The 56332-nt window shown below is 63.6% G+C and carries 57 protein-coding genes and 5 pseudogenes (1 of these 62 only partly in view); 13 read left to right on the forward strand and 49 right to left on the reverse strand.

All coding sequences use genetic code 11. The features are described from left to right. Window positions 1–8 precede the first annotated feature (8 nt). The gene (locus tag QJS31_RS15445) at window positions 9–413 is read right to left on the reverse strand and encodes a hypothetical protein (RefSeq protein ID WP_029926133.1); all 405 of its coding nucleotides are present in this window, start codon (window positions 411–413) and stop codon (window positions 9–11) included. Window positions 414–708: 295 nt separating this feature from the next. On the opposite strand from QJS31_RS15445, the gene QJS31_RS15450 reads away from it, so the two are divergent. Next, a complete protein-coding gene (locus QJS31_RS15450) occupies window positions 709–1539 on the forward strand; it encodes a cyclase family protein (protein WP_282777124.1) in 831 nt (276 codons plus the stop codon). A gap of 19 nt (window positions 1540–1558) precedes the next feature. Here the strand turns inward: QJS31_RS15450 and QJS31_RS15455 are convergent, their stop codons facing one another. Then, window positions 1559–2383, reverse strand: a complete 825-nt coding sequence (locus QJS31_RS15455; protein WP_306357053.1) for a BBE domain-containing protein — start codon at window positions 2381–2383, stop codon at window positions 1559–1561. A 189-nt stretch (window positions 2384–2572) separates the two neighbouring features. Further along, window positions 2573–3454 (reverse strand): annotated as a pseudogene (locus QJS31_RS15460) (FAD-binding protein); the annotation flags it as partial. A 53-nt stretch (window positions 3455–3507) separates the two neighbouring features. On the opposite strand from QJS31_RS15460, the pseudogene QJS31_RS37365 reads away from it, so the two are divergent. After that, window positions 3508–3681, forward strand: a pseudogene (locus tag QJS31_RS37365) (hypothetical protein); the annotation flags it as partial. On the opposite strand, the gene QJS31_RS15465 reads toward QJS31_RS37365, so the two are convergent. The 3 genes and pseudogenes from QJS31_RS15465 to QJS31_RS15475 form a co-directional block, all read right to left on the reverse strand. Next, complete coding sequence (locus tag QJS31_RS15465; RefSeq protein WP_282777125.1) at window positions 3682–4500, reverse strand: hypothetical protein; 819 nt, start codon at window positions 4498–4500, stop codon at window positions 3682–3684. Between the two features lie 159 nt (window positions 4501–4659). Beyond that, window positions 4660–5130, reverse strand: a pseudogene (locus tag QJS31_RS15470) (NUDIX domain-containing protein); the annotation flags it as partial. Further along, a complete protein-coding gene (locus QJS31_RS15475) occupies window positions 5114–5416 on the reverse strand; it encodes a hypothetical protein (RefSeq protein ID WP_282777127.1) in 303 nt (100 codons plus the stop codon). The gene QJS31_RS15475 and the pseudogene QJS31_RS15470, both read right to left, overlap by 17 nt. Before the next feature lie 472 nt (window positions 5417–5888). Between QJS31_RS15475 and QJS31_RS15480 the strand changes: the two genes are divergently transcribed. Further along, a complete protein-coding gene (locus tag QJS31_RS15480; RefSeq protein WP_306357001.1) occupies window positions 5889–6440 on the forward strand; it encodes a hypothetical protein in 552 nt (183 codons plus the stop codon). A 107-nt stretch (window positions 6441–6547) separates the two neighbouring features. Here QJS31_RS15480 and QJS31_RS15485 read toward each other — a convergent pair whose 3' ends face one another. From QJS31_RS15485 to QJS31_RS15510, 6 genes are all read right to left on the reverse strand, one after another. Continuing rightward, a complete protein-coding gene (locus tag QJS31_RS15485; protein WP_282777128.1) occupies window positions 6548–6961 on the reverse strand; it encodes a hypothetical protein in 414 nt (137 codons plus the stop codon). A gap of 95 nt (window positions 6962–7056) precedes the next feature. After that, window positions 7057–7602, reverse strand: a complete 546-nt coding sequence (locus tag QJS31_RS15490) for a hypothetical protein (protein WP_306357002.1) — start codon at window positions 7600–7602, stop codon at window positions 7057–7059. Window positions 7603–7749: 147 nt separating this feature from the next. Then, entirely contained in the window at window positions 7750–8145 is a 396-nt protein-coding gene (locus tag QJS31_RS15495) for a hypothetical protein (RefSeq protein ID WP_282777132.1), read from the reverse strand. Further along, entirely contained in the window at window positions 8142–8696 is a 555-nt protein-coding gene (locus tag QJS31_RS37370; RefSeq protein WP_372341684.1) for a transposase, read from the reverse strand. Before QJS31_RS37370 ends, QJS31_RS15495 begins: the two co-directional genes overlap by 4 nt. A gap of 110 nt (window positions 8697–8806) precedes the next feature. Further along, window positions 8807–9337 carry a hypothetical protein gene (locus tag QJS31_RS15505; protein ID WP_282777134.1) on the reverse strand — a complete coding sequence of 177 codons (531 nt, stop codon included), beginning with the start codon at window positions 9335–9337 and terminating at the stop codon, window positions 8807–8809. Next, entirely contained in the window at window positions 9310–9981 is a 672-nt protein-coding gene (locus QJS31_RS15510; RefSeq protein WP_282777136.1) for a hypothetical protein, read from the reverse strand. The genes QJS31_RS15505 and QJS31_RS15510 overlap by 28 nt, the downstream gene beginning before the upstream one ends. Before the next feature lie 120 nt (window positions 9982–10101). On the opposite strand from QJS31_RS15510, the pseudogene QJS31_RS15515 reads away from it, so the two are divergent. Next, window positions 10102–11579 (forward strand): annotated as a pseudogene (locus QJS31_RS15515) (IS1634 family transposase). Between the two features lie 342 nt (window positions 11580–11921). On the opposite strand, the gene QJS31_RS15520 reads toward QJS31_RS15515, so the two are convergent. Continuing rightward, the gene (locus QJS31_RS15520; RefSeq protein ID WP_282777138.1) at window positions 11922–12452 is read right to left on the reverse strand and encodes an SMI1/KNR4 family protein; all 531 of its coding nucleotides are present in this window, start codon (window positions 12450–12452) and stop codon (window positions 11922–11924) included. Between the two features lie 31 nt (window positions 12453–12483). Further along, window positions 12484–14343 carry a hypothetical protein gene (locus QJS31_RS15525; protein ID WP_282777140.1) on the reverse strand — a complete coding sequence of 620 codons (1860 nt, stop codon included), beginning with the start codon at window positions 14341–14343 and terminating at the stop codon, window positions 12484–12486. A gap of 850 nt (window positions 14344–15193) precedes the next feature. Between QJS31_RS15525 and QJS31_RS15530 the strand changes: the two are divergent. Continuing rightward, window positions 15194–15736 (forward strand): annotated as a pseudogene (locus QJS31_RS15530) (transposase family protein); the annotation flags it as partial. 847 nt (window positions 15737–16583) lie between these two features. On the opposite strand, the gene QJS31_RS15535 reads toward QJS31_RS15530, so the two are convergent. The 26 genes from QJS31_RS15535 to QJS31_RS15660 form a co-directional block, all read right to left on the reverse strand. Then, window positions 16584–19187 carry a hypothetical protein gene (locus tag QJS31_RS15535; protein ID WP_306357003.1) on the reverse strand — a complete coding sequence of 868 codons (2604 nt, stop codon included), beginning with the start codon at window positions 19185–19187 and terminating at the stop codon, window positions 16584–16586. 202 nt (window positions 19188–19389) lie between these two features. After that, window positions 19390–19752 (reverse strand): hypothetical protein, encoded by a 363-nt coding sequence (locus tag QJS31_RS15540; RefSeq protein WP_282777144.1) that lies wholly within the window; start codon window positions 19750–19752, stop codon window positions 19390–19392. Between the two features lie 77 nt (window positions 19753–19829). Continuing rightward, window positions 19830–20024 carry a hypothetical protein gene (locus tag QJS31_RS15545; protein WP_306357004.1) on the reverse strand — a complete coding sequence of 65 codons (195 nt, stop codon included), beginning with the start codon at window positions 20022–20024 and terminating at the stop codon, window positions 19830–19832. A 5-nt stretch (window positions 20025–20029) separates the two neighbouring features. Further along, the gene (locus QJS31_RS15550) at window positions 20030–20794 is read right to left on the reverse strand and encodes an N-acetylmuramoyl-L-alanine amidase (protein ID WP_306357005.1); all 765 of its coding nucleotides are present in this window, start codon (window positions 20792–20794) and stop codon (window positions 20030–20032) included. Window positions 20795–20806: 12 nt separating this feature from the next. Further along, window positions 20807–21241 (reverse strand): hypothetical protein, encoded by a 435-nt coding sequence (locus QJS31_RS15555; protein ID WP_306357006.1) that lies wholly within the window; start codon window positions 21239–21241, stop codon window positions 20807–20809. Then, window positions 21241–22533, reverse strand: coding sequence for a hypothetical protein (locus QJS31_RS15560; protein WP_306357007.1), 1293 nt, complete (start codon window positions 22531–22533; stop codon window positions 21241–21243). The genes QJS31_RS15555 and QJS31_RS15560 overlap by 1 nt, the downstream gene beginning before the upstream one ends. A 92-nt stretch (window positions 22534–22625) precedes the next feature. Next, on the reverse strand, window positions 22626–23672 hold the full coding sequence (locus QJS31_RS15565; protein WP_306357008.1) for a hypothetical protein: 1047 nt from the start codon (window positions 23670–23672) through the stop codon (window positions 22626–22628). Window positions 23673–23676: 4 nt separating this feature from the next. After that, complete coding sequence (locus tag QJS31_RS15570) at window positions 23677–24684, reverse strand: hypothetical protein (protein ID WP_306357009.1); 1008 nt, start codon at window positions 24682–24684, stop codon at window positions 23677–23679. 82 nt (window positions 24685–24766) lie between these two features. Beyond that, complete coding sequence (locus tag QJS31_RS15575) at window positions 24767–25798, reverse strand: hypothetical protein (protein ID WP_306357010.1); 1032 nt, start codon at window positions 25796–25798, stop codon at window positions 24767–24769. Window positions 25799–25817: 19 nt separating this feature from the next. Then, complete coding sequence (locus QJS31_RS15580; RefSeq protein WP_306357011.1) at window positions 25818–27440, reverse strand: phage tail protein; 1623 nt, start codon at window positions 27438–27440, stop codon at window positions 25818–25820. After that, entirely contained in the window at window positions 27440–28333 is an 894-nt protein-coding gene (locus QJS31_RS15585) for a phage tail protein (RefSeq protein ID WP_306357012.1), read from the reverse strand. The genes QJS31_RS15580 and QJS31_RS15585 overlap by 1 nt, the downstream gene beginning before the upstream one ends. After that, window positions 28330–30702, reverse strand: a complete 2373-nt coding sequence (locus QJS31_RS15590; RefSeq protein WP_282777284.1) for a hypothetical protein — start codon at window positions 30700–30702, stop codon at window positions 28330–28332. Before QJS31_RS15590 ends, QJS31_RS15585 begins: the two co-directional genes overlap by 4 nt. Window positions 30703–30803: 101 nt before the next feature. Beyond that, on the reverse strand, window positions 30804–31133 hold the full coding sequence (locus tag QJS31_RS15595; RefSeq protein ID WP_282777286.1) for a DUF5361 domain-containing protein: 330 nt from the start codon (window positions 31131–31133) through the stop codon (window positions 30804–30806). 47 nt (window positions 31134–31180) lie between these two features. After that, the gene (locus QJS31_RS15600) at window positions 31181–31471 is read right to left on the reverse strand and encodes a hypothetical protein (protein ID WP_282777287.1); all 291 of its coding nucleotides are present in this window, start codon (window positions 31469–31471) and stop codon (window positions 31181–31183) included. A 204-nt stretch (window positions 31472–31675) separates the two neighbouring features. Then, a complete protein-coding gene (locus tag QJS31_RS15605) occupies window positions 31676–32266 on the reverse strand; it encodes a hypothetical protein (RefSeq protein WP_282777289.1) in 591 nt (196 codons plus the stop codon). Between the two features lie 76 nt (window positions 32267–32342). Further along, window positions 32343–32792 carry a hypothetical protein gene (locus QJS31_RS15610; protein ID WP_282777291.1) on the reverse strand — a complete coding sequence of 150 codons (450 nt, stop codon included), beginning with the start codon at window positions 32790–32792 and terminating at the stop codon, window positions 32343–32345. A gap of 12 nt (window positions 32793–32804) precedes the next feature. After that, on the reverse strand, window positions 32805–33242 hold the full coding sequence (locus QJS31_RS15615; RefSeq protein ID WP_282777292.1) for a contact-dependent growth inhibition system immunity protein: 438 nt from the start codon (window positions 33240–33242) through the stop codon (window positions 32805–32807). Window positions 33243–33596: 354 nt separating this feature from the next. Continuing rightward, window positions 33597–34523, reverse strand: coding sequence for a hypothetical protein (locus QJS31_RS15620; protein ID WP_306357013.1), 927 nt, complete (start codon window positions 34521–34523; stop codon window positions 33597–33599). Between the two features lie 220 nt (window positions 34524–34743). Next, window positions 34744–35343 (reverse strand): immunity 49 family protein, encoded by a 600-nt coding sequence (locus QJS31_RS15625; RefSeq protein WP_282777296.1) that lies wholly within the window; start codon window positions 35341–35343, stop codon window positions 34744–34746. A 115-nt stretch (window positions 35344–35458) separates the two neighbouring features. Further along, window positions 35459–35746, reverse strand: a complete 288-nt coding sequence (locus QJS31_RS15630) for a hypothetical protein (RefSeq protein WP_282777298.1) — start codon at window positions 35744–35746, stop codon at window positions 35459–35461. A 516-nt stretch (window positions 35747–36262) separates the two neighbouring features. Beyond that, on the reverse strand, window positions 36263–38392 hold the full coding sequence (locus tag QJS31_RS15635; RefSeq protein ID WP_306357014.1) for a hypothetical protein: 2130 nt from the start codon (window positions 38390–38392) through the stop codon (window positions 36263–36265). A gap of 2 nt (window positions 38393–38394) precedes the next feature. Next, entirely contained in the window at window positions 38395–39015 is a 621-nt protein-coding gene (locus QJS31_RS15640; protein ID WP_282777302.1) for a hypothetical protein, read from the reverse strand. A 284-nt stretch (window positions 39016–39299) separates the two neighbouring features. Continuing rightward, complete coding sequence (locus QJS31_RS15645; protein ID WP_143983727.1) at window positions 39300–39596, reverse strand: hypothetical protein; 297 nt, start codon at window positions 39594–39596, stop codon at window positions 39300–39302. Then, complete coding sequence (locus QJS31_RS15650; protein WP_282777304.1) at window positions 39597–39806, reverse strand: hypothetical protein; 210 nt, start codon at window positions 39804–39806, stop codon at window positions 39597–39599. Between the two features lie 550 nt (window positions 39807–40356). Then, window positions 40357–40527 carry a hypothetical protein gene (locus tag QJS31_RS15655; protein WP_282777306.1) on the reverse strand — a complete coding sequence of 57 codons (171 nt, stop codon included), beginning with the start codon at window positions 40525–40527 and terminating at the stop codon, window positions 40357–40359. Beyond that, window positions 40527–40724, reverse strand: coding sequence for a hypothetical protein (locus QJS31_RS15660; RefSeq protein ID WP_282777308.1), 198 nt, complete (start codon window positions 40722–40724; stop codon window positions 40527–40529). Before QJS31_RS15660 ends, QJS31_RS15655 begins: the two co-directional genes overlap by 1 nt. A gap of 171 nt (window positions 40725–40895) precedes the next feature. On the opposite strand from QJS31_RS15660, the gene QJS31_RS15665 reads away from it, so the two are divergent. Together QJS31_RS15665 and QJS31_RS15670 are read left to right on the forward strand one after the other, a co-directional pair. Further along, complete coding sequence (locus tag QJS31_RS15665) at window positions 40896–41696, forward strand: helix-turn-helix transcriptional regulator (RefSeq protein ID WP_282777310.1); 801 nt, start codon at window positions 40896–40898, stop codon at window positions 41694–41696. Beyond that, complete coding sequence (locus tag QJS31_RS15670; protein WP_282777311.1) at window positions 41689–41886, forward strand: DUF397 domain-containing protein; 198 nt, start codon at window positions 41689–41691, stop codon at window positions 41884–41886. Before QJS31_RS15665 ends, QJS31_RS15670 begins: the two co-directional genes overlap by 8 nt. A gap of 20 nt (window positions 41887–41906) precedes the next feature. Here QJS31_RS15670 and QJS31_RS15675 read toward each other — a convergent pair whose 3' ends face one another. The 3 genes from QJS31_RS15675 to QJS31_RS15685 form a co-directional block, all read right to left on the reverse strand. After that, window positions 41907–42578 (reverse strand): hypothetical protein, encoded by a 672-nt coding sequence (locus QJS31_RS15675; protein ID WP_282777313.1) that lies wholly within the window; start codon window positions 42576–42578, stop codon window positions 41907–41909. Between the two features lies 1 nt (window position 42579). Beyond that, window positions 42580–43317, reverse strand: a complete 738-nt coding sequence (locus QJS31_RS15680; RefSeq protein ID WP_282777315.1) for a PE-PPE domain-containing protein — start codon at window positions 43315–43317, stop codon at window positions 42580–42582. Between the two features lie 192 nt (window positions 43318–43509). Continuing rightward, a complete protein-coding gene (locus QJS31_RS15685) occupies window positions 43510–44067 on the reverse strand; it encodes a helix-turn-helix domain-containing protein (RefSeq protein WP_306357015.1) in 558 nt (185 codons plus the stop codon). Window positions 44068–44207: 140 nt separating this feature from the next. Between QJS31_RS15685 and QJS31_RS15690 the strand changes: the two genes are divergently transcribed. After that, the gene (locus QJS31_RS15690) at window positions 44208–44462 is read left to right on the forward strand and encodes a helix-turn-helix domain-containing protein (protein WP_282777319.1); all 255 of its coding nucleotides are present in this window, start codon (window positions 44208–44210) and stop codon (window positions 44460–44462) included. 103 nt (window positions 44463–44565) lie between these two features. Here QJS31_RS15690 and QJS31_RS15695 read toward each other — a convergent pair whose 3' ends face one another. After that, the gene (locus tag QJS31_RS15695; RefSeq protein WP_282777321.1) at window positions 44566–44814 is read right to left on the reverse strand and encodes a hypothetical protein; all 249 of its coding nucleotides are present in this window, start codon (window positions 44812–44814) and stop codon (window positions 44566–44568) included. Between the two features lie 645 nt (window positions 44815–45459). Here QJS31_RS15695 and QJS31_RS15700 point away from each other — a divergent pair. Further along, a complete protein-coding gene (locus QJS31_RS15700; RefSeq protein ID WP_306357016.1) occupies window positions 45460–46029 on the forward strand; it encodes a helix-turn-helix domain-containing protein in 570 nt (189 codons plus the stop codon). Between the two features lie 151 nt (window positions 46030–46180). Here the strand turns inward: QJS31_RS15700 and QJS31_RS15705 are convergent, their stop codons facing one another. Both QJS31_RS15705 and QJS31_RS15710 read right to left on the reverse strand, forming a co-directional pair. Then, window positions 46181–46759, reverse strand: coding sequence for a TetR/AcrR family transcriptional regulator (locus QJS31_RS15705; RefSeq protein ID WP_282777325.1), 579 nt, complete (start codon window positions 46757–46759; stop codon window positions 46181–46183). A gap of 79 nt (window positions 46760–46838) precedes the next feature. Further along, the gene (locus QJS31_RS15710) at window positions 46839–48050 is read right to left on the reverse strand and encodes a cytochrome P450 (RefSeq protein ID WP_282777327.1); all 1212 of its coding nucleotides are present in this window, start codon (window positions 48048–48050) and stop codon (window positions 46839–46841) included. A gap of 185 nt (window positions 48051–48235) precedes the next feature. Between QJS31_RS15710 and QJS31_RS15715 the strand changes: the two genes are divergently transcribed. The 4 genes from QJS31_RS15715 (at window position 48236) to QJS31_RS15730 (ending at window position 52500) form a co-directional block, all read left to right on the forward strand. Then, complete coding sequence (locus tag QJS31_RS15715; RefSeq protein WP_306357017.1) at window positions 48236–49204, forward strand: 3-oxoacyl-ACP synthase III family protein; 969 nt, start codon at window positions 48236–48238, stop codon at window positions 49202–49204. Between the two features lie 2 nt (window positions 49205–49206). Beyond that, on the forward strand, window positions 49207–50085 hold the full coding sequence (locus tag QJS31_RS15720; RefSeq protein ID WP_306357018.1) for a hypothetical protein: 879 nt from the start codon (window positions 49207–49209) through the stop codon (window positions 50083–50085). Window positions 50086–50194: 109 nt separating this feature from the next. After that, window positions 50195–50947, forward strand: a complete 753-nt coding sequence (locus QJS31_RS15725) for a glycosyltransferase family 2 protein (protein ID WP_306357019.1) — start codon at window positions 50195–50197, stop codon at window positions 50945–50947. Beyond that, window positions 50944–52500 (forward strand): class I adenylate-forming enzyme family protein, encoded by a 1557-nt coding sequence (locus QJS31_RS15730; RefSeq protein ID WP_306357020.1) that lies wholly within the window; start codon window positions 50944–50946, stop codon window positions 52498–52500. The genes QJS31_RS15725 and QJS31_RS15730 overlap by 4 nt, the downstream gene beginning before the upstream one ends. 227 nt (window positions 52501–52727) lie before the next feature. Here QJS31_RS15730 and QJS31_RS15735 read toward each other — a convergent pair whose 3' ends face one another. The 3 genes from QJS31_RS15735 to QJS31_RS15745 form a co-directional block, all read right to left on the reverse strand. Further along, a complete protein-coding gene (locus tag QJS31_RS15735; protein WP_306357021.1) occupies window positions 52728–54482 on the reverse strand; it encodes a hypothetical protein in 1755 nt (584 codons plus the stop codon). Window positions 54483–54550: 68 nt separating this feature from the next. Next, window positions 54551–55759 (reverse strand): Ig-like domain-containing protein, encoded by a 1209-nt coding sequence (locus tag QJS31_RS15740; protein ID WP_282781622.1) that lies wholly within the window; start codon window positions 55757–55759, stop codon window positions 54551–54553. Between the two features lie 96 nt (window positions 55760–55855). Then, window positions 55856–56332: the end of a UDP-N-acetylmuramate dehydrogenase gene (locus QJS31_RS15745; RefSeq protein ID WP_282781641.1), read on the reverse strand. It continues 735 nt past the right edge of the window; the window shows 477 of its 1212 coding nt (coding positions 736–1212); the start codon falls outside the window, past its right edge; its stop codon occupies window positions 55856–55858.

Consider the following 56332-nt stretch of genomic DNA (forward strand, 5'->3'; position numbering starts at 1 on the left):
TCATTCGATCAGGGCAGCACCTGCGGCACCGACTGCGGCGACACCGCGCCCACCAGCAGACCGATAATGGTGCCGGTCATCGCACCGTGCACCGCGCCGGCGAGCGCACAGGCGGGCGCGGCGACGCTGCCCGCACCGGGCACCAGCAGGCAGGCGGCGGCATTCGTCGCGGCCGAACCCACGGCACCGGCGGCCGCACCGGCGGCCGCGCCATTGGCCAGCGGATCGGAGTTCTGCGCATTCGGATCGGTGGCGATCTCGAGCGGAATTCCACCCGAAATCTGCTGCACCGCAGCCGGCTCCGGCACAGCCGTCTCAGCCGACGCCACCCCGGCTCCGGCGAAAATCGCGCTCACCGCGACCGCCCCGATAACAGCCTTGCGACCGGCATTCTTGAAAGCCCGACGGACCATGTCCTAACCCCGTTTCTCCCCGACTCCGAGCGCGAAATGCCTCGGTTTGAATTGAACGTCCAACTTCTATCCGAAGGGTCCGACAAGTTCAAACCTGTTCCAGTTCAATGCCGGGAAGACCGATCGGTCGAGTACATCCGCCGAAACGCTCTGCCCTGCACCGCAAATGGACATTCACGCCAACTCGCACCGCGCCGGTATGACGAAGATCTCATTTGCTCGATCTGGCGAATAACGGTCCGGCGGAAGTGCAATGGTGCGTAGCGAATGTTCCACCCGCCGGAGAGAAGGACGTATGTGCTCACCGCGGATTGTCCGCGCCGCCCATACCGCGGCCGACAGCCCTCGGCTCAGCAGGCGCGCCTGGCTCGGTGCCGCGAGTGCGGGAGCGCTGGCCGCGGTTTCCTCGATCGGCTCCGCTCGAGCGGAGCCGAATTCCTCGGGGCAGGTGGTCGACCTGACGCATGTGCTGACGCCGGAACTCCCCGTCTGGCCCGGAAATCCTCCGTTCATCTCGGTGCCGGTGGCATGGCACGACCACGGCGGATTCGGTCAGAACGCGCTGGCCTACTGGGAACATACGGGCACCCATATCGACGCTCCCCTGCACCGGATGCGGGACGCGGTGTCCGTCGACCGAATCCAGGCCGATGATCTGGTAGCTCCCCTGGTGGTCGTCGATATCGAGTCGAAGGCGTCGACCGATCCCGATGCGGTGCTCACCATTTCCGATATCGAGGAATGGGAGTCGCGTCGCGGCCGCATTCCCGACCGCGCCTTCGTCGCGATGCACTCCGGCTGGGAGCAGCGGCTCACCTCCCCGGGCGCGTTCCTGAACCTGGATGCCGAAGGCCGCCCGCACGCGCCCGGATTCGACACCGCCGCAGCGGAATTCCTGGTGACCGAGCGTTCCATAGTCGGCGCTGGCGTCGACACCTTGAGCTTGGATCCCGGCGCGAGCCGCGAATTCGGCGCGCACACAGCCCTTCTCGGTGCGGGACGCTACGGCGTCGAAATGCTCGCGAACCTGGCCCGGGTGCCGGTGTCCGGCGCGACCGTCGTCATCGGCGCACCCAAACACGCGGGCGGCACCGGCGGCCCGTGCCGGGTGCTGGCGCTGACCTGATTCGCGCCGTTCCGCTTCGTCAGGCGGGCCGGTCCAGCGAAAGACCGTGCCGGAACATCGTATTCGGATCCCACTCGGCCTTGATCCGCCGCAGCCGCTCGTAGTTGTCGCCGTAGTAGAGCGTGTACCAGGGCACCCCCGACGTGTTCCAGTGCGGATCCGCCAGATCCGTATCCGGATAGTTGATGTACGCACCCCCGTTGGCCGCATCCCGCACCGGCACCCCACCGGTATCCGCGTACAGATCCCGATACATCTCCCGCGCCCACGCGACGAACCGCTCATCATCCCCTGGCGAGCGCCACGCGGCGTGAATCAGCATTTTCATGAACGAGTCCCGCGCCGGGGTAGCCGTCGCATCCGCCGCCACCGCATTGATGGCCCCACCGACCGGCAGGAATTCCACCTGCGATTCCCCGAGATACCGCACATCACTGAGATACCGGTACAGCACCCGCAACTGCTCCTCCGAGTAGGCCCGCCGCAGATACCCCGACCGCGCCTTCACCCGAAATCCGGGCATCCCCTTGGCGTAATAGGTGTTCGCCAGCGTGTCCGCGTACGAGGCCCGCGTCACCGGCAACACCACCGGCCCCGGCAGCACCCCCGCCGACAACGCCGCCACGAACTCGTCGAACATCGTCCCGGCGTCGGCCCGATCCCCATCGAGCAATACCAGCACATCCGACCCCACCAGCCCCGGCTTCAGATGCAGCGGAGCGTACAGCCCCGCGAACCGATCCCCCGGCTGGCTGTGTTCGGCGAAGAAGGCGAGATAGTTCCCCACGAAGCGAACGAACGATTCCTCCGTCGCCACCGGCAACACCAGCCGCGTGGTAACCATGCACCCCGGAGTCATCGGCAACGCCCGCCTGGCATCTCCCCCATCGGCATCCGCCGACCGCAACAAGTATCGCGTCACCACCCCGAAATTCCCGCCGCCCCCACCGGTATGAGCCCACCACAGGTCGCTGTGTGCCCCGTCCCGAGTCGCCACGGTAACGGAGGCCCGCCCACCCGAATCCACGGTGACAACCTCAACCCCGTACAGATGATCCGACACCAGCCCCAACCGCCGAGACAACGGCCCATACCCACCCCCGGCAATATGCCCACCGGCCCCGACCCCCTGACAGATCCCCGCGGGCACCGTCACACCCCAGCCCCCGAGCAACCGCCCGTAGACCTCCCCCAAATCAGCACCGGCACCCACCGAAAACGCCAGATGCTCTTCATCCCAATAAACATCCCGCACCCGCCCCATGTCGATAATCCCCTGCGTCCCAGGGTTATCCACAAAGTCCTCGAACCCATGCCCACCCGACCGCACGGCCACCCGCAACCCCTCGCTGACGGCCCGTTCTACCGCAACCCGCACCTCCTCAGCGCTGGTAGGCACGAAAATCTTCTCCGGCCGAGCGCTGAACCGCCGGTTATACCCCCGCCCGACCAACCGCCCATACTCAGCATCCCCCACCCCGACCACCCCGGGCTCCCCGGCCCGAGCCACCGAAACCCCCAGCGCCCCAACAGCGGTACCAACAGCAGACGCAGCAAGAAACCGCCGACGAGAAACCGACACAAACCTCTCCCTCCAGGCGACTTCCACACGGTCACCCGGGACAGTAGCGTCAAGCCCACCACCCCGCCGCACCGACACGGCACCCGCATCACGCCCAGAAAGTGCCGCCGTGCAGCAATCCACAACCGGCCACAGAGTCCTCACACTGTTATGCACACTCGCCGGCACGATCCTCATAGCACTCGCCGCCGCTTCCGCCGGAAACCGCGCACTGTTCCTCGCCGAATCGTCCACCGCACAGGGAACCGTGGTCGGCTTCGCAGGCAACGCGAGCCGAAGCGGCAAGTCCCTACTGGTCGAATTCACCACGACAAGCGGCAAGCGCATCCGCATCGAAGGCGGAGTCTCCGTGACGTCTCGGGGCCCCCCACACACACGGCGACGCCGTCACTGTCCGCTACGACCCCCAGCACCCCAACCACGCCCTACTCGACGCAGGCTTCCTCAGCCTCTTCTACCTACGACTCTTCTTCGGCGCTCTCGGCATGGCACTACTGCTCATCGGCTTGCGCTACATAACAGCAGCACCCACACGCAGGCGCGTTCAGCATGCGCCATAGTCAGCTGTCGCGCATGAAGCGGAACTCAGACGGCACAGTCCCGTTCGTGCGGTCCGCTCGGCTCGTCCGTATCCGAGCATGTAGCGGTGGCACAGTGAGCATCGCAACGAGTTCTTCTCGGTGCAATGGGTTTCGAGCGCAATGGCTACGCAGGTGAATCAACGTCGATATCAGAGAGTTCGGTGCCGCTCCCCACATAGCGGGAACGATCTTCCATGGCCCATCCGTCGATTGCGGAGGGGGCCGCCATCGCGCTGGGGCGGGAAACAGCGAGCGACGCGACACCATTGCGGTGGACGGACAGTGGATGGTGACAGCAGGCGCGTTCTTGCCATCGTCCCCGACTCCGATCGCCGTAACCGCCTCCCAGCGAAACTCCCAATCGCAGTGAGGGGTCATGACCCGGAAACCGTTGGGAGACAGCACCAGTCTCGAACGCCTCTGGTACCAGCACAGGAACGCCAGAGCCGGGAGCAGGAGCACAATCCCCATGCTGCCGGAGACGGCGATCTCGGCCTCCTCAGTGGAAACACCCCACCAGACCATGGCGACAGCCGCCATCAAAAAGCTTCCCACCAACACCACCTGCCCTCGCGGCGGCCGGAGGGTGACAGCGCCCTTCTCACCGGAGGATTCAGCATGTACGGACGGGTGCCGTGGGTTGGCCAAGCGCCAGCTGGCCCCGCCGACCAGACTGAAGGACACGAAAACCAGCACCGCCAACCAGATCCGCCCGCCAGCACTCGATTCGACGGACCTCAACACCACCGCCGGAAGCACGACCGCCAACACCAGCGCCACGACGCTGAAGATCAGCATCCCGATTCCGCAAGGCTCCCGCCAGGCGCAATACCAACGGAAACCAGGTGGCGTTCCCGGGAGACGAACGTCAGACATCCGTTACCGGGTCCCAGAGACCGGTCGCAGTCCAAAACCGTTCATGGTCCCTCCCCAATCTGTTGACCGCGCTATGCAACACCCGAGGTATGGGTCGGCTCTCTTTTCAGAGTGATGTTGCAGCCGCAGTCTGACAGTTTCATGTACCGGCAGTCTCTCCAGTTCGTCCGGCCGAACGAATCGAACCTCTGTGGATTCATTGCTGACCGCTATCCGACCTCCGGACACGCGACCGTAGTACGTGATATTGAACTCTTGGCGAATCTCACCGTCGGCATACTCGATGACATGCTCAGGATCCGTATAGATCCCCAGTAGGCCGGTGATCTCGATATCGAGTCCGGTTTCTTCTTTCGTCTCCCGAATCACGCACTGCTCGAGCGTTTCTCCGATATCCATCACCCCACCCGGAGGCGACCAGTTTCCGGAGTCGCTGCGGCGCTGCATCAGAATCGCACCTCGATCATCAACGACCAATGCGGAACCACCCGGAACCAAGCTGTTAGGCTTCGGCGCGTTCGGATCCCGGTAGTAGTCACGCCGTTTGCCCATGAACGACCCCTTCACTGTAGGGGGCCACGCTGCCCCAGATCTGCTCGACCTGATCGGCGAAGGACGAGAACATGCCGTGCGGCGACAGTTTCCTCAAGTGCAGCGCTGTGTGCTGGTAGCCGCGAGCACGGACGAGATACGGCGTGACGATCATCTGGTTATCGAACCGGAACACTGAGTTGTACAAATGCACGGAGTGCAAGCCGATCTCACACCCCGAGGTGTCAGCCAACGCGCCCAGCATGCTCAAAGCGTTACGAATACGCCCAGCCAGAGTTCCGTTCATCTGCTCCAAGGCATCCCGCTCGACTACAGGGGCACAGTGACGTCCAGAGATCATTGGGAATGTCGGCCCGATGCGCATACGCGCCGAGCACCTCAGCCGTGGCTGGCGCCCCAACCCCGAGGTCCGTCCGACTCTGAGGCCACAACGTGTACTCGGATTCGTTCAACACCCTCGCACTTCGAGGCAAGTCCGTCGATGCGGCACCCGTCCGCCCAACCACCGGTTGACCGTCTTCACATCGACACCCACAGCGGCTGCGAGCCCCGCGGAGTCCAATTGTGCTCGCAGCATCGCCGATTCGAGACGCTGACTCATACCGAAACCATAGTGGACACACGCGGGACGTTTCAGTGGTTCTGGAATGTCCGTGCAGGCGTCCTCGGCGCAGTTCAAGTGTCCGCCAGGCGGTCTTACCGTGGGTCCACATGACACCAAGCCGACGCAGGCGCTCGTCCTCGGTCGGCGGTCACCAATGGACGAGGGGAGCAATATGACGAGGCGGATCCGGCTCGGAGAGTTCCCCGGTGGTGTGCTCGAGATCAACGCCTACGACGATGACCCGACCGACGGTCAGCCCGGCGTCTACTTGGAGAGCCGCCATGCGGACCACAGCGCACAGCGAGGAGCCGAGATACAGTACAGGCCAGCGGCAATCGGGCACCTGCGAACCGATGTATCCGGAATTGCCCGGTTCCACGACGAGAGCCAGATCCGCACACTGGCCACTCGGCTCGGCTACGACTTCGCCGACATGATCGTCTACGACCCGAAGTTCGGGCGGCCGCCACTGGCCCGGCCGACGCCGGCTACGAAGGCGCCGGCATCGGCATCCACCCCCCCGATCAAATGCCCACCGAACTCCACTCTCGCAATCGATAACCGCGCCTACAACAGCCTGCTGCGCGGGGTCCGCGCCCTCGGCGAACGCGGATTCGCCCTGCTCACCCAGCGCTGGCGCATCCTGCAGCACATCACCGCATCCTGCAGCACATCACCGTCAGCCCCGGACGCATCGGCGACATAGCCAAAGCCGCACTGGTAATCACACATCTCGAGAATCGGCGGCAGAAATGAAAGTCGCTGGTATCACCTCAAAGCAAAACCGTTTCACTTGGGCACTCAAGATCGATATTATTCTTGCCGCACGTCTCGATCCTCTCGGATCAATACACCAGTAACGGAACTGTAGTACGCGTCACGACGGGTTCTCGGGAGCGGCACCTCGGCCAATTTTCCATCGTACATCATCCATAGTCCGAAGCAGTCGTCATTCTCGTCGTGCACGAGGATCTGAACAGTCTCGGGCCGAGGCCATGGCAGCGCTTCGAGATGCGCCAACAGCTCATGCCAGTTGTTTCTGTAGAACTGAACGATCCACATATAGCACTCGCTTGACCCGTATTCGAATCCCGCACCAGAGAAGGTAGCATCGTCGATTGCAATGAAAGATTGATGCCATGGCCTCGAATCATCGGGCTGGGTAAGGCCATCCATTACATCCTCGGCTCCACGCGCCAAGATGATAACTTCGGCAAACCTACTCACTACTTCAGATTCCTTATCAGTTCGCTCCCGCACCCACTGTGCGCCCGAATTATTGCACTCATAGCGGATACCACCATCACGTTCAGAACCAAACGTTACCTGTTACCAATCCTATCAAATCCCGAGGCTGGATGTATGACACGAATATTCGGATTACCTTCGAACTGCTCGAATACCATTCTCGCTTGCGCCTCGGATGCGGCAACAAACACCACTTCCTGCGTCTGAAATTTGTCAGTGAAGGACATCTTGTTGTTGATCGTTCTCAAAATATCACCCAGCGGCCCAAATACCGGAGATCCAGTAGCATCTACCGACCGCACGTCTACTATTTTTCCATCATTCCACGTCACCCTTATCATGTCGGCGGTGGTTCCTGTTACTGTATCTGCAATAACCGCTTTAGGAATTCCCAACTGAGAGATTGTGCCTGCAGGAACTATAATATCTAGGTCCGCCTGGAAGTAATATCGACTACCCGAACCTGTGCCGTTATAGAGCTCATCATCTCGTCTCAACTGGCCATTCAGATGGCGGAAAGCAATTTCGGCATCCGGATTATCACCCCTCGTACCAACCTTGTGCGGAACTCCATTCTTGTCCACGAAGTACTTTTCGCCAGAGATGTTGCGCTCTGTCAATGGCCGCATCAGACGCGGATCGGAGATATCGACCCTCGGAACTGGCTTACCGGCTTTGAGGGCCTCATTCGCTGCATCAACATACTCCTGCGCCTGTTCTCTTTGCTCCCTCGTCAGGTTTCCCTTAAGGGACTTCGGAACATGAAGTCATTGAGGACGAAGCCGCTCTATCATTCGGTTAAAATTACGAGGAGTTATCCTCCATCGATCAGCGTCTTTGTATTCGAACTCCACATTCATTTTCATTTCCGACCGTTCAATCTGAAAAAGGCACACCTTCCAGTCCTTGCCATCCTGCGATGACATCACCGATTTCAATTCGGCTACCCGATCAAGAATCTCGATACTCAACTCCAGATCCGCACTCCAGCTTCCATCTTCAAAGTAGGCGTAGCCAAACATTGATTTCTGGCGATGCATCGTCACCGCAACCGCCAACCCGCACCATTCTTCATCTTTCTCGGTCACACCCAAAAGAATCAACTCACCTACAGAGAAGACAATCTCGGATGCATCTTGCGAATCAAAACCAGAGCCATTCACCACGGTAACCCTCTCGCAGCCTTCTTGATATCGCGGGTAAGCACTCTATTGAATACCTGTCCTGATTCGTTATCGAATGCCGCAGCGAGGGTGAGGAAGGCGATGAAGTGCGAGGCTTTGCGGTCGTAGCGGATGTTGAGTCGGTGGTAGCCGAGGTAGCCGGTCAACCAGGAGAAGGTCGGTTCGATCACCCAACGGTGGCGACCGAGCCTGTCGGAGGTTTCGATACGATTGCGGACGATCCGGACCGCGATCCCGCGGGCGCGCAGCCATCGACGTGATTCGGCTGCGTCGTATGGCCTTGTCGGCGTGGAGTTTGTCGGTTCTCCGGCGGCGTGGACCGCGTCGTGACTGATCGCGGGCACGGCCTTCACCATCGAAAAAGACTCGTTGTCCTTCCACCAGACATCGTGACCGAATAATATATCTCTTACCCAATAGGATTCAGGTTCATGATAGATGAAGTTCTCGCCAATGGACTCTAGACTGATAAACCTCTCGTTGACACGGTCAGTAGCTTCAGACTCCGAGATTTCATAGCCTTCGACCATTTCGCGGCACAACCCCCTTGATCAGCCACTCACCATCCCGACGCGTGAGCATTGCCTGCACGCGGCCGACCAGCCGTTCACTATAATGAAAGGCCAAGCCCCGCACGCGGTCACAATCGATGTTCCTCTTCGACGAATGTCAATCCCATATTCTTAGCCACTAGCTCAGCCCTAGCACGCGCCGCTTGGGAGTTTGAAACATAAATATCGAACTCATCAGTTGTCATTGCAACAAGAGCTTGAGATCCACTTCTGAGAATAATGGCGAAAGTGTCTCGAAACCCCCCAATCCCGAACCAGCCAGTTACTGCGTCAACCAAGAAAGGCAGTTCAGGAACTTCAACATGGTCTTCCAAAGGCGTCAAACTTAGCCATTCTTCAGCTACACCATGGCGCCCCATAATCAGCCCAGGTTCCACATTCCATCGAATTTCCTCATACCGTTCCGGACCTCGAACATCGAAACCTTCTTGCGAGTACGAGAAGGTAACGAATCCCTTTTCCGTTTCCAGTATTATTGTACTCATCAATGGAATAAGTCCTTCCGTCGATACCACCGCTAGTCGGCTAAGGCCAACCACAGCGGTGCCCAACATACGCCAACTTATCGATGTCAACTCGCCGGATTTGGATTCTTCCATGGCGCACCTCCTGCAGCTCCACCGCTCTTCTCGCTAAGCGCAGTGATCCATTCTCCGTCCGATTTGCGAACGATGATCAGATCACCGCGCTGAGACCATATCGCATCCTCGACGGACATGTACCTTCCAACACCAACCCTGTGTGGGTTGTCTACCACATATTGGATGTACTTCTTAATAGCCTCCTGAGTCTCAGGTTTACCCGCTCCGCTCGGTATCTCGACTCCGTCCGCGCGCGCCGCCGTCCGAATATGCTGAGCGTGCTTGCGCATGTGAGCAAGAGAGTTCTTTCCGTGGCTGACCGCGCCGTCCAGCGGATCCTTCGGTACCTCTTCCTCAGCTTCTACATTCCCGACCTCTCGGCCTTGACCGCTATCTCTGGAAAACCCACTCGATCCGCCAAAACCATCAAAACCTCCAGAATTAGCGTAGCCATCCGAACCGCCAGATTCACTGTATCCGCCATCGCCACGGCTGACCGAAGCTGATGTTTCAGCTTCCATCGTTAGCTCAGCCGCATTTTCGTATTTTCTGTTTTCGTTGACAGGATCGTGCTCACCAGCAGCCTTAGCCAGGTTTAACTCGGGGCTGCGATCCGGCGTGGCAATTTTCTGGTTCAGATCGTCCGGTGCTTGCGGTGACAACGACGCGCCTAGTCGGCGTAGGTATGAACGGCGCCATCTGCGTTCTTCGGGGTGGCCTGTTCGTAGGCTGGGCGGGTGGCCTACGTGCGGACGGTGAGGACCGCTTCGGGGGCGACCGCAGTGCAGATCGTGTGGTCGTCGCGGCGCGGTGCGCGGGAGATCGAGCATGTCGGGTCCGCCCACGACGACACCGAGCTCGAAGCGCTGTGGGCCGCCGCCGCGCGGCGGCTGGCCGGCGGCCAGGGCGTGCTCGACCTCAATATCGGTGACCGAGCCGCTGAATTGCCCAGTGGCACTGTGGAAATCGTGAGTTCCCGGGCGGGTCATCTGTGGGATGGGTTGTGTCACGTGTTCGAGGTGCTGGGGTTCGCGGCGGTCACCGGCGATGCGGTGTTCCGGGATCTGGTGCTGGCCAGGGTCATCGAGCCGACCAGCAAAGCCGATGCCGCCCGGGTACTGGCCGAGACCGGGACCCCGACCGTGTCCTATTCGACGGTGGCCCGAAGACTGCCCAGGTACGCGAAAGAATCGTTCCGACGAAAGCTTTCGGTGGCGTGCGCGAAACACGCCGGTCTCGGTCCGGCGTCGCTGGTGTTGTATGACGTGTCGACCCTGTATTTCGAGACCGATGTCGGCGACGGTTTCCGCGAATCCGGTTTCTCCAAGGAACGCCGCCTGGAACCGCAGGTCACGATCGGTTTGCTCACCGACGCGACCGGGTTCCGCTCACGGTGTCGGCGTTCGAGGGCAACCGCGCCGAGACCACCACGATGCTGCCGGTGATCAACGCGTTCAAGACCGCCTACGGGTTGAGCGAGGTCACCGTCGTCGCGGACGTCGGCATGATCTCCGAATCCAACCAGAAGGCCCTGCAAGCGGCCGGGTTGTCGTTCATCCTCGGCAGCCGCATCCCTCGCGAACCGCAGGTCGTGACCGAGTGGCGAAACCTGCACCCGGACATGGCGATTCCTGATCGGCATGTGTTCACCCAGCCGTGGCCCGCCACCGATGCCGAGAAGGCGCGCGGGATCCCGGACCGGGTCATCTACTACCAGTACCGCGCCGACCGCGCCCGGCGCACCCCGCGCGGCATCGACGAACAGATCGCCAAGGCCCAGAAGGCCGTCGACGGCAAAGTCGCGGTCAAACGCAACCGGTTCATCAAGCTCACCGGCGCCACCAAATCGATCGACTGCACCCTCGAAGCCAAGACCCGTGCCCTGGCCGGGCTCAAGGGTTACACCACCAACTTGACCGAGGTCAGCGCGGACTTCGTGATCGACTCCTATCACCACCTTTGGCGAGTGGAGAAGAGTTTCCACATGTCAAAGCACGATTTGCAGGCCCGCCCGATCTATCACCACAAACGCGAGTCCATCGAAGCCCACCTGACGATCGTGTTCGCGGCCCTGGCGATCTCCCACTGGATCGAGACCCGAACCGGTTGGAGCATCAAGAAATTCGTGCAAACCACACGCCGCTACCGCACCATCGAGATCCGCGCCGGCAACCAAACCCTCACCGCCGCCGACCCGCTACCAACCGACCTCCACGAAATCCTCAGCAGAATCCACGGACCCGACGGACTTGCGCACTAATCTGACCGAAGTCAGGTACCACCGTCGCTGGTCGAAAAGCTGGACGTAATCACCGCGACGCCGGAGACGACCTACGCGCGGCGCGCTACACCACCGTCCCCGGAACTGCCGCAGGGCAGGGCAAATGGAGCCTGACTGCAAGAAGGGATCTTAAAGCGCCCTTCTTCAACTATGCCGCCGACGCATCTTCGACCACCACCTTGTTCGCTTCAGCGCATAGCACCGCAGTTCTCGGAACCGCTGCCGGGCAGACTGGAAGGGTGGCTGTCAAAACCCGGGCGACAAACTGAAGGTCAGCACGTCGACTCAGCGAGATTACCGCAAGAGCAATGCCCACGGGAATCATGGTTTAGAGGAACCTCTTGCAAGATACGCCCGCTCCATATCGACTACATGTTCGAAAAACTCTTGAAAATCAGAAAATCTCCCGATTACTCCTCCGTCAAACCAAACAGTCGCGCCTGCACCGGGCCACCCTTCGCGGACCGTGACAACGAGATCGCGCCCCTGATTCGCAGCAACTGGAATCAGCCCGTCAATTTCCAGACCCGAATCACACAAATCGCCCTCGTCGGAATATGTTTGCAATAGAAATGAAGCATGACGCCACTTCCCTCTTCCTAGAAGTTCCGGAAGGCCAAACAGATCCATTGTATAGAAGAATTCTTCCCAACCGTTTGCATGCAGCAAGAAGGAACGATACGACGACGGCAATACTTCACCGATGCTACGCTCAAAATCTACAACTGCTAGTTCAGCAGCCTTCTCACGAGGCAAGGTCACACCACCAAGATAATTCCCTTGTTGTTCCATTTCTCCCTTAGTACTGATTGCCATACCGAGTAGCACGGGCCACGTCAAGCGCTCCTTCATCAATAATCCTATCCATATCGATCCCGAACCTCTAGTTTATTGTATAGCCCCAGTCTGGATGAAGCCGGAATACCGTCGGTTTGTATCCGACTGGATACTTATCAGACTGCGATCCCAGACTTGCGTTGATAGTCACATCGTGTCGCCCCCAGCCACCCGGTGGTTGCGCGCTTCCCGCCCAAGTGGTATCCGGCAGATGTGCTGCAGCCTTGTCTCCATAAGGTTCTCCCGCCAGTTCCGCTCGACGACGCTCAGCATCAGCAGCCTTCTCCTTATCGATCTTCAACTGTGGATCATCCGACGGACGTACCCTCCCCGTCGGTGACAGCTTGCCGGCTTTGAGCGCCTCATTGGCGGCATCAACATACTCCTGCGCCTGTTCTCTTTGCTCCCTCGTCAGGCTTCCCTTAAGGGACCTCGGAACATTAAACTCCACCGGTCCTGCAGTAGCCCCAGCCCTCCTCATCTGCGCACCATGTGAGGACGTGGGCCTAGACCCTCGACCAGCAATTCGACTGCCAGATGAGGCGGCCATGTTGAATCGTGTGGCCCCTATCAGACCTGACGGGGCAAGGTTATTGGGTATTCCGGCAGGTAAGGGCGACAGTGTGAAAGCCGCCAAAACCTCTTGCATGAACGATGCCGTCGATGCTGCAAAGTTGTCGACTCTATGACGGAGCTGCCGAGGTAGTTGCCTGATCGTTTCGAACCCGCTGCGGGCGAAGTTCGGAGCCCATCGGTCTGGAGTCCGTTGCAACTGTGGAATTACCGCTCCCAGAGCCGGTATTCGCGGATCCTCAGGTGTTACGGATTTGACGGGACCCAAATCGGGGAACTGAGTCTGACGCGGGCCAGCACTGGTTGTCGCAGGGCCTGCTGGTGGTTTCGAAGACACCGGCCGTGCGGGATTGTGTGGTTTTGTTCGGGGCGGCGGTGCTGGGCTTGACGCACTGGGACCGGGTAGCTGGCGTCCAACGAACGCGTCGACCTCATCGACAAGGCGTTCAGCCTGGAGCTGGTTGCCCACCCGGGCCGCGTCGGCAGCGCTGTCAGCGCCCTCGATCAGCGCACGCGCTTCCGGACCCAGCCGTCGAATCCCACGCAGGAACCAAGCCCCGCCGGCGGCAATCGCAGTGTCGGGGCCAGGGATCGTGGTGACGATATTGAAGCCGAGTTCAGCGGCCGCCCGAGCGGCGTCCGCAGCGCTACGACCACCTTCCCCACGCGCGTACTCCCACAGCACCACAGCAGGGTTGACGAACATGTCGTCGACCGCGCCGTAGACGCTGTTCGAGATATCAGCCTGCCATTGATTGATATTGAACGGCCGGGACGGGGTTGGTGCGGAGGCGACAGGCTCGGTCGCAGGTGGTGCGTACTTGGGTGGTTGAGTTGGGTCGAGCAAGACCGGAAGGTCTTTCACGGCATCGACATGCTCTCGGACGGCCGGATCCAGCCATGAGATTCCCGCCGCCTGCAGGCGCAGCATCGCTTGCTGCTGCCTGATCATCTCCTCGACGGTGGAGGTGCCGCGCATAGCCCACTGCAAGTCATAGAGCTGCTCGATAGGCGTGTAGCGCGCCTTATCGATCCGCATCCATGCCCGGTCGTAGGCGCTCAGTCCGTTACCGATGTACGGCCCCAACATCGGTCCCTGGCGCACCAGGTCGGCGTCGGCGGCTAGATCCTGTTCGGTATAGGCGGTACCCGTCAGGAAGATCGTCCTCGGATTCGCTACCAGGTCCGGCAGTGCGGCCGTCGTAGCCGTGCCGGGGTCCTCGGGGTTCGCCGCATGTTGGGCTAGCAGATCGTCGGTGCGACTCGCGGATGTTTGCGAGATCTGTGGCTGTCGGGGCGGCGTCGCATCCGGTGCAGGTATGAACGGCGCCATCTGCGTTCCCGGCGTTCCCGCAGTGCTTTCCGGGTCATAGAGCTGTTCGAAGACAGTCGGCCCGGTGCCTGCGGGAGCTGAATTCGCCGGTGCGTCTGTCTCCGACGGCTGCCGCCTCGGCGGAGCTGGTGTCGGTGCGACCCCGGTCGGCGGGGTCTCCCCGTCGGGCTGCGGCGTTCGAACAGGGATCGGGCCTTGTTCGCCGCCCGGCGCATCCGGGTCGTATGGCTTCGCGATCTGCTGTGCCGAGGGAATTGATCGTGCAGTGGAAGCTACGGGCGTGGTGGCTCGAAGGTCTTCGGCAGCCAGTATTCGAGCGAGCTTGCGTGCCGCACGCTCCGGGTTCATTCCCGTGTAGGTGTGCACACGCCCACGGGGCTGCGCCGAGCCACGGCTTTCGACGGCCGCCAGCGGAGTCAGCGAATCCAGCCAATCCGCGCGTCGTTTCCAATCGATCCCTGGCGCACTCATGGGTGGACCCCGCCCACGTCGCGACCGACTTCGATGGCTTTGTTCTCGAACATCCGACAGAGACCTTCCGGGGAATGACATGAAGAAGTCCCGGCCACTCGGGCTCGGGACTGATGAAATGGACAGCGCGGGTGGGCAACTCACGCCCACCCGCGCTATGCGCCGCATCGGATCGTCACGACCGGACGCGAGGCCGGAGTGTTCAGGAAGTAGGGGCGAGGCTGGAGTTCGGTGGATAGTCGCCCGGGACGACATTGGCCGTGCTGATCCAGAAGAAGACGTCGTCGCTGATGAACGGAACCGCGCCCGGGATACCGGAGAGACTGGGGATCGGGTTACCTTCGATATCCGTGCCGGGGTAGGAACCCTCGCGGATGAGGAGACCGTGGGCCTGCTCGCCGACCGTGCCCCGAGCCTGCGGAAAGCGTTGCGGCGGGCCGAATCCGACGGCCACGCCTACCTGATCCTCGACGGCACCTTGATCCCGATCGACCGGGTCGCTGCCGACCGGCCCTTCTACTTCGGCAAACACCGCCGGCACGGCATGAACGTGCAGGTCATCTCCACTCCCGACGGAGATCCGGTCTGGGTGTCGGGCAGCGTGCACGACCTGAAGGCCGCCCGGATCTGGCAGATCCTCACCGAACACGAACGGTACGGCTGGATCACCCTGGGCGACAAGGGATATCAGGGTGCTACCGCACTGCTGACTCCCTACAAGGGCAAGGACAAACCGGCCTCACAGAAGGCCACCAACCGCGCTCACGCGCGCCTGCGCGGCCACGGCGAACGCGCGATCGCGCAGCTCAAAAGCTGGCGTGTATTGGCGAAGCTGCGGTGCTGCCCGTACAAGGCCGGCCGCCTCGCCAAGGCCATCCACGTCCTGCAGGACCGCGAAATTCACGCCACACACCAAGGATGAAGAGGGCTCCTTACCTGAATTTCGTCGGAAAATGAAACTACTGTGCGATCCTCACCCTCGAAGGTCAGGATTGCGTCGATTTCATCCTCGGATAGATCAAACAGAGCGAGCACCCTCAGAACCTTACTCGCAAGTTGAACGCAAGCCTCCACTAACGATGACCGATCATCACCGGCCCTGCCCTACAGCCATCGGGCAATAGGGCCTGTAGTTGTGATCACAGCATTCCTTCCCCTAGCAAAAACTCACCATTGGGCGGTATCCGCACCGTTTTACCATCACCTGAAAGTACAACTATCTGAATTTCATCCATGCCCGACTCCGTATAAATTTCCAAGCTCGTCAGGCGGGTCGGTCCAACGAAAGGCCGTGCCGGAGAACCGTATTCGGATCACCTTCTATGCAAATCACTGAGATTTAACCTTAGGAAATGTGACCTGTACGATTTCAGCATCGCATCCATGCCGCTTGATCTTCCTAACAATTGATTCCACCTCAATTGCCGTCAGAGTGCATCCTCCGGATTCCAAGCTCCGAGACATGGCGAGCGCCTCGGCTAAAGTAAGATCATATTCTTCGCGCAAAACCCTGGACACTGTTAGCCTTGCCGTCCGACCTGACAACGGACCAAGAGCAAAGCCGCCCAAACCCTCAACAAGAAGACAGCGAAGCGAGTTCGAACCTACCCCGTCGCCCCCGTCATCGCTCACAACACCGCAGGTGGGGCACTGCCATTCAGAGAACCATCGAATGCTGTCTGCACCGTCGGGCAACTCCTGCCCTTGCCACCCGCGAGTCTCTTCGCCACAGTTGATGCACGAAACCGTGAACTCAAGAGCTTGCTCCATTACATCCATCCCCTAAATCTCAGATAACGGTTAACCGTATCATAGAACAACTTTGAGGTTCCGCTGCCGTCTCTAGGGTGATGATTCACCCGACCACGCGCATACCAGCGGTGGTGGAGTTCTTCATGCACGATAGTCCTCCTCAATTCCAACCTAGAGTGGAACCGTGTCCGACCAATTTGCGTCCCCAGAGTTCTGTTCGCCATCCCGGTGTACACAGTAGGACTGTAGACAGGCTTGAAGGTGAATCCGAAGTTGCTGAAGTCCGAAGAATTCACAACTATATTGAGTGCGCGTTGGCGTACGCGAGAAGAAGACCCTGTAGCATGCTTTATCTGCGCCGACGTACCCCAGTTGTTACGGGAAGTGTGACCGTCGTGCTCGAATTCAGATGATCTCTGCAGCAACATACTGTCGCGCTTCTGAAAGCTCCCTGCGTCAACCCCGTGTTCGTGATTTCTGCCTGAAGCCGTACGCCCTCCCCCTGAAGCAGTACGCCCTCCCTGAGTGCTGAAGTCAGCGACCTGCCCATTACGGTTGCCTGGGCCAGCCGGCAGTTCCGCGATCTCTAGCCTCGCTGCCACATGAAGCCCAGGAGCTCCCGTAGCAACATCGACCTTATTCGCGGGCGGAACTGCTGCTTCTACGGCTGCCGCTCCAGATTCGAATTGTGGCTTGGCTCGATTTGCGCCGTGGACAATTCGACCCGCCCCCTTCGTTGGTAGAAGGGAGGCAGCGATGCCAATAGTGGCAGAACCGAGTGTTTCGGCGGGATTATCAGTGAAGGCTGACCAGTCGGTACCGATGAAGAACTTGGACTTTTCGTTGTAGCTGTTCAGAGCGGAATGCCAGATGTTGTCCCAGGTCCTATTCCAGCTCTGCTGGCCGGTGAGGGATCTATACGCGCCCCAGGCAGTTTGGGTGATCGCAGAGATGTCGGCAACCAGCATATTTCCGATACCCAGCGCGAAAGCTTCGCCCGCTTCGGCTCGGGTAGCGAGGTTCGGTTCGAATCCGAGCCATTCAGCAGCGGTGTTGAACTGGTCGTTGAAACCGGATAGCGCACTAATGCCCTCAAGCATGGCCAATGCGTTATTCTTCGCGCCTCGACCGAAGTTGCGGGCCGCCGCGAAGGCCTTCTCGCCGAAGCCACGGGTATCGACGATTCGGCCGTCGCGGTCGAACACGACGACGCTGCCGTCGTTGTAGGAAACTTCGGTGTGATCACCGAGGTACCGGATCTGCCCGCGTATACCGCTGACGGGGTCGACAATTTCCTCACGCAGAAGGCCGAACGGTCCTCTGTGGTACTCGGTGCGTTCTCTGGAGTACCAGGCCTGCTTGGACCAGCCAGACAGGATCCGGCCATCCGAACCCACCACGAACTGGCCGATCAGATTGTCACCGGAGTCGAAGACATTGCGACCGCCATCGAACAACACGGTGCGATGCCCCGTGGTCGGGTCAGTCGATATGACAACAGGTTTGCCATTGCCATCGAGAAAACGTTCGGCGGGGCGACCGTGCTCATCGAGGAGCCACCCCCGCCCGTCCGGACCCAACTGACCGACGAACTCAGATGTCAACCGCCCCTGAGCATCACGCCCGGTCGCGGTCAGAGTGCGGTAGCCGAGTGAATCGGTGTGTTCGTTGTCGTAAAGTCCCTGTTCGTTGCGGGTGCCGACGTCGTAGCCGACCGCGTTGCCGTCGGCGTCGTAGGAGGGCGTTACGACCGTGGCCCAGTCAGGGCCGACCCGGAACTCCGCGGTGGGTGCTCCCGATGTCGGCACACCAGCACCGAAGTGCTGGCCATAACCGCCTTGTGCGGGGTCAGGTGTCTCGAAGTACGTGGAGTTTCCACGGGAATCGGATTGCCACCGAAGGTACCCGGGGCCCTCCGACGCTCGCGCCACTCGTGCGGTGGTGACTACCTTGCCTTCGGCATCGACTATGGCTATGTCGACGGTATTGAGACCATTCCCTTCCGGGATGCTGAGCCGGCGGGTTTGTCCGTCGAACCAGTCTTCTGTCCACGAATCACCGACTTGCCGGCCGGTCAGATCAGGGGGGAAGAACGGGTCCGGGTTCAGCGGCACCGGCGGTGCCGCATCCGGTTCAGGGATGAACGGCGCCATCTGTGTTCCGGGTGTACCGGCGGTGCTGCCCGGGTCATACATCTGCTCGAAGACAGTCGGGTCCGGGGCCGACTGCTGGGGCGGGTTGTTCACCAGCGGAGCCGTTGCGGAATCCTCGGGTGGCGCTGTTGTCGGTGCGACAGGCGGGGTCTCCCCATCGGGCGGCGGCGTTTGAATTGGGATCGGGCCTTGCTCACCACCCGGCGCATCCGGGTTATACGGCACGGCGATCGGCTGTGCCGTCGGGATTGACCGTCCAGAGGAAGCAATAGGTCTTGTGGCTTGCAGGTCCTCGGCGGCCAGTATTCGAGCGAGTTTGCGTGCCGCATGCTCCGGGTTCATCCCCGAGAACGTGTGCACACGCCCACCGGACCGTGCCGCTTCATCGCCATCGCCGACGGCCGACAGCGGTGTCAGCGAATCCAGCCAATCCGCCCGCCGCTTCCAATCGATCCCCGCCACGCTCATAGGTGGACCCCGCCCACGACGCGGCCGAAATCGACAGCTTTGTTCTCGGACATCCGAAGCAGACCTTCCAGGAGAATGGCATGAAAAAGTCCCGGCCACTCGGGCTCGGGACTGATGAAAAGACAAGCGCGGGTGGGCGAGTCACGCCCACCCGCGCTCCGCGTCGCATCAGGTCGTCTCGACCGGATACGAGGCCGGGGTGTCAGGATGTGGGAGCGAGGCTGGAGTTCGGTGGATAGTCACCCGGGACGACATTGGCGGTGCTGATCCAGAAGAAGACGTCGTTGTTGATGAACGGAACCGCGCCCGGGATACCGGAGAGGCTGGGGATCGGGTTGCCTTCGATATCGGTGCTGGGGTAGGAACCCTCGCGGATCAGGGCAGTTCGCTCGCCGTAGACCCAGTCGGGCACACGCCAGTAGGTGTGGAAGTAGTTCGGGTCCGGGGAACCGCCCGGGATGCCGAGGGTGGCGCGTTTGGCCCAGGTGAGTTCGGCGCCGTTGGGGATCTGGATGGTCGACCATTCGGTGCTGCGCCACACGCCGACGTGAATGATTTCGGTCATTTGAGGACTCCTGATGCAGAAGGGCGGTGCTCCGCTCCGGAGCACCGCCCTCGTGGGTTCATTGCGACACGAGACGTCTACGCCTTGTGCGCGCTTCCAGCGGATTTGACGATCTTGCGACCGCGATTGACTCGCTTGACGAGGTGCGCGGTCTGCGCCTCGCTCATGTTGTTGAAGTTGAACACCCGGTTGGGGCCGGTGTCGGCGGGACTACCGGCGCTGACATTCCCAGGGGTCCAGGCAGGTATGTGCTGGCGACTCGGGTTCGACATGGCTGTCATTCCCGCCGTTCCAGTCGGTCCAGCCGCGCTCGGATGTCGGCGAGCGCGTCCACCACGGTGAGGTTGTCCAACTGCGGCCAGCCGCCGTACTGTCCGGCGTCGCGCTGGGCGAGGCCGCACAGCTGTTCGCGAATGTCTTTGACGTCGCTGCTGATCGGGCCGCAGAACGCGGTGATGAAGTCCTCGATCCGGCTGACTTCCGCTGCGGTCATCGGTGTCTCCTTTCCGTCGATGAGGGCCTGGACATCGCGGCGGAACGCCGTCATGTCGATTCCGGCCGGGTCGATTTTTCCTTCGCGGCTGTATTCGCGATGGGCCACGCAATCGGCGGCGGTACGGCCGATGCGGGCCAGGATGGCGGCGCAGCCGCGTTTGTAGGCGTCGAGTTGCGCCTGGGTCCAGTCAGTTCCATCGCCGCGTGATACGGCCTCGATGCCGACGACGTGATAGTTGGCGTTGTCGGTGGGCCAACCGGGCCAGGAGCCGCGGCCGGCGTGCCAGCACACGCCCGCCGCGATCACCCGATAGGTGCCGTCACGTTCCAGAACCAGCTGTGCCAGTGGGCCTTCCAGATCGGGTCGGCCGTACTGCACTATCCGCCAGTCGTTCGCGCCGCCGCCCGCCGTGTGATGGCAGAGCACGCCGCGCAGGTCACGGAAGTCGCCGTGCCCGCGGTCGCGCCAGCCGTCGTGTTCGATGACCCGCAGTCCGGCAGCGCGGAGCACGTCCGCGAGCCAGATCGGATCTCCGGTCCATGACATGGCCGTGCCGCTCTAGGTGATGCGGACGTGCGAGCCGGCGGCCGAGATCGTGCTCTCCCACCCGGAGAGCTGTGCCGTGCCGAATGCCTGCACGGTGATCACATCGCCTTCGTTGAGAGCGACGGTGGCCGAGGCCGTCAGCGTTCCGGACGCGCCGATCAGCTGTTGTCCGGTGGCGACCACGGTGCCGTTCACCAGAATGCGCGCCTGCTGTGTGGGACCGGTCCCGCTGGCACCCGAGAAAGCGAGGGTGGCGTTCACGCTGGCGTTCGGTTTGCTGCCCTGCGCGCGCAGACCATTGCCCGAGAGGGTGGAGCCCGGATAGTTGTCGGTATCGGCTGTCCAGCCGGTGATTTCGGCCCAGCTGCCCGTCAGTTTCTGGGTGCCGTTCTTGTTCATGCCCGACGGCATGAAGGATTCGCCCCCGGTGACGACGATCATCGGCATCAGGACGTCACCCCCTTCAGGCTCACCTGCAGACCCTTGCCCGCCGGGCTGTCGGCCGTGGTGATGTACACCGTCAGCCGGTCGCCGACGGTAAGCGCCCAGGGCGCGCCGGTGGTGACCACGGTGTCGCCGGCATGGCCGGCGGCGGCGATGGTGGCGGCGGTGCCCGGAATGGTCGTACCGTTCTTCCGCAGTTCGACGACCAGGTTGCCGGTGCCCGCGGTCTCACCGTGATAGGTGATCGAGGTGATATTGATCGGCCGCTCGATGCGCAGACCCTCCGGCATCACATTGCCCGCACCCGCGGCGCGAGTCCCGGTGTGGGACTTGAAGGCGATGTCGTACGCCTGCCCGGCGGCGGTGGGCACCCGCGCATCGGTGAGGCGGGAGTCGTTGCCGGCGATGGTGTCGAGCGTCGTGCGGGCGGCGGCGGCGTCGCTCGCGGTGAGCAGCGCGCGGCCGGTCGCCGTGGAGTCGGAGATCTGGTTGGCCGGATGCGTGTGCGGCAGCGGGGTTCTGGGATCGTTCAGCCGAGGATCGTCACCGGCGACGGCGGTGGTCGCGGTGGCACCGATGGTCGGCGGGAAGGTCGCCGGCTTACCGGTGATGCCGGACCATTCGGTGGTGCCCGCCGGGCCGCGAATGACAATGCCCTGCCCGTCGGGGGTCCAGCCTCCCGCGGCCGCGTGGTAGACGTACAGCAGCCCGTCGGTGGTGACGACATACTGCGTGCCGTCGGCCGGAGACGCGGGCAGCTCACCGTAGGTGGCTACCTGTCCGTCGATCTGGATGCCCTCGCCCCGCTCACCGCGTACGACGGCATTGCCGGGGCTGGCGGGAACCGGAGCGACCAAGGTCAGGTCGACCAGGCCCGACGAGCCCGCATCCGGGTTCTCCGGATCGGGACCCGCCACATACTCGGTGACGGCGAAGCTGAACGACTCCATGGGAATCTGGCGGCCGTCATAGTTCAGGTTGAACGACACCCGCCAGGTCCAGTCCGTCGGATTGGTCGCCGCTCCGGGTGCGACCAGCCGCACGCCGCGCTTCCCGCGCCAGGTGAGGTAGCCGAACTCGTCCAGCTGGCATTCGTAGTGCTCGGGCAGCTGCACATAGGTGGCGGGTGCGGGTTCGGCGCCACCGACGAGGATCTTGGGAGCGTCGGCGGTGAAGGTGAGGGTGCCGCGCAGCGGCAGGAATTCGGGCAGGTCGCCGATGTCCGGTCCGTCGGCGACGTTCGCGAGGAAGCGTCCGACGACCTTTCCGTACTTCAGCGGAGGCAGTTCGGCCATGGGTCAGTCCTTTCGGGCGGGAGGCAGCCGGAATCGACGCACCGGCTGTGAGTTGAGCGGCTCGTGAGCCGAGCCGCGGGAATCCGTGCGCGCTACACGGGCTGGGCGTAGACGATCACCTGTGCGTCGCTGGCGCGGACGGAGTAGCGGCCGGTACCGACCTTGCGGCGCACGGTGACGTACAGGGTGACGGTCTGGTTCGCCGGAACGACGCCGATGGCCGAATCGGGTGTCAGCGGGTAGTCGGCTTCCGGCGCGATGAGGGCGAGGGCGAAGATCGGCGACGACGAGCCGTGCCCACGTGCCACCAGTTCGCCTTCCGGAGAGCCGATTCGCACCTCGATATCGCAGCGGGTGGTGGGCTGCCCCTTGTCGGTGCCGATACTGATCCAGCCTTCGACGACCGGTCGCCACGACATCGGCTGGCTCGGAATAGTGATGGCGGCAATGGTTTTCGTCGCATCGGTGAGACTGGTGCCACCGTTGATCTGCCCCTGTCCGATCGCCCACGGTCCGTTCAGGCGCGGGCTCGGTACCGGCTGGAACTTGCCGAGATCGGCGTTCCAGGACAGGACGTAGTCCTGCCCGAGCGGATGCTCGACATCGATCGAGACATCCGCCGCGTCCTGGATGCGACCGGCCGCACCTGGCTCACCGACAGGACCGGTTTCGCCGCGCGGGAAGGTGATCTCCAGATGCTGTTCTGGTGCGGTCCCGGTGAGTCGCGCGGTCGCGGCGGAACCCACCGGCCCCGCCACCGCCGAGCCGGTCAACCGGTTCGTACGCCCTCGCGCACCAGGCTTGCCGAAGGCGCGGTCGAACGCGATGAACTCGAGTCCGGTCCAGTAGTAGACGGCATTCTCCGACACGACACGCCATGCCTTGCGGGCATCGGCCGTCGTGAGCCGCAATGTCTGCAGAGCCGTGAAATCGTCGACGTCACCCTGCCATTCCCATGGCCACGCGGGTGCGCCGTCCGGCCCGACCGGGCCGGTCGGGCCCTGGCGCAGTTCGACGAGCATCTCGCGGTCGACGTGCTCGATCGGGTTGACGGTGTGCGGCAGTCCGACCGAATCGGCGATACCGCGCATGGTGATCATGACATCGTCGTCGTAGACGGTGTTCGGGTTTTCGGTCACTGTGTCACTCCGTAGTCGTGGTGACCGGGCGGGCCCAGCAGGTGATCTGAGCGCCGGCCATGAAGTAGTGGTAATTGGAGCTGCCCGCCGCCCGTCGCAGTACGACATGAAGGACTGCGGGCTGCCCGGCGGGAACGACTCCCACCGCACTGTCGGGCGTGATCCGGGCCCCGAAATAGGGCTGGAAGCGGCAGTGCACGTCGATGCCCGCACCGACACCGGTTCCCAGGGCGAGGATCTGTCCACTTGCGGAACCGAGCCGCACCTCGGCGTCGATGCGTTCGTCGAATGTGGTGCTGTCGTCGGTACTTTGGACGGTGACGCCGCCGTGCACGATCGGCCGCCAATCGGTGTCCTGCGCCGGAACATTCAAGCGTGCCACCGTATTCGGGGACGTGGAGGTGTTGCTCTGCGAGGGAGCGAAACCGGCCCCACCGTCCCATGCGGTGCCCTCGACGATGGACCAAGGTCCGCGGATACCGGGATAGGCGCGCGGAACCCACTTGCCGAGTGCCGTATTCCACACCGGTACGGCTCCGTCGACATGCGCGCCATCGGCGTAGTCGGGCGCGTTGCGAATCGGCCCCGGGCCACCCGCCGGCCCCTGACTTCCCTGCACGCCGCGCGGAATCGTCAGGTCCAGACGGAGATTGGGCGGGGTACCGGTGATGGTGGCCTGTAGATCGGATCCGGCCGGGCCGGTATCGACGGTGCCGAGGGTCACCGTGCAGGTATCACCATCGGGCCCGGCAGCTCCGAACGCCTCGGTGAAGGTATCGAAGCCGGTACCGTTCCAGAAGACCAGCGAGTCCCCGGCCAGGACACGCCACGCCTTACCTGCCTGTGCCGGACCTAGTTTCGATGCCAGCGCGGTCAGAGCGGCCTGGTCTGCGATATCGCCTTCCCAGCGGAAGGCAGGGCACGGCTCGCCCTCCGGTCCCGCCGGACCGACGGTGCCGGTCATGAGTTCGAGCGAGCCGTCGCTCGGTGTGCTCTGCAGGGATTGCACCACACCCGGCCCACCGATTCCCTCATCGATACCGCGAATGAGTGTTGATCGGAAATATTCACCAACGGTTGACATATGACCTCGTTCAGATGGGCTGGGCGTAGACGACCAGCGATGCGTTCGCGCGCTTGTACCCGATGCTGCCGCTGCCGTTCCCGCCACGTTCGGCCGTAACGACCAGATTGGCTGGCTGACCGGCCGGGACCACCGCGAAGGTGGAGGACGGCGACAGGGTCTTGGTCGTCTGTTCGTCGCGGTAGGTGGGAATGATCGGCTGGTACCAGTAGGCGCCGGAAGTGCCGACGGTGGCGGCCGCGACCTGGCCCTGCGAGTGATGAATCCGCACCATGCCCCGCACATACTGGGAGCCGGTGACCTGCGAGGACAGCAGCATGTGTCCGTAGACGACCGGTCGCCACGCGAAGGATTGCGCCGGCACGGTGAAGGTTCCGGCGATCAACTGGGGCACCGACGCGGCCTGGTCCGCCGCGAAGTCCTCGTTGAACCACACCCAGGGGCCGACGGCCATCGGTAGGGGCTGCGGACGGAACATTCGGGTCGCCGGGTGGTAGGCGAAGGTGCCTCCCGGCACGGGGACGAGCGACTGGTCGAAGTCCGGTGACTCGTTGATCGCCCCGGACGCCCCGGCCGGTCCCTTGGCACCCGGCTGACCGGCCGGTGCGGTCACCCGCAACAGCTGCGCGCCGGTACCTTCGAACTCGGCAGCGGGCTGGGTGAGCGTCCGCTCATGCACGGTCTCGGCCGTGACTGTATTCGCATCGGCCACAGTTCCTTTCGGACCGACCGCGTCCGGTGAATGCCGCCACGCCGTGCCGGTCCACACATCCATGCCATTGGTGTCGAGCCGATGCCACCACTTGCCGCGATCGGCCGCTCCGAGACCGCTCGGCCGCTCCGCAGCGGTGGCGATCTCCCCCATCTTTCGGGAGGTGGTGCGCGGGCGGCCCTGCCGCCCCCGCTCCCCGGCCGGGCCCTGGGGTAGTTCGAGCCCAGCTACCTCGTCGGCCACGGCGATGTTCGCCTCGAGAATCGGCAGCCCATCCACGTCCAGCTGCCGCTGCACGGTGAGATGGGCGGGAAAACTGATGTCCGCCATAGTGTTTCCTCCAGCGGGATTAGAAGATGAGCAGATCCAGGTCCGCGCCGACATCGGTGGACAGATCCTTGATGGCGGCGGCGAAGCGGCCGAGCCGCTGCCACGCCTTGACGATCGAGTCCTCCTCGTCGGAGCCGTCACCGACGGTGATCTGCCAGACGGCCGGGGTTTCGCGGTTGTCGGAGAAGGTCAGTTCGGTCACGTAGTCGGTGAAGACGTACTCACCGAGCTGGAATCCGATCTGGTCGCCGAGCCCGAAGTCGCGGCCGAGCAGATAGGGGGCGTTGTCCTCGATGGTCACCTTGTGGCTGGTGTAGCCGCGGGTCAGGTGCAGGCCCTGACGACCGGCGACCAGGCCGTCCAGGTTGAACGCCTTGTCGCTGCCGGTGATGTACAGCTCGCGGAAGGCGTACGGCCCGGCGCGCTCGACGCGGCCCATGTCCCGGTACACCATCCAGGCGAGGAAGACGTCGTTGAGCTGGCCGCGGTAGAGGAAGTCCAGGCCGATCAGGGACAGCAGGCCCTTGATCACCACCTCGATTCCGGCGTTGACCCATCCGGGCGAGCGGCCACCGATGATCACGTCGGTCGCGGTCGGCTTGTGCAGCGCGACCTCGGATGCGCCGATGCCGGAATACTCGCCTTCGAAGTACCACACCCACGGGAAGTTCTTGAAGGTGCCGAACTTGCCCGGCTGCCCGTACACGGCCTCGTATTCCGTGGTGGAATCGAAGCGCGGGTACCGGACCGGCGTGGTGCCGTCGTCGGCGAATTCCTCGATCCACGACTGGATTCCATCCAGCAGCGTGCCGGTGCTACCGGTGACGCCCGACTTGTCGACGGTCTCGAGTACCACGGTCGGCTTCTCGAGGTGGAACCATTCCGGGGCGGGCTGCTCGTCTTCGCCCGGCAGGAAGAACCGTGCGGTGAGCATGACGCCCGAGTCCTCCAGCATGGGCTGGAACAGCTTGTCCGCCATGTCGAATCGAGCGGACGCCGCGCTCCAGCGGCTGGTGTCCCGCAACGGGTCGACCGGCACCACCGCGATCGGGAACAACGTATTGCCGACGCCGTTCCACTCCGGCGATTCGATGAGGTCCGGTGGCTGCCAACCCGGCGCCTGCAACCGCATCAGGTTCATGGTCAGGTAGGTGGTGACCAACGAGCGAACCGGCCCGAACAGGATGTGGTGCCGGGGGAACTGCGCGAGCACCGGCGCGAAAGGCGATGCCCAGCAGCAGATGGTGGCGACGTGGTTCCAGGCATGGATGGCCTCGATGTCGACGGTTTCGACACCGTTCTCGTCGCGCACGATCGACGCTTTGGTGACGTAGCCATCCCAGCGGAACCCCTTGGTGTTCACGGTGATCGGGATGGTGGCGTCCGCGCCGTCCTCCTTGTTGCCGAACAGGTGATCGAAGTGGGTCATATCCCGCGGGCAGATCATCTTCAGGCCGCCCGCCGCGTTGCGCGGATAGGTGAACTCCAGCGACAGGTAGCTGTGCTCCTCACCCACCTCCCGCATGTACTTGTCCCAGAAGCGAACCAGCACATCGGGATTGCGCGCCTGCTCCTGATCCGCGCGGAATATCTCGTCCATCCGCCGCACTTCGGTGTGCGGATCCCAGGTTCCGGCGCTCATCAGAACGGCCTCGAGGATCGCGGTGTCACGGTGGCGACGATGCTGGATTCGATCGTGCCGCCGTCCACCTGCACCGTGATATCGGTGGCTGACCAGGGCGCCATGGATTGCAGCCAGCGGCGGCCCGCGAGCTGCGCCCAGACATTGCGGCCCGGCGTATCCGAGTCGGTGTACAGGCGCGCCGTCCGGTGGCGTGGGTGCGTGTCGATCCGCAGGGTCTCGTTCGCGCCCAATCGGGGGGTTTGCACCATGCGCACCTCATCACCCGCGACGGGGTCCAGAATCGACCACCTGCCCGGACCGTTCATCGTGTACCGCGGCCACGCCGGTTGGTCGGCGGCGTTGCGGATGCGCACGATGCCTTCATTGAGGCCGGAAGTGTTGGTCCACACCGAGTTCTCGTCGAAGTGGTGTTCCAGCGGGTCCATGGCGGTGGCCGACATCTTGTACACGGCCATCGCATTGCGCGCCGGATCGACATCACCGACGGGCTCCGGAGCCGCGTCCAACTGGGCCTGCTGGAATCGCCAGCCCTGGTGGCGGGTGTAGTAGCCGACGGTCACCGGCTTGTCGGTCGACCATCCCCGGAACCAGGCGTCGTGCACGGCGTGGAAGTCCCGGATCGGATCCACGCCACCGGTTTTCGCCGCGCCGGACACGACGACCAGGAAATCCCATTCCTTCTTCGACCGAACCGATCGAATGAAGGTCGCGCCGTCCTGACGCGCACCTTCCGAGACGAGCAGCTGCACCGGCGCGAACATGTACCCGGCCTGCTGCGACAGCCGCACACCCTCACGGCCGGAATTGGTGCCGGACAGATGCCACACCCGGCCGTTGACATCCCACAGCACGACCTTCGTGCCGTGGGTTTCCAAAAGTTGGTGGGTCATCGCCCGAAACCTCCTCCGCGTTGCTGCGCCAGAGCCCGGCGCCGGCGTACCCGCTCCACCGCGATGGACGCGCTCTTGGGGTCTGTGCCGTTGAAGTTGTAGATATCGACGCGGGCGGTGTGTCCACCCGGGCCTTCCGCCAGATCGGTGAGACCGAAACCGGTGCCGACCAGTTCTTTCACCGCGTAGCCCGCCCACTCGATGGGGCGGGTGAATTGATCGCCGATCATGCCGCCGACCATCGAACCCAGCATCTGGCCGATGACGGGGCCGAGTGGGGCTGCCGGGCCCAGGAAGGGCGCGATGAGCGTGCCTGCCGCGCCGCCGATCAGGCTGCCAGCGGACGAGGCCGCGCTGGAGATCGCTCCGGTGAGGCCGCGCAGCAGGCCGCCCTGTTGCAGGCCCTGGATGCCGGAGGACAGGGCGTTGAGGCCGATCTGCTGCGGGATGTCCGGCTGTGGCACTCCCCCGGCACCTTGTTGTCCGGTTGGGCTCCACGGAATTCCGGTGGCTTGGCTCAGCCAATGGCCGATCGTGGTGGTCCAGTCGCCATTCGGATCGGCGTCGGCGTACGCCTGCCCGATCGGCACGGTGAGAATCGCCGCGAGATCGCCCAGTGCCTTGGGAGCATTCGCTCCCAGAATCGGCGAGAGCAGGGTTCCGAGATCGTTGCCAACCTTCCTCGATGCCAGTTGCAGCAGGCCCTTGAAATCGCCTTCGTACTGGTTGTACGGATACGACTCGCGGGCGAGGGTTTTCGGCCCGTTCCCGGTGAGCGCGCCGAACCAGTCGACGCCTTCGAAAGAATCCAGCATGGGCGGAGCGATGCCGTCCTTGTCCGGCATCATGGACTCGATCTGAGTGCCCGCCGGAGGCGCGGCGGTGCGCACACCCGAGTCGGTCGGCGTCACGTACGCCCACCCGCCGGTCAGTCCCTTCTCCGGATCGCTCGGCAGATACACCCAGCGAGAGCCCTCCCCGGCCGCGTCATAGACACCGCTGGCAGCCGCGGGTCCGGCACCACCCACGATGCTGCCGCCGCCGTTCGTGGGCAGTCCCGCGCCGGACCCCACGGTGGGCGTTCCATCCGCGCTGGTCGTCGCACCCGTACCACCGCCTCCGGTGCCGGGCTGCCCCGGAACCTCGGTCCGCAGGCTCATCGACGCGGTGAGCTCACCGCCGAACTGCGACCCGATCAGCCGCCCCAGCTGCTCGCCGATCTCCGGCACCAGCTGCCCCGAAGGCCCCAGCGCCGGTGCGATGATCGCTCCCAGGGCAGCGCCGACCCGGCTCCCGGCTTCCGCTGCGGCTCCGGCGATTCCGGAACTCAGCGCACTGGAAAGCGCGCTCAGCTCTGCGTTCCCGCCGCCAATGCTGCCGCCGCCGAGACCGGGCAGTCCGAGGCCCGCCAGTGCGCCGAGCATCCCGGACGGCTTGGCCTGCATCGAAGCGGTCAGCGGCAGCGGTGCCCCCGGCGCGGTCGAACTCGGCGGTGTCCGCACCGGAGGGTTGGCGATGCGCTGCGCCTGATCGCTCAGCGGGCCGCCGGGCTGGAAGAGCGGGGCCAGCGCCGACCCCAGCGCCGACCCGGCCCAACCGGCGGCGTTCACCGCGGCCGCACCGGCGTTGCCGAGCATGTCCGCGATCACGCCCTGGCCGAGCAGTCCGCGCCACTGTTCGAGAGTCGGTGTCGTGGCGACGGTTTCGGGTAGCGGCGAGGTGAACCCCTCCAGCATCCCGGTGAGGAACTGGGCCGACGGCACCCAGCCCGCGTTGATCGCGTCCAGCAGCGACAGCGTGTTCGCCGCCGCCTCGGCATTGACCACGTACTCGCCACGGGATGCGAGCAGCGGGACATCGTCGGCGGTGGAGGGACCCAATCCGGGGATCAGGCCATTGATGAAATCGCCCGGCCGGTGCACCAGGCCGCCGCGTGCACGACGGACCGGTGTCTCGTCCGAGTCCGGATCATGCTGCTCGACCGCATCGTCCCCGCCGGAGCCGCCGCGCTTCTTGGCGGGATTGAGCAGCGTGGCCTTGGAGCTGAACTTGATGATCCGGGTTTCGGTCTCCCCCTCATCCGGCGCGGGTAGCCCGCGCAGGAGATTTCGCGTCTCGGCGGCCACCCGATCGGTGACGAAGTTCGGTACGTGCCCGAGCACTTCCTCGAACGCACGGGCCAGAGCTCCGAACGGGCCGGAACGGCCAACCAGTGTGTTAGGCGCCCCGGAACCGTTGTCCGAGACCAGAATCGGGTCCTCGTCGGGCAGGGTGATGAGCGAGGTCCCGGCGGTGGGTCCTCCCTCCCAGACCGCGCCGCTGGGCAGCGTGATCCGCTTCCCGGGTGCGGGCTGCCCATTGGTTGTCATCGCAAGAATGTCCGGCAGTGTCATTGCCGGTGGGCGTTGCTTGTCCACAATTGCATTCACTTTCTGGGCCGATTGCGCCCGCACCCGGCCACCGGCGAGGACTACTCGCTCCAGCCGAGGAACTCGTTGATCCGGTCGATGCTCATGGCCGTACCGACCCGTTCCCGATCGGATTCGACGCCGGGCCGCGGGATGCGGGCGGGTCGGTTGCGCCCGTGGCGGGCGTCGTCGCTCTTGGACCACATCATCCACCGCAGGCAGTCGGTCATCTCCGCCAGCAGTTGCTGGTCCAGCTGCCACCGATAGGTTTCCGGGTGCATGGTGCGCATCAGCGCCGAGTCGGGCGGCAGGAATGAAACGACGGCCTTGAGGTCGCGCCAGCTCAGTTCGTCAGTACCGAGCCGACGCAACCGCAGACCGAGGCTGATCAAGTCGTATTCGATTGCCTCGCAATACTCTTCGAGAAGAGCATCGAGGCTCAGAATTCCCCCAGGCTGATCCCCGAGTGTGCGCGCCAGGCTTCCAGCATCTCGTGGTACGCGTCCGGATCCATATCGTCCAGGGCCGCGAGCGCCTCGGGCGAGAGGCTCATCTCCAGCAGGGTGTACATCGCGTCCACATCGCTGAGTCGCCGAATCCGGCGGACCACGCCCGGCTTCAGGTAGGACAGCGACGGCAGCTGGATCTCGACGCCGTTCACGCGGTAGAAGAAGTCGTCCTTCACCTTGATCGGCTGGGCGATGGTGATGGGGGCTTTCGGAGAAGTCATTGTTACGCAGACCCTTTCGAGTAGTAGTTGTGCATGCGCAGGTGTTGATATGAGAAGGCCCAACGGCGACGGGCGGGCCTGCGCATAGGATGGAAATCCCGCCGCCGTTGGGGGCTTGTCGGACGGCATGGGGCCGTCCTCAGACATGGTTCGACCCGGTGGGGTTCGAACTCACGGAAGGTGACGGTCGGAACCGTCGTGATATCAGGCGGCGAGCTTGTTGCCGTCGTTCAGGTAGCGGTACGCCTTGACGCCACTGTCGTCCTTGAACGCCTCGACGGTGATCATGAAGCCGGCCAGCTCGGTCGAAACGAACTTCTTCTCGGTGACCGAGGTGATCTTGGCGTTCGGCAGGACGATACGCAGCTTCTTCTCTTCGTTCGCCATGTCGAAGACCCACGCGCGGTGGGGCAGCGGAGCGCCGTTCTCCGTCACGGTGTACAGCGCACCGGAGGTGGAGGTGGCGGCGGTCGGCGTGACATTGTCCTCGCCGAAGACCTCACGCAGCACGTCCTGATCCCAGGCCGCGTACAGGGTCAGACCGAAACGCACCGAGTGCTCGGTCTGCAGCTGCGCGATGATGTCGGCGTTCCAGTCCTTCACGGACTCGATCCGCCGCTCACCCATCGATTCGATGCCGTCCTCGGACACATAGCCGAGCGCCTTGAACGCGGCATCGATAGTGCCGTCCGCGGAGGTCGGCAGCGTGGAAGCCAGCGGGGCGACCAGGACACCACCGGTAACAGCGATATTCGGGGTGCCGGCGCCGATGAACTTGCTGGAGGGCATAGCCATTGTGTTGTCTCCCTTGGGATTTTGCGCAGGCCCTAGGGATATGTATTCAGTTGTTACTCCCGCGTTGTCGGGGGAGTCACGCGAGGACTCTTCCTCGCACGATCAGGTCGGTGACAAGCGTGTACCGCGGAGCGGCGGTCACCGGGTCGGTGTCGTTTTCCAGGCCGGCATCCTCGATGTGGTCACACCACGCGGTGCCGATGTACCCGGGTGCGGCGGCATTCACGATCCCGCGCACCAGCGCGGCCAGCTCGGCCGCGCCACCGGCGTCATCGGTGCACTCGAAGACCACCCGAGGACGATCGAGGATCAGGTGAGCGCCACGACGGCCCTCCCTGTCCTCGACGTCCAGCCGAGGCTTGCGGTCGTTCCGAGCGACCCGCACCATGCGGGCGGGCTTCGGGTCGGGCACTGTCGTGACTACTTGAGCGGTATCCGGCAGGGCCGCAAACTGAGCGGTCAAGAGGTCGACGAGACAGCTTTCAATATCAGAGAACTCTATACGTTCGGACATAACCAATTCCATTCAAATTGAAGCTCATTCACTATCATTGAGCCCTAGACGAGCGGAGAATTCAATAAATCTTGCTACATCCTCAACCAAATAGGGACCAATTTCACTCAGGTCGCGAGTCGTTTTCGCGAGAGACTTGGCCCACTCGGGATGATCCTGCCAGAACTCCAGGCTACACGTGACAACTGCGGTGAGTAGATCCTCATCATAGAATCCGCCCGCTCTCTCATCAGGAACTGTCTCACTCAGATGATCTAGTGCGACGGGGATCAACCATCGAAGCCCGATCTCCTGCCCAATCAGCCTGGCGAGCGCCGTCGGGTTCAATTCCCCAATCGGCATCTCGCGAAGCCGATAGACGTCAGCAACTAGCTCGGAAGGGAATTCTCTCAATTCCGGCCAGCACGTCCCTTCAAGCTCCTGAAGAGATTTACTTTTTTCAACCCGTCCACTAAGTTTCATCGTGCGTAAGTACCCAACCCGAATTCAGCAGCTGTACTACTCCCGACTCGACAAGATGCGACCCCTGAAAGCCGAGGCATCCAACTTAGATGCTCCACAGGGTGAGTCATGACGCCAGCACCCTTGTCCTGCATATTCCAGTTCAACTGGATGCTATAGCCGGGCGGTTCAAAGCTATCGGCCAATCAGGACTATGTTTCAAATTCGCCTACCCATGCACCATTTAAAAGGTACTTGGGCATGTAGCCCGACTCGACGTTCCATATCCAGCACCCAATCAGCGTGTCTCCCAAGGACTTCCATCACACTGCCGAAACCTGTGAGCCCACCTTGGTGAGATCACCTCAGTCTAAATCATTCCGACTCAGTCCAGCCGCCCGACGCGATCCACTCAGTTTGAAATTCTACCGGCGATATCTCCGCCGAAAACGTGCCCCAGGCACGATCAAGTTCATCCAAGGACGGAATCGGATCATCTTCTAACGAAGTGAGGTCAGTATAAATAAGGCCGCCAGCGAGACCAACTCGACCATCCGGATAGATCTCTACCTTTCTATGCTCGAACCCATTTTCGAGTATCTCTCTGAATATCATTGCAGGTTCATTTAGGACTGGGATCTGCGCAACCGACTTAATATAACGCATTCCAACCTCATCAGGAATGAACCGCGATGCAATCTCCGCCGCAACGGCGCGGTCTACTGCCGGAGCATTCGGAGCTGCAAAAGATTGCGCCGATACATCTGGTTCCTGTATCGAAAGGAGGTTCTCGGAATCTTGGGAAGATAACAGACGTCGCATCCACTCAGGTACTTCCTCACATGGATAGATATCAAGATCCTCCTGGAGGTCAAATCCAGCTAGCGTATCCTCTTCCGGTTCACTGTACCCAAACTTCGTCGAAACATCACCACTCGATGAGATGCGTACACTCATGGTGAACCACGTGCCTTTGTCTGGTATGTACATCAGATCACGTAGTTGGTCCACTGCACGAGGAATATCTATTGGACCACCAATGCCAGGCATCGGACCATCTGCTGTATCGACGCCGATTTTCATCTCGATAGCACGGCCAACTGCAATATAGGTCAAGTCAATCTGACGCCAATTACGGGGGGCTTGTGCACGCACATGATCGATAATTTCTGTCATGAGCCGTTGACGCTCGATCGAAGCATCGCCGGCGCTACTCATTGTCAATTGCACGCCTTTCGCGCCATTGCTCGTCAGTTGGGAGCCTATATCCGAGATGATACCGCTTAGGGATCCGCTCTTCACCGGCAACTCTCCAGCCGGCGGTTGCTGGTCGGTGACTGTACTCGAAAGTTTGACTGTACTCAGCTACCTGAGGCGCGATCCGGCTCATAAGTGCCGACAATCTACGCTCCAGATTGTACACTTCACCAGGAGCTGACCTCTACAAGCTGGAGTTACTCAACCCATACATGGCCAGACAGACCTTAGTCTCACCAGCGTGACGCTAGGCATCAAAATGAATTCACGAATTGAAAACCTCGGGCCATGAATCGTTGACGAAGTTCTTGGGAAGGTATCCAGAAGCAACTTCGATCGGCACGCCCTCATCATGAGCCATGATCGCAAACGCTAGTGCAGGCAACGAAACCGAACCCAAACGATCATCCTGGCCATCGGGATTCAAATGCCAATACAATCTGTGAAGCTCGAGAGCCTCGAGCAGCGCTGCATTGAACTCTGAGGATCCCTTGAAGTAGAGAGCATGAAACATGCCTACTGGCGGATACAAAAGGTTTCTACTTCGGTTCCCGTCGCGGCGGACGCATCCGAGAAGGACGAGACTATGGTCTTTCAAGTTTCTCGGCCAAACCATCGCCACGCAGTCCGAACCAAAAGCTCTGCAGAAGATCAGCCCCGCTTCAAACGTCTCGGGCAATACGGCGTCCTCATCCACTAAGCACAATGACCGAAAGTAGTCTACGGAAAGCAAGAATGCGGGCTCAATCAGCATTGGCGAATCCGCGATGCCTACGAGGAATGAATCGACAGCAGAACCCAGATCATCGATCAGAAATTGATCCTCAGACTGGGGCAATCTATGGCGCGCAACCACGGTTGTCACGATGTTCCTCCCTTGTGACATCAAAGTGCCTAGGCATGAAACCGTTATACGTTCGATTGGGAGCGATCACATGCATCACCGTACTGTCCATTAAACGCTCGTTCGGCGGCTATACTCACAGATCCGTAAGAGTCGAGGGCTCTTCACCGCCGTTGTAGATATATTCGTAAAGCTCACGCAGGAACGCATACATCTGGTCATGGTCCGGAAAATCTACAGCCGTAAGATTGAACCAGTCTCGACACGATATGTTCTGCTCACGGAGCAATGTTTCAAACTCTTTTCTTATATTCCCTTCATACTCATGGGACGTCCCCCGAGAGACTTCGCGCATCGTCGGGAAGTCCATAACCGTCTCTGACGCTAAGGCGACACGAACGAATGTCAAAAATGCTTCGTCCACGTGGTCACTCCCGATCCCGATGTCTCTGCCTTCGATGCAGCGATTCGATTAAGTTCGTCCACCGCTCAGTTTATTCTCTCAGTTCCTCTAGCCAACCTTTCTCGATACTTGAGGACTCATAGTCAAGTGAATTAGGCGGGTTGATCGGTGGATACAGGATCGTCTGCAAATATTCCCACGAGGTGGCACAAACCGGGGCTACCCGAATCGGGCATCCCAGGCTCGAAGAATCTCGACAGTGCGGTCTCTAAAATGAGGATACCTACCAGTGAGAGTAGCGAAAGCAGATTCCATATCGTCTCGCGTCGAGAACAGAAACCCACCATTAAAATTCAGTGCAGCTTCAATCTTAGCCAAGTCGTCACCTGTGAGCCAGACCCTAAGCGTCGCCAACATTTCACCACCATTGTCCTGAAATTTCCACAGGAGCATATCTAGAGTTTCCGAGAAATCGCCGCTTTCCATTCGCTCAAGCAGTCCTGATAATATTTCATCCATCGATACTTTAAACAAAGTTCAGATCTTTCGATATACTCGAGTAATGTGGTTCTCGGTAGTTGATAGAGGCGTTCCGTCAGAGAGTCGTTGAACTCCGAATCCATGCACGGGCAGTATAGGACCCTCCCATTCAAGGCGCAGCCCCAATTCGCCGAGATTTGCGGGCGTCTTGATATATTTGTTCTTCGGGCTTCCGGTAACGATCACAATTCCATTCTGCTTGAGGACCCTGACAGTCTCCGAGTTTATGGGATTGTATCCGTATGGGTTGACTGAATGCACCTCGTCAAATACACCCTCCCGGAAGGGGAGCTGGTTCGCATCCAGACGGACATCCAGTTCTGAATTTGGTTTGAGATCGGCGTTCACAGCTCCTTCCATACGGTTCAACCCGGCTCCGAGGTTTAACCTTATCGGCACACTGGGTCTTGGGACGGGTTCGGCGTTCGTAGGGGTGTCCGCTGCATCATCGACGCTAGAGCCACTATGCACATCCTGATCCGGGGCTGTATCCCGCCGCACATGATCTTCGGCCTCGAAGCGTCCTGGACCAACTTGCGGGGAGGCTTCACCGTCGGGCTGGGCATGCTGTTCCTTCGACTGGGCGTTTTCGTCAGTCTCCGGTGAACCCTGGGGATGGTCGGCGGGAGCGCGGTTAGAGTTCTCGGCAGCTACATCCGGTGTATCCTGTTTGGTCTTCGGGCCATCGACATCCGGGATGCTGTTTGCGACCTTGTTGATTTTCGGAACCGCCGCCACACCACCGGTGCCGATCGTTGTTCCGATGTTCGAAACGACGATCCCGAGGGCGTAGTACCAATCGCCTCGCGCCCACTCGTCCCATCCCAGAAAGTCTTTTCCGCCCGCTTTCCAAGAATCGATGACTCCAGGACCGCCTGCAGGGCCGAGTCCAATAAGGGCACCGATACCGTTGACGGCTTCTCGCCGGGCTTCCGCAGCTCCAGGACCTCCGATTCCAAGCAGGGCTGCGGTGTCTTTTATATTGTCGACAATTGGGCGTACGAGTCCGGAACCAAATGAGATAGATGCTTCTATTACGGTCTTATCATTCGACGGAGCGACAACCGCGGGCACGTAGCCTCGACTGCGCATATATATGTCGAGGGTGGTAGGTTTGGATCGCTCAGGGGGCGGTGGCGCATTCTTAGCCGGCTGTGATGGAGCGGTGAGCCTGCCGAAGCCCTGAATCCTCTCCACATGATCCTTTATCGCTGGATTCTCGTAAGGGAAAATCCCGATCTGCGCTAGTCGTTGAATTGCCTGGGACTTCTTGACTCGATCTTCGTGCGTGCCGGCCTCGCGGAAGGCCCAGAGTAGGTCGTTGAACTGTTCCTCGGGCGTATACTGGGCCTTAACGAGGCGTTCCCTGGCCAGGTAGTACGGATTACCTGGTCCAACCCAGGGTTGGGGTCCTCTCGTATAGGCTTCGAGGTCCTTTCGCAACTGCTCCTGAGAGTAGTTGAAGCCATATCCGTCCACTCCAGATCTAAACCACGTCCTTGGAGCCGTGATGGCAGAAGGAATTACGTACTTCTGTGGTTCCGGAATACCTACAGAGCCCTCGGCTGTAACGATTTCTGGGAACAGCGATTTCGGGCCCGCATTGGAGGCCGGAGACGTCGGACCATCTGCACCCAGTTCCCCATAGAATTGCGACAGCATCGTTTGTTGACTAGGGGCCTCGTAGCCGGGGAGGGCCAGTTCTTCCAGGGATTCCGGGACCTTCACAGTCGGAGTTTGGGTACTGGGTTCGGGTTCCGGTTCGGAATACATTTGCTCGAAGACGGTCGGCCCGGCAGGATTTGGAGGCGGGACCGTGTCCTCGCGCGAGACCGAGGGTGCAGTTCGATTCTCGACCTTCTCTGGAAGGTCATCGTCAGGCCTCCGCAGGATCGGCGGCGGGCCGGCGATGCTTTGGATAGTGCCTCGTTCAACTACTTGTTGGCCCCACGGCCCCGAGGACATGAAGTCCGTGAGCGCGAACTCATGGGCTCTTGACGCTGCGGTCGACATCAGATCCTCAGCGTTGAGTACTCTCGCGAAAGTCGCGGCAGCATCTCTTGGCGTCCGCACCGAGTAGTTGAAGACCCGCGAAGCAGCAGGATCATCGATGGGCTTGGCTGACATGATCACTCCTCGCGGCGGCTGAGGCGCGCTTGTTCGATGCGCTGTCGCAGCTGCTCGACCATGCCCGCGTAGGCGTCGGTCTTGGTTGGGGCTTGGGCGGACAGGCCGCGGGGGTGGGTGGCGCACCAGAGGCCGTCGTCGGTTTGTTTGACCTGGATTTGTTCCAGGTCGTAGTAGGACTCGGGGTCGGGGGTGGGCCAGTTGCCTTGGGTGTCCTTGGTGATGTGCATGCCGGTGTCGAAGGCTCCGGGCGGGCCGCCGGGGGTGGGGGTCCAGCGGATTTCCTCGAGTTCGGGGTGGACACGGACGCCGCGTTTGACGAGGTATTCGGCTACTCGGGTGGCTTGTTTGATGCTGGTTACGGTGGGGTCGGCCAGTTTTCGGCCTACCTCGCTGTGCCATTCCGGGAGGTGGATGACCGAGAGTTCTTCGGCGAGGGCGCGGACCTGGGGGTCGAGGGCGGTGTCGGGCTGGTGGTCGGCGAGCTTGCCGGTGAGGGTGTGTTGGAGGAAGGACAGGAATTCTGGGGTGACCAGTTGGCCGGTGTCGGTTTTCACGTAGTTCGACTGCGGCGGGGGTTGGGTGCCGAAGTGGACTGAGTCGATGATTTCCTTGTCGGACATGGGAATTCGGGGCCTTCCGGATGTGGGCATGACGGATCGCGAGCCGGCTCGGGCTCGGAATCGGAGGTGTGGGGTCCCGCCCCCGGAGGTGAGGGGCGATCCGGGGGCGGGACCATTGCGCCCCCTGCGCTGCGGCGGGCGTCTGCTACCGCGGACCACCTGCGGGAGACGCGGCGCGCTGGGGGCGGGCATGCGGCGGGCTCTGAACCCGCTCGGTAACCTGTGGAAGGGTTTCGGGGGCCTGCCGCATGGGAATTGGACGCGAAGGCGTCACAGTTGGGGCGTCAGATCTCTTCTTCGAGGGTGGCGGGGATCTGGTATTTCGCCCGGGGTGGTTCCTGGCCGGGGACGTGCAGGCGCAGGAACGTGAGTAGTTCGTCGATGTGGCGTTGGAGGGCTCGGATCAGGCGGATGGCGTCGCGGAAGCGGAGGTGGTCGCTGGCGGCCTGGTCTTCCAGGGCGGCGACGCGTTCACGGAGTTTCGCGACTTCTCTTGCCTGCCAGGCGGTTACCGCGCCGATGACGGTCGCGACCGCCACTCCGATGGCCTGTACCAGTTCTGGGTTCAGCCATGACTGCATTCAGCTCTCACCGTCCGTCCGGAGTACCGGGGTGACGGCCGGTCTGATCACCGCCCCGGCTATGACCGGAGTGAGGAGGCCGTAGAGGGTGAGGGCGGTGTCGATCCAGTCGGTGTTCAGTTGGCGGCCCAGGAGGTAGGCGGCTACGCCGGAGATGGCTACGAGGATGGAGCGCACCAGAGCCGGTTCGGGAACCCTGTTGAGTCGCATGGTGTTTCCTTTCGACGAGTGCTGCGGGGCCCGGTGCCGCTCTGGAAAGCAGGGCCCGGGTGGTTACGGGATCAGTGGGGCCACGGCGGCGATCAGCTGGGCGATCAGCATGCCGATGGTGATCCATTCATTGATGGACAGGCCGAGAATCATGAGGGTCCTCGCGGGTTCGAAGGGGTGTTCCAATGACCGCGCCCCCGATCCCGGAGGCGGGATCGAGGGCGCGATCGGTGATGCGTGCGGCGGCCAGCGACTTGTGAAATGCGCTGTGGCAGCTGCGGTCCCGTGACTACGGGTGATAGCGCAGAGGGTCGCTGCACGCTAGGGGTCTGCGGTGTGCCGATCCTGAATCTGGAACGCTTTGGAAGTCGCACGCGGCGACGGAGTTTCGTTCGGGGGTTCCGTTCGGAGGATCGAGATTCCTACCGCAGGTTTCCGGTGATTTCCGGGATGTGGGCGCAGCTCTGGCGCTGCACCAAGCTTGGCTTAAGCATGGCCGGAAGTCAACACCGAATCCGAAACTTCTTTAAAGTTCCTGGTAGATCAGTGTTTACAGGACCATGGCGGAGGCCAGGAGCTGAGTCACGTGCATCTGGCTGGATTGGCCGGGGTCGTGGCGGTGGCGGCCCTGCGGGCGGGGTCGGACGGTGCGTCGGCCCGCGCAATAGCCGGTGCCGAAGATCAGTGCTGATGCGATAGCGAACAGCAGGTACGCGGTCATCAGTACCTCCGGGAGGAGTCGGGGACGATGCGACCGGCCTCGATCAGGGCTTCGAAGGCGGCGGTCTTGCGCGGGCAGTGGTAGACGGCGCATTCGCGGTGCATGCGCATGGCTTCGTGGGCCTGGTCGACGGTGAAGGGGGTGTCGGGTTCGGAGTGGGCGGCCATTGCCAGCAGTTCCGACAGGGTGTAGTCCATGGGGACCTCCAGGGGGCAGGGAGCACCCGACGCCGGGCGCACGGACCGCGGCTCGTCGGTCAGTGCTGTTGTGTGGGCGCGGGATTCGTCCCGGCGTCGGGTGCTCGAGTTCAGAATGCGGGATCGCGGCAAGCGAGTCCACGGCTTATATGAGGTGGCTATGATGTGTTTGTGCGACGCCATATGCTGATCGACGCGCGAAAGGCGACCGGCCGAACACAAGAGGAGGTTGCCGAACTGGTCGGTGTCGATCGGACCACGCTCGGCAAGTGGGAGCGCGACGAGAGCACGCCGCATCCCACACAGCGCGTGCGCTACGCCGAGGCGCTCGACGTCAGCATGAGCGAGCTGGACGCGATGCTGAGCAATCTTCCGCTCCGGGTCAACGAGATGCCCAGCTGGCTGGACACCTATCTCGCAATGGAGCAGTCGGCGACTGAACTTCGTGCGCATGAGCCGCGCGCTGTCTACGGGCTGTTCCAGACGGCGGCCTATGCGCGCGAGATCGTGCGCCACGCGTTCTTCACCGCTCCGTCGGCGTCGTTCCTCGAGGAAACCGTCGCGCAGCGTGCCTACCGGCAGCGGCGGATTCGGAGCGGTGATCTGAAGGTCGATGTGATTCAGCCCGAAGCCGCGCTGCGACTCCAACTCGGAGGGCGCGCGGTAATGGCTGAACAGCTCGCTACCATGACTGAGCTGGCAGCATTGCCCAATGTCACCATACGGGTAGCGACATATGAGGCGGGCCAGTACGCGGCCCGGCGGCTCGGCGATTTCGTCATCATGGACCACCAATGGGGAAAGCCTCGAGTGCACCTCGAGGGATACGGGGGCGGGTACTTCATATCCGAGCCCGACGAGGTCGCCTACTTCGTCGCATCGTTCGACCATGCGTGTCGGATAGCCTTGGCACCGAGAGAGTCCAGTACGTTCATCCGCAGGCTGGCCGACGCTTGGAGTACCAATGGATGACCTCGCATGGCGCAAGTCGAGCTTCACCGACCGAGAGACTTGCGTCGAGGTCGCGGCGACGAAACACCTTGTGCTGATACGCAATAGCAACGCTCCCGAAGCAGGAACCGTAGCGTTCGACAGAGCTGAGTTCACCGCGTGGTTACAGGGCTGCAAGGCTGGAGAGTTCGACGACCTGGCCGATCTCTGAACCGTTATGCCGCGGCACCGTTACGCCGCGACGCTACGGCGTGCCGGGTAGGCGAGGTGAGCGTCCAGCACCTCGCCCACGACGAACATCTCGGGCAGATCGGGGGACCATGGGCCGGGTACCGGGTCGATGCGGCCCGCGTCTCGGAGCGTTCGCACTCTGCGTACGGTGAGGCCCTGATAGTCGCCGCTCAATTCCTTTGCAAGCGTTGCGATTCCGGATGCGCTAAGTCGCGTGCGACGGGCTTGCGCGAGTTGGGCGTCGTCAATTGAGCGGTCGCGGGCCGGTGGGCAGACGATTCGGGTCGCGGTGGCGACAGCTGCCGCGAGTTCGGCGGGGGCGGATTCGACGCCTTCGGTCATGGCGAAGGCAATGAGGTTGCGGTGTAGCCAGCGGGCCAAGGCGGGGGTCGTAGTTCCGGCGGTGTAGGGGAGGCCGCGTTGTTCGCAGATCAGGCGGGTCCAGGAGGACAGGACGGCGTGTAGGTGGTCGGCGGCTTTCGAGGCGGCGGGGTTGTAGGGCAGGGGTTGGGTGGCGGAGCGGGGCTGGAGGCGGTATTCGGTGGGGCCGTTGAGGCGGGTGCGGCAGGCGAAGGCGTCGGCGAGATCGTCTGAGAGATCAGGGATTTCACGCAGGAGGCGGTCCAGTTCGCGGATGGCGTCGTGGGAGAGATAGAGGTGGTCGGGGGTCATGTCAGGCCACCTCTCGGTTGATGGTGTCGGCCAGGCGGGCGGCGTGGCCGAGGCGGATGTAGTCGTCGGTGTGGCGGCCGTCGAGGAGGTAGCCGCGGGCGTAGGTGAGGACGCCGGTCCAGGTGGTCCAGTTCTTGGGGGACCACCAGCGTTGGAGGCGTTTGTGGACGGCGATCTCGAAGAGGCTCTGGCCCCAGCGGAGCATGGCTTCGCGGTCGGCGAGGCAGAAGTACTCGGAGAGGTCGGCGAGCAGGCGCAGGGCATTGCCGGGCGGTAGGGCGGTGATCGGATCGCCTTGTGCCGCAGCCCAATACGCGGGGACGAAAGGGATCCAGCGTTGGCCTGCGATGCCGTAGCCGCCGGGTTCGGGGCCGACGCATTGACCGGCGGGGCGCAGCGGGTCGGCGATCAGCGCGCAGGCGGCCACCTCCAGGTGGGGCCAGAGGCCCTTGCCGATGTCGGCGGCCACGTCACCGGCGATGGCCGCGCCCTGGGAGTATCCGGCGAGTACTACGCGGTTCGGGGTGGCCTCGATGGCCTCGAGCAGCGCGCGGCGGCCCGCCGCGAGACTGTCGGCGAACGCGACCTGGCGGCCGTAGTCGGCCGGATAGGGGATCATGCGCGGGGTGAAGCGGGCGGGATCGAGCGCGGCCGCGAAGGCGGTGGTGACGCCGTCGCCGTGAGGGTTCCAGGTGCCGCCCATGATGAGCACGTCGATCTTCTCGGAGGATTCGGTCATGGCGGGTGTGGACTTTCTGCTGAGCGGGCAGGGGCGATCACGGAAGACGCCGGACAGGGCGGCTTCCGCAGGGAGACGGAGTACGCCAGACGGCGGCGGCTCCGGGGGAGAGCGGAACGCGCCGGTCAGCGGCGGCTCCACGGGAGAGACGACGGAACGCGCCGGACAGCGGCGGCTCCACGGGAGGGACAGTCAACGGGTCGCGGCGGATCCGTCGGGGGAGGCGATGAGCGTGGCGCTGCACACGCGGCCGTCGCGCGGGTCGTGGATCACGATGACCGCGACGGCATTCGGTTCGTCGCCGGAGAGGTAGGGCAGGCCGGGCACGGCCGACCGCCACGGGTCGAATCCGGTCAGGCGGGGGAGGCTTTCGACGGCATCGCTGAGCGCATGCTGCGCGTTAACTGAAATGTTGCGAGTAAGTGGAATCTCTGCGGGTCCGGCGCCGTGACATATGTCACACGCACCGTGCGAATGGTTGGCTTCGCAACCCATGGAACGGCATTCGGCGCGCGCACCGGGGTACTCAGCCGACGCCTCGACGTCCGGAATCAGCTCCTCCACCGAGCAGCCGAGAGCATCGGCGATCCCCACCAAATGCTCCAGCGTGAAGGATCGCCGCGCAGCCAGGAGCAGCCGCAACTCCTCCCGCGACAGGCCGAGACACCGAGCAAGGTCGTCGCTATCACGACCCAGCTGCGCCGCGACGCGCCGCACCTGCTCCGCAACAAGCACATCCAACTGTTCCATACGGAGCACAATATGTTCCGTTCGGACCTGTAGCAACCCCGAACGGATTTTCCTTGGAGTTTGCAGGAATCATGACGGCATCGCCTACGCCACGATCGAAGTCGTTGCGACAACTCCGTTCGGACTTCAGAATGGTCCGTATGGGCTTGAATGAGACGGCCGCGGAGATCAACCGCGCAGTGGGCAACGAGCTGCGGGCGTCACGCGCACGCAAGCACCTCTCCCGGCAGCAACTCGCCGACCGCACCGGACTGGGGCTCAGCACCATCCAGCGGTTCGAGAACGGCGAGCGGTCGCCGGATATGAATCAGCTCTTCGCGCTCTGCGAAGCGCTCGAGATACCGATGCGTGAGTTCGTAGCACTCGCGACGAAGGGCATCGAGCCGCCGCGCTGAGAAGGCTCCCGGCCGGTTCGATTCACCGGGTGGCGCGGAACCCCGATCCACCCGTACATACGTGGCCGTCGCCTATCCGGCGGCCACGACACACCGTGGCGCGTCAGGCACACCACGTGCCATTGGGCCTACCGGTCTCGTCGACCGGTATCCCGACGTGAAAGCGCGCGTAGTCGACAAGAGTCTGGGCCGGATCGGCGGCCCTCCCCACCCAGGCGGCGATCAGCACGTCGGTGACGGTCGCACTGCCATCGATGACCCGGTTGACGGCATCGCCGCCGATGGCGGATCGCAACGCCGTTTCAGAGCACGCACCCTGCGCCATCAACTCAGGCATCGAGCCAATTTCCACGATCAGTTTCCCCTTACCTTCAAGTGCTCAGCTTCGAGCCGATTCCGGCCGGAACAAGCCGCCGCACCGGAATCCACGTATTTATAACCCATAGCCGAGCTAAAGGAACTTCAAAGGCGCTCTGCTACACGGCGATTCGCTACCCGCTCGCGCGACACTACCCACGGGTCATGATTGCCCGGGATTCGCGGTACCCCTTGTGCAACAACACACTTCACCGGGCGCGACCAACGGACAACCAGGGAAGGGTAAGAGTTCGAAAGCGTTGCACCCCAACGGAGCCGACATTCGGATCAACTCCGCGAGCGTGAACGACGCCGGTTCCGCCATTCGGTCGGTCCACTCCGAGTCCGTAACTCCCATACACCCCGCGAGTTCACCGACCTCGACCCCCGCCGCGGTCATCGCCCACCCGATTCGGTTTCCGATACACACATCCAACCAGCCCACCTGACCGCCTTCCACCCCGACCACGGTGGTGCCGTGACCTCCGACACGCAGGTCACGGCACCTAAATCGTTAAGCTTCGAACATATGTTCTATTATCCGGGGGTAAGCGATGGGAGATCAACGGTCGCCATCCACACAATCCGTGAGCGAACCCGCGGCAGGAACCGAGAGATGCCAACCGAGAGGTGATATCCGTTGGTCAACAACATGTTCGGCGAATACCTACGCCAACGCAGACTGGATGCCGGACTCAGTCGGGCCCAGCTCGCCGCCCGCGCCAACGTATCGGTCTCGCTCATCGAGAAGATCGAGGCGGGCACTCGGACCACCACGCTGAACACCCTGCAGGTACTGTTCGACGAGCTCGCCGTGCCGCCGATCTATCGCAGACATATCCTCGGACTGGTGCTGCCGAGCGTGTTCGGGCGGGTGCCGCACAGCGAATCCGCGGGTCCCGCGCCGAGCGATCTGGCCGATCTGGCCAGCCTCGACCATCCGGCCAGCCTCTATCTCATGCCGACCTTCACCATCGTCGCGGCGAATACCGCCTACCAGCGGACTTTTCCGGGAATGCGGGCCGGAAGAAACTTCGTCGAATGGATGTTCCTGGATCCGAACGCGCGCACCGTCATGGTCGAATGGCATCGGGAGGCGCACCGTCTCCAGCACGGGCTGCGCATGTTCACCTCGATCATCACCCCGGACCGCAGTGTCGAGGAGGTCATCGAACGGTGCCGGGTCGCACCGGAGTGGGAAGAACTCTGAAACAGCGGATTACCCGAGCCGGATTCTCCGGAGGAAAGTCTGCATATCCGGGACGTGCGCAGTCGGCGGGTGAGCCGAATGGCGGTGCGGCTCTACACCCCGGAGCTGCCCGCACGGCCGTGGTGGCTGTTGCGATTGATTCCCGAGGAATTCAGTCGTTGCCGATAGCCCGGTCCACCGCGACGGTGACCAGTTCGCGCGCCCGTTGCTCGCCGAAAATGCCGGGGAGGGTGAGGCGTTCGAGAATGAGCCAGTTGAGGGCGAGGTAGAGCAGGAGCACCGTGTCCTCGTCGCCGGGCATACCGGAGTCGAGATGGTTGCGAATATTGAAGTCGATATCGGCGCGCACCCGTTCGGTGAGCAGGGCCTGGAGTTCGGGGCGACGGGTGGATTCCAGGCGCAGTTCCAGCTGGGCGATATAGCCGGTGCGGAAGTTGGTGATGCGGTCGACCACTTCGGTCATGAGCTCGGTGATGGTTTCCCTCGTGCGCGGGGCCTGGGTGAGCTTGGCCATGGTCTCGTCGCTGGGTATCAGACGCTCGTAGTAGCGGTGGCCCACCTGAACGAGCAGGTCGTCGCGGTTGGTGAAGTAGTTGGAGGCGGTGCCCGCCGGGACCGCCGCCTCCTTGTCGACGGCACGGAAGGTGAGGCCGCGGGCGCCGTCGCGGGCGAGGACCTCGATCGCGCCGTCCAGCAGTGCCCGTCGGCGTTCGGGATTGGTGCGCACCACCTGGCATCACTCCGTTCGAAATGCACTCCGGATTAAAACACTACAGTCAGAGTACAACATGCGGAGCGGTAGTTGGGGTTCAGGTCAGCCGGATGCGCAGGGTTTCGTACGTGGGGATGAATACCTTTCGGCGATAACGCCTTTCGACGATCTCGAAGGGACGTCCGGCGGCGGTGAGAGCGCGCAGCAGGGCCGACAGCTCGGAGTGCACCAGCTGCGCGCCGAGGCACAGGTGCCGACCGCCGCCGAACCAGAGCTGACGGGTTTCCGGGACATAGTCGCGGTGCACCCGGAAATCGCCGACGGCATTGTTGATCGACCAGGTCAGGATCTTGACATGCTCGCCCGCGACGAGGCGACGCCCGGCGACCTCCACATCGGCGGTGACCGAGCGGCCCACCAGGTAGGCGGGACTGGTGACGCGCAGGGTTTCGCGCACCGCGTCGGGCACTCGGTCCGGCGCGGCCAGCAGGGCGTGCTGCTCGCCGCTGTCGTGCAGCAGCGCGACCATTCGGCCCATGGCGCTGGCCAGGGTGTCCGTTCCCGCCACCGCCATGAGAATGGCCAGCCCCGAGGCGTGTTCGACCGGGAGGCCCAGCTCTCGGCAGCGGCCCAGGGTGGTATTGCCGTCGGCGCGCTCGTAGGCGGCGGGGACCGAGGCCGACAGCTTGGCGGCCAGGGTGCGGGCGCGATCCAGGGCTACCGGATCAAGGGTGGTTGACGCCATGGTGCCGATGCCGAGATTCACCAGTTCCTCGACATGTTCGAACAGCACCCGGAACGGCTCGTCGGCATCGCCGTCGAGGGTGCCGTCGGTGAACAGGGCGGCGATGTCGGCCGGTCCCATACCGACCAGATCGGAGACGCTGCGGCCCACCAGCACCCGAGCGCGTTCGGCGATATCGACCGTGCGACCGGCGGCCAGGTCCGTCGCGAGCTCCCGCAGGGCCGGGCCGATCACCCGTTCGACCAGGTCTTCGGTGTGCCTGGCGGTGAACAGGTCGCGGACCTTGTCGCGCAACTCGGTGTGGCCGGGACCCTCGAAGAGATCCTCCACCCAGTCGCCGATCACCTGCGCCCACCAGTGCCCGGCGGCTCCCTCGGAGACGATGCTGAAGTGCGCGTGATCGTTGTAGATCTGCCGGGCCACCGCCGGGTCCGCCACGAACCAGCCGAGCTTGGGCACCTTGCGGATGGGGCGGGCCAGCCGGCCGGCGAGCAGCAGCGCGGGCAGCCAGGGCTGACCGGCGGCGAGCAGAGCCAATTCGTGGCGCTTGGCGGTATCCAACATCGATCCTCCCGGGGTGCAATGTCGTTCACATCACACATCTGACCTGAGAATTTTTCAAAACCGAAATACACACACTGCTACGGTCGCCCGCAACCGATCACTGTCTGGAGCCGAACATGGTGAGATCGCGCATCGAAGCGGTGGGATCGACACTGCCCGACAACGAAGTGACTACCGCAGAGCTTATGCGGCAGCTGACCATCGACAACCCCATCGACCTGGAACGGGTGAGCGGCGTGCGCGCCCGCCGCACGGCCGGTGCGAATGAGGACTCGTTCACCCTCGCGGCCGACGCCGCACGCGACGCGCTCGCGAATTCCCGCTACGACGCCGCGGATCTGGATGTGATCATCTCCTGTTCGATCACCCGCATCCGCGACGGCGACTTCACCCTCGAACCCTCCTTCGCGCTCATGCTGCGCAACGAACTGGGCGCGCGCCGGGCCGTGCACTTCGACGTCTCCAATGCCTGCGCGGGCATGCTGACCGGAGTGCTGGTGTTGGACAGGATGATTCGGGCCGGGATCGCGCGGCGCGGACTGGTGGTGTCCGGCGAGAACATCACCCCCATCGCCGATACCGCCGTGCGGGAGATGTCGGAGAAATACGATCCGCAGTTCGCCTCGCTCACCGTCGGCGACGCGGGCGCGGCGGTGGTGCTCGACGCCGACGGCGGGGCCGACGAGGGCATCGAATACATCGAACTCAATACCAGCGCCGCCTTCGCGGGCCTGTGCCTCGGCATGCCCAGCGACCGGAGTCCCGGCATCGCGCTGTACACGGACAACCGGGCCATGCACAACGAAGCCAGATATTTGCTGTGGACCACTCGGCAGAATGATTTCCTGCGCGAGCGCGGCGGCGGGTTCGGCGACGAGGGATACGACTATGTGATCCATCATCAATTCAGCGGTCCCGCGGTGGAATTGATCAACAAGATCGCCGAACGGGAATTCGACGCCGCCATGCCACCCGGATTGATGGTGCTCGACAAATACGGAAATACCGCGTCCACATCACATTTCGTGGTACTGCACGACGCGCTGAAACAGGGGCTGCTCACCGGCGGCGCGAAGGTGCTGATGGTGCCCGCCGCGTCCGGTGTGGTGGCCGGATTCCTCTCGGTGACCCTCGGCGAATTGCGGGTGGGATGACCATGGGCATCGCGATCTCCTCGGTGGCCACGGTCTCGGGCCGCGGCAGTTCCATCGAGCAGGCGGCGCTGGCCGCGAAACAGGCCATCGAGCGGGCCGGGACCACGCCCGACCAGATCGACGCGCTCATCAACGTGGGCGTCTACCGGGACGCCAATATGGTGGAACCCGCCATGTCGGCGCTGATCCAGCAGCAGGTGGGCATCGGACTGGAGTACGCCAGCGGGGATGTGCCGTGCCTGAGCTTCGACCTCATGAACGGGGCCTGCGGAGTGCTCAATGCCGTGCAGGTGAGCCAGGCGCTGGTGGAATCGGCGGCGGTGCGGCGGGTGCTGATCGTCTCCGGCGACGCGCATCCGTCCGGATCCGCCGAACCCGTCGACGGATTCCCGATCACGCCCGTCGGGGCGGCACTGCTGCTCGAGAAATCGGACGGCCGGGCGGGATTCGGCAGCCTGCACGTCGGGGCGACGGAGGAGCGGCCGCAACCGGTGGGATTCGTGAACCTGCCGCGCATGGGCACCACCGGACGCTCCACCATCGTCGTCGACCGCACGGCGACCACCGTCGACGAACTGCTCCAGCACGCCGTGGAAGCGGCGCTGGCCGCGGTGGAGGTCGACGATATCGACATCACCCGCACCGTGCTGGTGTGCGGGCGGCCCACGCCCGACTTCCCGGAAGTGCTCGCCGAACGACTCGGCCTGCCCACCGGAGCCCTCTGCGCCGACAGCACCGCGGGCGACGCGCACACCTCCGCGCTGCCGGTCGGCTATCTCACCGCACGCGAGGAAGGCATGCTCGACGGGCAGCAGGCCGTGCTGTTCGTGGCGGCGGGTGCGGGGCCGTCCGCCGCCGCCATCACCTATCGACTGGGGTGAGATGCGCGACCATGTGGGTGAGCACGGATAACGCCGACCGGACGGCACGCGATTTCACCCCAGAGTGCGTTTCGCATCGGGGCGCAGTCGCCGGACCACGGGAGGGGTCATGAGCAAACTCTGGGTGATCGTGCCCGCCTACAACGAGGAATACGGCATCGGGGCCACCCTGGACGCGCTCGCCGCCCAACGCGACCGCGACTTCACGCTGATCGTGGTGGACAACAACTCCACCGACGGCACCGCGGCGGTGGTGAAGGACTTCGCCGCCGCGCACCCGGACATGCGCATCGAGATCATCGACGAATCCCAGAAGGGCACCGGAGCCGCGGCCGACACCGGCATGCGCCACGCCATCGCCGCGGGAGCCATGCGGCTGGCACGCACGGACGCCGACTGCATACCGGCCTCGGACTGGACCGCACGCATCCACGCGGGGTTCGACTCCGGGCTGCGGCTGATCAGCGGGCAGCTCATACCCCGCACCGACGAGGGGGTGAGCTGGACCGACCGCAATGTCATCCGGTTCGCGCTGGAGGTGGCGTCCACCTTCGGCAAGTTCCGGCCCGGGAATCAGGATCCGCGCTACCTCGGGCCGTACGTGATGACGCCCGGCTGCAATATGGCCATCACCGCCGAGCTGTACGAGGCGGCGGGTGGATTTCCGCGCACGGCCATCGAGGAGCTGCACGAGGATCGGGCGCTGGTGAACGCCGTGCGGATGATTACCACCGAGTACGGATTGCGCAGGGACGTGCGGGTTTTCGGCTCCAATCGGCGGGTGCGGGCGTGGGGTGTCCGCAAGACGCTCGCCTGGTACGCCGATCACCGGTACAAGCCGGAATTGGTGGACATTCGGTGAGCGACGGTCCCGGCGACTTCCTGGAACTGTTGCGCGAGCGGGCGAGACGGCATCCCGACGCCCCGGCGCTGGGCATGGTCGGCGCGCGACCGCTCCGTTACGGCGAACTCGTCGCGCTCATCGACGGTGCAGCAGAGCGGTTGCACACCAATGGCTTTCGTCCCGGCGATCGGATGCTGTTCTCCATCCGCCCGTGCGTGGACGCGGTGGCGCTCATCCTCGGCACCATCGCGGCCGGGGGGACCATCGTCTTCGTCGACCCGGGAGTAGGACCGGAACTGTTCGCACGGCGGCTGCGCGTCGTCGAACCCACTTGGGCGGCAACCGAATCCCTGCTCTACCTGTTGAGCGGGCCGCTGCGCCGGGTCGGGCGGGCCAGGGGGCTGGAGCTGCCCGCGTTCGGGCGGCTGCGCGTCCGGCACATTCACAGCGGACCGCGGCTGCCGGGCACGCCCGGCGGATCGCTGCCGCTGCGGCGGCTGCTGGAGCCAGGTGCGACGGGTGCCGAGCGGCGGCTGCTGGAGCCAGGTGCGAGGGGTGCCGAGCGGCGGCTGGATCCCGACACCGATGCGCTGATCGTCTTCACCTCGGGCACCACCGATGATCCCAAAGCCGTTGTGCACACCCGTGGTTCGCTCGGAGCCGGGCTGGCCGCCATGGCGGGGCGGTCCAGCCTCGGGCCGGGGGCACATCTGCACACCGAGCAGCTGATGATGGGTTTGCCCGCGCTCATGGCGGGGGCGCGGTGGTCGCTACCGCGCTATCCGCGCTTCGGCACGCATATCGACCCGATCGAATTCACCCGTGGGCTGGATGCGGCGACGCACGCGTTCTTCACGCCCGCCGATCTGGCGGTGGCGCTGACCGCCATCGAATCCGGAACGCTGGCGGCACCCACGCTGCGGGAGGTGTCGCTCGGTGGGGCACCGGTGACCACCGCGCTGCTGCGCCGAGCGCGGTCCGCGCTGCCCGGCTGCGAATTCCTCGCCATCTACGGCATGACCGAGATCCTGCCGGTGGCGGTCACCACCGGGGCGGCCAAGCTGGCCTACGACGGTGCGGGCGATCCGCTGGGCGCACCGGTCAGCGGGGTGGACGCGCGGGTGGCCGACGATGGTGAGCTGATCCTGTCCGGACCCAACCTGTGCCGCGGATACCTCGGCGAAACGCCGCTGAAGGAAGTCCACACCGGCGATCTCGCGCGGATGGACGGCGACACCATCGTGCTGGTCGGCCGCAAGAAGGACATGATGATCCGCGGCAAGACCAATATCTATCCCGGACTGTACGAACCCGTGATCGCGCGGGTGCCCGGCGTGCGGCAGGCCATCATGGTCGGACTGCCCGACGAGATCGGGGACGAGCGGATCGTGCTCGCCGTGGTGGCGGACGGGGACGCGACGGCGGTGCGGGAGCGGCTCGCACGCGAATTGCCCCGGCTGATCGACACGTCCGCGCTGCCCGACGAGATCGTGATGGTCGACGAGATCCCAGTGGGCGGACGCACCCGCAAGCCCGATCGCGCGGCACTGCGCGCGCTGCTGCGCGGATGACACCGCGAGCATGACGCCGCTGGGCGTAGCGGGCAGATACACACGGCGCGCCGATGCGGGGGCGCGCCGACCACACCGGACGCACGAGGACGGTGGCGGCACAGCGCCGCCCCGGCCGGTCTCCCGGCGCGTCCGCGCAAGCGGACCGGCGCCCGCCGCACATGGGCCGCCGCGATCCGGGCCACCGAACCGGGGCTACGACCCTGTGCGAAAGTCGCGGTGCTTGGCTACCCCACCCGGTCGGCGAGGGTCGCAAGCACCAGATCGGCGAAGCGTTCGGCCGACGCCGGGGACAGCACGCCGTCCACGTAGCAGAACTCGAGACTCATTTCGTCGTGCGCGGTGGCCACGGCGACGGTGAGGGCGCTGACGCAGGAGTTGCCCGCGGCGACGGAGAGGCCGCAGGTGCGCCACTCCCCCGGCGCGGGCGGGAAGTCGACGCGGCCGAGGTTGGTCACCGAGACATTCCACGGGGCCCGGCGGTCGATGAGTTTCACCACGCGCCAGCCGGATTCGAGAGACTTCGGGGTGCCGTAGCGCATCCCGGCGACCGTGGCGAGGTGCCGCCGCTGACGAACCTTGCGGTCGAGTTGGCGGTTCACCGAACGCGCCGCCGACCAGAGCGAGCGGCGCGGGCCGAAGGGCACGAACGTGGTGAGAACCGGTGCGTAGATGCCGAGTTCGTCGGCGGCCGGGACGGGGGTCAACTGCTGCCGGAAGTCCACCGGGGAGGCGATGCCCGTGCAGCCGCTGCGCTGGGGGCGCACCGTGTGCCCGATGGCGTGCGCCACCGCGCCGACCAGTGCCCCGTGCACCGTCACTCCCGCGGCGCGGCACTCCGCCGTCAGCGCGGCGAGCCGCCGCGCCTCCAGCACCCGGCGCACCGACCGGGTCCGCCGATCCGGCAGCGGTACGGGTCCGGCGCCGGTCAGCAACCGCGGGCGGCGCACGAGCGCTACCGCCTGGTCCGCGAGGGTCGTGAACAGGTACCGCCACATCCCGCGCGCCGCACGGGGAATGAGGTCGTCGGCCGGAGGAACCGGTGGACGCGAAGTAGTCGGATGCCGTGTCACGGAAGATCTGGTGGCGGGTGCCGGGGGTGAGTGACCACGCCATGCGGGGTCGGATTCCGCCGCGGTGGGCGAGACGCCGCTCGACGCCGCTCCCGGCGCAACGGGTCCGGCCGCACCGGTGGCAACGCCGGGTTCCGGCACGGCGGCCCCGGCACCACCCCCGACTCTGGAAACTCCCACCGTGGGCCCGACAGCACACCCGACAGAATCGGTTTCCGCGACGGCGTAGGGCGGACCGCACGCGGAGAACTCGCGTTCCGGCACGGGAGACGCGGCAGCGCCGGTGACGGCATTCGAACCCGACGCCGCGTGGCCTACTCCCGATCCGGCGCGGTGGGCTCCAGGCTCGGTCGACGCGGACTCGGTCGACGCGGACTCGGTCGACGCGGACTCGGAAGTCACGGGGTCGGGTTCCGAGTCTTCGCACGCCCCGCCGTCCGCCGCGTAGTCGATCAGCTTGCGCAGCAGGGTGACCAGGGAGCGGCCGTCGAGGAGCACATGGGAGACGGTCAGCAGGATGTCGTGGTGCTCCGCCGGGGTAGCGGCCGCGTGCACGATGTCGACCGCCCGCGCCAGGCCGGTGGTGGTGTCGAACGGTTGCGCCAGTTCGGCGTCCACCGCCGGTCGCCAGGCTTCGGGATCGTCGGTCCGCACGCGTCGCACGGGAAGCCGTGGGTCGGCGAGCGCGACGAAGCGTGGGGCGAAGGCCGCGCCGTGCTCGACTCCGACTCGCAGCAGCGGGTATTCGGCCACCAGGGCGGCGGCCGCATGCTCCAGGCGACCCGGCTCGATCCGACCATGTACGCGAATCCGCCCGATGCAGTTGGACGGAGATATGCGGTCGATGATCCAGAACCATCGCTCCGATGGACTCAACGGGCGTATCGGCCCCGCTCCCGCAACGATCACGGGCCCTCCTCACTACCGCGTCAACGGTAGTCGGCGGGCCCGCGATCAGCAGGTCGAACGACCAGGGTTCAGTTGGCGCGCGGCGGGCCGGGCGGCACCGGAGTGGCCGAGACGGCAGGGGCGGGATCGCCCTGCAACGCCGACATGCTCTTCCAGGTGTTCCAGTCGATGGTCCAGTCGTAGATGTCGCCGTCCGCCGCCGACAGCTGGATGCGGGTGCCGGTCACCTCGACCGGGTCGCCGTACAGCGCGGTCGGGAAGTACGCCTGCGCATCTCCCGGGCTCAGATTGATGCAGCCGTTGGTGACATTCGTATTGCCCTGCGCCGACAGCGATTCCGGATTGGCGTGGATGAACTCGCCATTGTTGGAGATGCGCACCGCCCAGCGCTCCCGCACGTTCTCGTAGTACGGCGGATTCGACATCATGAAGTCCTCGTACTTCTCCGTCACCACGTGGATGCCGGAGCGGGTGACATTGCGGTCCTCATTGCCCTCGCCGTAGCTCACCGGGAAATCGAAGACGACCTGGCCGTCGCGCACCACCCGCATGCGGTGGCTGGGGGCGTCGGCCTTGACGATCTGGGCGCGGCCGATGCTGAAGTTCGAGCTCATATCGGCCGCGCCGTACGCGCCGTCGCCCATATCCATGCCGTACAGCTTGGCCTGCAGGTCCACCGTGGTGCCGGGCGTCCAGTACTCGCGCGGACGCCAGTGCGCGCGAGAGCCGCCGTTGTCATCCGGCAGCCACGCCCACGAGCCCTCCACGCCGGGATCGGTGCTGACCGTCATGGCCCGCTCCACCGCCGCCTTGTTCTCGACATGCTTGCTGAACTGCACGATGATCGGCGCGGCGATGCCGACCTGCTGGCCGTCGCCGATATTGATGGTCGCCGACACCGTCGACTCCGGTCGCACCGTGGTGAACTTCGCGTCGATCGGCACCGGCTTGCCGTCGGTGCCGGTGGCGGTGCCCGACCAGCTGTAGGTGACGCCGTAGCCGAGCGGCTCGGTCACCGTGAACGCCGTGTGGTCGGCGTTGAACTCGCCGGTGACCTGTTTGCCGTTGGGGTTGGTCAGGGCCACCTGGTCGATGCGGCCGCCGGCCACCGAGACCGAGACGGGTGCGGTGGGGTTGACATCGCCGGCGCCGTCGCCGGGGTCGACTGTCACCTTTGCGACGGGACCCGCGGGGGCCTGCGGGCCGTCACCCTTATCCGATGAACATCCGGCCAGCAGCGCGACCGCGGCGAGAAACGCGGTCAGCACCGTGGCCACTCGTCTGGCGGATCCTCCTCGATTGCTCACTTACGCCAAGTTACCCCTCGATACCGCGGCCCCCGGGCTGCGCGGACCGTGGGGAACGCCACCCTTTCAGAGCGTCAGGCCGACGGTGACGGGCTCCGGTTCCAGGCGGATGCCGAAGCGCTCGGCCACCCCGTCGCGGACCGTGCGAGCCAGCGCGACCACATCCGACGCCTTGGCCGCACCGCGATTCGTCAAGGCCAGGGTGTGCTTCGTGGACAGCCGGGCGGGGGCGGACTCGTCCGGGAAACCCTTGGCGAAACCCGCGCGCTCGATGAGCCAGCCCGCCGAGAACTTCACGCCGTCCGGGGCGGGATAGGTGGGCACCGCCACATCCGGACCCACCTGTGCGGTGATGGCCGCGCGCACCTGCTCGACACGGGCGGCGGGCACCACCGGATTGGTGAAGAACGAACCCGCGCTCCAGGTGTCGTGATCGGCCGGATCCAGCACCATGCCCTTGCCCGCGCGCAACCGCAGCACCGCCGCGCGGACCTCGGCGGCGGGACGGGACTCCCCCTCCTCGGCACCGAGGGCGGCGGCCAG

Origin of the sequence: Nocardia sp. CC213A, from assembly GCF_030766805.1 — a bacterium.
GTDB classification, from domain to species: Bacteria; Actinomycetota; Actinomycetes; order Mycobacteriales; family Mycobacteriaceae; genus Nocardia; species Nocardia otitidiscaviarum.

Excerpts from the sequence above, each read along its gene's own strand:
- QJS31_RS15445 (WP_029926133.1), bottom strand. The coding sequence starts at position 413 with ATGGTCCGTCGGGCTTTCAAGAATGCCGGTCGCAAGGCTGTTATCGGG.
- QJS31_RS15450 (WP_282777124.1), top strand. The coding sequence starts at position 709 with ATGTGCTCACCGCGGATTGTCCGCGCCGCCCATACCGCGGCCGACAGC.
- QJS31_RS15455 (WP_306357053.1), bottom strand. The coding sequence starts at position 2,383 with ATGGTTACCACGCGGCTGGTGTTGCCGGTGGCGACGGAGGAATCGTTC.
- QJS31_RS15465 (WP_282777125.1), bottom strand. The coding sequence starts at position 4,500 with ATGCTGATCTTCAGCGTCGTGGCGCTGGTGTTGGCGGTCGTGCTTCCG.
- QJS31_RS15475 (WP_282777127.1), bottom strand. The coding sequence starts at position 5,416 with ATGAACGGAACTCTGGCTGGGCGTATTCGTAACGCTTTGAGCATGCTG.
- QJS31_RS15480 (WP_306357001.1), top strand. The coding sequence starts at position 5,889 with ATGGACGAGGGGAGCAATATGACGAGGCGGATCCGGCTCGGAGAGTTC.
- QJS31_RS37370 (WP_372341684.1), bottom strand. The coding sequence starts at position 8,696 with ATGGTCGAAGGCTATGAAATCTCGGAGTCTGAAGCTACTGACCGTGTC.
- QJS31_RS15505 (WP_282777134.1), bottom strand. The coding sequence starts at position 9,337 with ATGGAAGAATCCAAATCCGGCGAGTTGACATCGATAAGTTGGCGTATG.
- QJS31_RS15520 (WP_282777138.1), bottom strand. The coding sequence starts at position 12,452 with ATGAAGGAGCGCTTGACGTGGCCCGTGCTACTCGGTATGGCAATCAGT.
- QJS31_RS15525 (WP_282777140.1), bottom strand. The coding sequence starts at position 14,343 with ATGGCGCCGTTCATACCTGCACCGGATGCGACGCCGCCCCGACAGCCA.
- QJS31_RS15535 (WP_306357003.1), bottom strand. The coding sequence starts at position 19,187 with ATGAGCGTGGCGGGGATCGATTGGAAGCGGCGGGCGGATTGGCTGGAT.
- QJS31_RS15540 (WP_282777144.1), bottom strand. The coding sequence starts at position 19,752 with ATGACCGAAATCATTCACGTCGGCGTGTGGCGCAGCACCGAATGGTCG.
- QJS31_RS15545 (WP_306357004.1), bottom strand. The coding sequence starts at position 20,024 with ATGTCGAACCCGAGTCGCCAGCACATACCTGCCTGGACCCCTGGGAAT.
- QJS31_RS15550 (WP_306357005.1), bottom strand. The coding sequence starts at position 20,794 with ATGTCATGGACCGGAGATCCGATCTGGCTCGCGGACGTGCTCCGCGCT.
- QJS31_RS15555 (WP_306357006.1), bottom strand. The coding sequence starts at position 21,241 with ATGCCGATGATCGTCGTCACCGGGGGCGAATCCTTCATGCCGTCGGGC.
- QJS31_RS15560 (WP_306357007.1), bottom strand. The coding sequence starts at position 22,533 with ATGGCCGAACTGCCTCCGCTGAAGTACGGAAAGGTCGTCGGACGCTTC.
- QJS31_RS15575 (WP_306357010.1), bottom strand. The coding sequence starts at position 25,798 with ATGGCGGACATCAGTTTTCCCGCCCATCTCACCGTGCAGCGGCAGCTG.
- QJS31_RS15580 (WP_306357011.1), bottom strand. The coding sequence starts at position 27,440 with ATGAGCGCCGGAACCTGGGATCCGCACACCGAAGTGCGGCGGATGGAC.
- QJS31_RS15585 (WP_306357012.1), bottom strand. The coding sequence starts at position 28,333 with ATGACCCACCAACTTTTGGAAACCCACGGCACGAAGGTCGTGCTGTGG.
- QJS31_RS15590 (WP_282777284.1), bottom strand. The coding sequence starts at position 30,702 with ATGACAACCAATGGGCAGCCCGCACCCGGGAAGCGGATCACGCTGCCC.
- QJS31_RS15600 (WP_282777287.1), bottom strand. The coding sequence starts at position 31,471 with ATGACTTCTCCGAAAGCCCCCATCACCATCGCCCAGCCGATCAAGGTG.
- QJS31_RS15605 (WP_282777289.1), bottom strand. The coding sequence starts at position 32,266 with ATGGCTATGCCCTCCAGCAAGTTCATCGGCGCCGGCACCCCGAATATC.
- QJS31_RS15610 (WP_282777291.1), bottom strand. The coding sequence starts at position 32,792 with ATGGAATTGGTTATGTCCGAACGTATAGAGTTCTCTGATATTGAAAGC.
- QJS31_RS15615 (WP_282777292.1), bottom strand. The coding sequence starts at position 33,242 with ATGAAACTTAGTGGACGGGTTGAAAAAAGTAAATCTCTTCAGGAGCTT.
- QJS31_RS15635 (WP_306357014.1), bottom strand. The coding sequence starts at position 38,392 with ATGTCAGCCAAGCCCATCGATGATCCTGCTGCTTCGCGGGTCTTCAAC.
- QJS31_RS15640 (WP_282777302.1), bottom strand. The coding sequence starts at position 39,015 with ATGTCCGACAAGGAAATCATCGACTCAGTCCACTTCGGCACCCAACCC.
- QJS31_RS15645 (WP_143983727.1), bottom strand. The coding sequence starts at position 39,596 with ATGCAGTCATGGCTGAACCCAGAACTGGTACAGGCCATCGGAGTGGCG.
- QJS31_RS15650 (WP_282777304.1), bottom strand. The coding sequence starts at position 39,806 with ATGCGACTCAACAGGGTTCCCGAACCGGCTCTGGTGCGCTCCATCCTC.
- QJS31_RS15655 (WP_282777306.1), bottom strand. The coding sequence starts at position 40,527 with ATGACCGCGTACCTGCTGTTCGCTATCGCATCAGCACTGATCTTCGGC.
- QJS31_RS15660 (WP_282777308.1), bottom strand. The coding sequence starts at position 40,724 with ATGGACTACACCCTGTCGGAACTGCTGGCAATGGCCGCCCACTCCGAA.
- QJS31_RS15670 (WP_282777311.1), top strand. The coding sequence starts at position 41,689 with ATGGATGACCTCGCATGGCGCAAGTCGAGCTTCACCGACCGAGAGACT.
- QJS31_RS15675 (WP_282777313.1), bottom strand. The coding sequence starts at position 42,578 with ATGACCCCCGACCACCTCTATCTCTCCCACGACGCCATCCGCGAACTG.
- QJS31_RS15680 (WP_282777315.1), bottom strand. The coding sequence starts at position 43,317 with ATGACCGAATCCTCCGAGAAGATCGACGTGCTCATCATGGGCGGCACC.
- QJS31_RS15685 (WP_306357015.1), bottom strand. The coding sequence starts at position 44,067 with ATGGAACAGTTGGATGTGCTTGTTGCGGAGCAGGTGCGGCGCGTCGCG.
- QJS31_RS15690 (WP_282777319.1), top strand. The coding sequence starts at position 44,208 with ATGGGCTTGAATGAGACGGCCGCGGAGATCAACCGCGCAGTGGGCAAC.
- QJS31_RS15710 (WP_282777327.1), bottom strand. The coding sequence starts at position 48,050 with ATGTTGGATACCGCCAAGCGCCACGAATTGGCTCTGCTCGCCGCCGGT.
- QJS31_RS15715 (WP_306357017.1), top strand. The coding sequence starts at position 48,236 with ATGCGGCAGCTGACCATCGACAACCCCATCGACCTGGAACGGGTGAGC.
- QJS31_RS15720 (WP_306357018.1), top strand. The coding sequence starts at position 49,207 with ATGGGCATCGCGATCTCCTCGGTGGCCACGGTCTCGGGCCGCGGCAGT.
- QJS31_RS15725 (WP_306357019.1), top strand. The coding sequence starts at position 50,195 with ATGAGCAAACTCTGGGTGATCGTGCCCGCCTACAACGAGGAATACGGC.